This window comes from Nostoc foliaceum FACHB-393 (assembly GCF_014698505.1).
Taxonomy (GTDB): domain Bacteria; phylum Cyanobacteriota; class Cyanobacteriia; order Cyanobacteriales; family Nostocaceae; genus Nostoc; species Nostoc foliaceum_A.
The window spans coordinates 1-57,671 of record NZ_JACJTD010000041.1 but is presented as its reverse complement, the minus strand read 5'-3'; the positions used below and the strand labels follow the sequence as shown (position 1 = coordinate 57,671).

Sequence of the window (57,671 nt, the reverse complement as noted above, 5' to 3'; positions counted from 1 at the left end):
AGTGTCATAAATCACCAAGTCAAAGGTATTATGGAAGTCTGTCATTAGTCGCTTCATCTTTTCAGACGAGAGCAGCTTGGTGGGATCAGGCGGTATGGGTCCAGCAGTGATTATAGATAATTGATTGCTCGAAGGTAGTTGCCGGATCACTTCACTGGTTGGCAGGTTTGTTGAGATCAAATTACTTAATCCCCATAAATTATTTAAATCTGATAAGGTGTGAATCTTGGGTTGGCGTAAATCTGCATCTACAAGTAGTACTCTTTGTCCCATATGTGTAGCTACTTGAGCTAAATGGAAGGCAATAGTAGACTTACCATCACCAGACATGGCTGAACTAATAGTTATAGAAGAAATAGGGCGATCGGAACTGAGTAATTGGACATTTGTATAAAGTACCCGCAAAGCTTCTAAAAATTTTGCTGAATAGTTGCTATAGTCTTGATCTCGTAAGACAGCTAACCCAGGAATGCCTTTAAGAATGGGATCTGGTATTCTTACTATGGGAAATTTTTGTTTGGGTGTCTGGTCTTGACTGTTTTGGACTTGCTTTTCAAATGGAATATTTCCTAACAATGGTAACTTGACCTTCTCCTTCAGGATCTTAACGCTATGGTAGGTCTTGTCAAGCTTTTCCAGCAGTAGGGCGACACCAATTCCTAAGGCTAAACTCGCAACCAAACCTGGTATTAAATAACGTTTAATGCTCGAATCAGATATAGGGGATTGCGGCTGACTTGGTGCCTCAAGTAACTGCCAACCAAGTTCTGTCTGAGATATCTGAATTTGGAGATTTTCCCGAGTAGATAGAAAACGATTCAGGCTCTCAGTCGCCACCTGTAATTTTCGCTGTAGTTCAGTGTATTGTCGTGTCAAGATTGGCCATTGCTTGCGATCCAGTTCAAGTTTTCGTTCTACTTTAGCAAGCTCTTGGCTTTGCACTCCTAGAGTTTGAAGTTGAGTCTTTAGTTCTGCAATTTTTGTACCCAGAAAGCGTTGCGCCTCCTTCTTTAGCAAGAGTGACAGGCTTGCCCGTTTCTGTTTCAATGCTTGCATAGTTGGATTATTATCTTGCAAACGAGTTGACTCTGTAGCAATTTGAACGTCTAGCTGCCGTACTTGTGCCAGTAACTGCTGATACAAAATAGCATCCTTTAGCACTGCCAGCTTGCCATTTTCTTCCTGTAGAAAAGATAGATTGGCACGAACTTCTGCCAATTGCCGATCAACCACTTGTCGTTGCTCAGACAAGCTAGTAATTTGACTAACAACTTGTCCCGACTGGGCTTCTGGATCAACAAAGTCATACTTTTGCCGGAAAGTTTGCAGTTCTTTCTGAATCTGATCAACTCGATTTTGTATAAATGGCAGTTGTCTTTCAACAAACTGAATCCCTTGGCGTAATTTGGTTTGCCGCTTTTCCCGGCTGTAATCCAAGTAATCCTTAGAAATTTGCTTGAGTACAACTTGGATTTGATTTGGATCATGACTTCGATAACGAACTTCTATAATTTTGGTTTCAGCGAACCGAGAAATTGTTAGGTTTTGGAGCAGTGAATTATAGCTGATATCTGGATAGGTAGTTTGCAACTGCTTCACAATCTCTCCCATCAATTCCGGACTTTTGAGAACCTGAATTTGGCTTTCGTAATCTAGACCAGACTTGCCTACGTTAGGGTCTTTGACAATATCCACAACTTTCGTGTCATCATTTACAGGTTCCACTAACAGGCGAAAATTGCCTTCATATATTGGTAGCTCCCGGTTTAGTATCAAGCTGACAAAAACAACTGTCGTTAGAGTAATAGTTACCCCTGCAATGACTAGCGCTCGTCGGCGTACAACACTCAGAAATTCAAGGAAACTCCAATCGTCTCCTTCCCCTTCAGACCACGGCAAAGTTTGAGGCTGAAGAAATGGCGGTGCAGAGTTCCTATTCTGGTTATAATTTGAGGATTGAGAAGAATGATTCTCCATCTATTTAAGAATACTTATAATTAAGTTACAAAGAATGTGTATAAAAGCTACAGTAATGCCATCTTAAGGCTCAACTAACTGCATAAAGGTTGGTTATTAGCTGCCGGAGTGGCAAGTTTCTTAGTACAAGATGCGATCATTGGCGAGTAAAAATCAAAATTTTGATAACTCGTGGATATGGATTTATCTCTCAGGTTAATTCTAACCCTCTATTATAATGTCGTATACTTAGTTTCAACTCTTAAATTTATACGCTTTTCAGTTTTTTCTGATTCTAGCTGAGTAAGAATTTATAATAACATCTTTGTTTTAAAGTATACATTTTTTAGTTATATATTATAATCTTAAGTCAAATTTAATTTCCAATTGGGTCAAAGTGTAGTTTGGATGAAGCATGTGATAAATTTATTAAATCGATTCTAGCCAGAGTAATTTAAATATCAGCAGGAGGGTATCAATTGTTATTCACAAAACTGTTACACATTTTTATATAGTAACATTTAATACTATACCCATGAAAAATTATGAGTTACTTTATATACAAGGCTGAGATTTAACTTACTAGCAGCACTGCAAAAGTAACTAATTAGACCTATTATATAAATGTACAGTTTTTCAGACATAAAAATTCATGTAAAAGACAATAGTAGGATGTATACATTGACGAATTAGACAAAGAGTGCACTAGTTGTGGTAGTAACATAATATGTGATCATTGCGCCAACATCTTCTGGGGTGTCCGCTTCGCAAACTACGAACGCTAATTAATGGTGACTGCAAAGAAGGATCTGATCATTATTTATGTCTCTCGTAATTTAGGGTTCAGACAACTCAATGCTTAAGTCCTGAGAGACTAATTTGTGAAGTTTTTGCTTGTATACTTTAATAAAAAAATAAATTTTTGATAAAGTACATTGGTAAATTTTAAACATCCTTTTATCATGGTATTCTTGTAAGTAATTACATGTAAAACCCAATATTGAATATGGTAATATATTCAATGTTTATATGTAATGAATATTGCTGAACCAAGTTTAAAACTAAGCAAGTGAAAACATCCAAAATCCAATGTCTATAAACTCCCACTTCCTTATACGGCACCAGATTATAGTAGTTGTTAGTGCCGTTTAGACGTAAAGTAAATTTTCTTACAAGCCTGTAAAAGGCATGATTGTAAGGTGATCTACATATCGTATGATTACCGTAGTCGTTCAGACTTGTGCTTATTTTTGTGTTCCCATGTCCAGACGAGATCGCGTATACAAATTAAAGCGAGTATAAACTCTTATTAAGCGGCTTGGTTCCCAGCGCAGCTTGCAGATGTAACTGTGAGAATGAGGAGACTCTATGTATACTAGTAAACTAATTAATTTGGCTGAAGCAAATTGAAATTATTTATTAATTTCGGTAAGCGTGTGTAATTATTAATGGCTTGAGCAGTTCAGTAGTGTATTCAATAAGATTTTTACAGCAGGATACAACTGATGAGACTTAATGAATGGATTAATCAAAAATTTTTGCAATCCATTTCTACGCGGTTAGATGTTAAAAATGACTATTCTCTAAAAACCCAGCAATCCATCAAATTGTCTGTAATCACTCAGTTTTTCCCACCAGACTATGCTCCTACAGGACAGTTGATAGAAGAACTAGTGAAACAATTAGGGCAGCAAGGAGTGGATATTGAGGTTTTTACAAGTCAGCCAGGCTATGCGTTTCAATCTCATAGTGCTGCTTCAGTTGAACGTGTGGGTGGAATCCGAATTCAGCGATCGCGCACAGCCCAACTCTGGCCGGGGCGAATTCGTGGCAAAGCTGTCAATGGTGTCTTATACACCTTGCGTGCAGCACTCTATCTACTGAGAGCTTGGCGGCGTAGGAATGTATTGTTGGTGACTACAGCCCCTCCATTTTTGTCAATCATCGGATATCTGGCTTATTTGGTGTTCCGACTTCCATATGTTTGCATCATTTATGACCTTTATCCTGATATTGCGATTGCTCTAGGGGTAGTCTCAAAGCAAAACTGGCTGGCACGGTTATGGCGTGCCATTAACAAACAGATTTGGCTAAATGCTAAGGGAATTGTAGTTCTTAGTCCAGCCATGAAACAGCAAGTGCTAGCAAATTGTCCACAAGTAGCCGATAAGATTTCGGTAATTCACAGTTGGGCGAACCCTGAATTGATTGTGCCAATTGCCAAACAAGAGAACTGGTTTGCTTGGAAGCATAACTTAGTAAACAAATTTACCGTACTCTACTCCGGTAATATGGGACGCTGCCATGATATGACAACTATCCTAGAAGCTGCTCAACAACTGCAAGATGAGCCAGTTCATTTTGTCTTCATTGGTGGTGGAGCAAAACGAGATGAATTGATTCAAGAAGTGAATCAATTAGGACTCTTGAATTTTACATTTCTGCCATATCAAGACAAGCAGGTGCTGCCCTATTCTTTAACGGCTTGCGATCTGTCACTAGTGAGTGTAGATGCATCGACCGAGGGTTTAGTCGTACCTAGCAAGCTTTACTCAGCTTTAGCATCCGGACGACCGATAGCGGTGATTTGTTCGCAGTATTCATACCTCAAACAACTGATTGCCGAAGCCGACTGCGGTAGCACCTTTGAGAATGGAGACAGTCATGCTCTAGCTCAATTTATTCGCTTACTCAGTCGAGATCCGCAACTAGGAGAGCGCATGGGCAAGGCAGGTCGTCAGTATTTGCGATCGCATTTCACACCTAAGATTATCTCTCAACAATATCTTGATGTTTTACAGCAAGCAATATTGCCTGATGGTGTGATAGCTATGACTCAAAGCCATACAAAATAGTTCTTTGAGAAATTTAGACACAGATTGGTGCAGGTTACAAAGACTTTCAGCCTCATACCAGTTCTCGAATATACAGCTACAAGTTCTTCTTTCTTGCCCTTTCCTCCTGCCCCTGCTAGCAGGTAAATGGTATTAGCTGGATCAGTCCTGAGAAATCCAGTTATTTATCGAAAGTATTTGTCATTAACTTTTGAGTCTGGCAGTACTTTCTCAATATTTGGAACCAGGCGCAATAGGCAAAATAGAAAATACTATTTTACCAAAAAGTTTTACATTTTTATTTAAGCTAGATTAATGCCTTGCTTAAACAAAAACTACTACATATTCAAAAGAGGGTTAGCTTTTGGAGGCTTACATTTAATGCCTAATTGAAGTAGGAAACAATTATCACCAGAGAGCCATAAAAATAGCTAGCAAGGCTGATAGATTGTATATTAGCCTTACTTATTATCCTGCTTAAACTATTAAAAAAGATATCAAAAATAGTTTTATATTTTGTTCATGATAAGTTGGATTAAGTTAATGTAAAGTCGCCAGAATATGTTATGCTCTAAGACAGATTGACAGTGATAAATAATTACTTTTTGAAAAAAACTTACGCAATTTTTATTGTTTTGCAACAAGTTTAATCTGGTTGCCAAATTCCAAAAAAATCCTGAATTTAGAATATTTGTCAATCAATGTCCAGTAATTAAATAGGATATTAGTTATTAATTTTAGGAGATGGGCTTCGATGGTCTTTTTGATCTCAGTTCCTCCAACGTAACCTTCCGAATTTCACTGTTTATTTACTGAAGTGGGAGGTCGAATTGCAGAGAAGGTGTGACCGAAATCGGAAACGTTCAAAACGAAGGGATATCTACTGTCCCAATCATGGCTGTTATCTTGAAAGCAGGAGTCAAAAATATCAATTGTTTGCCGACCAAGCAGGGCAGTTGCAGCAACGAGGCATGAGTCGACGGAGTGCATTGATGTTGGTAGCAAGCCAAACCACAGTTAGCATAGGGGGAGAATGGTTAGAAGCCTTTTGGTGCGATCGCTGCCAGCAAACAAAGTGGTATCACGTTTGCAAGTCGAATGATCGCACCTATAAACTTTCTCTAGCGCCACAAGAACTGTGGCAGCAGGTAACAGGAGTAATTAATCCCGAGGGAAACCCTTCTGTTGGAGAATTTACTCGCAGGCAGGCAAAGGTGCTTAACTATCACAACATCAAAGATTTTCAGTTTTCCAATTAATGCTTAAAAGCAGTGGTCTTTAATTAATATTATGAGTAGTAAAGGAATTACCTCAAAGTTAGAGTTGGTAATTGAAGCTGGACGAACGGATAAGCAGTATTGGAAAGACCTGTGGCGCTACCGAGAGCTATTTTATTTTCTGGCTTGGCGTGACATTCTAGTACGCTACAAACAAACAGTCATTGGTATGCTCTGGGCACTCATTCGACCATTTTTGACGATGGTCGTGTTCAGCGTCATCTTCGGAAAGTTGGCGAACTTACCTTCGGAGGGAACAGCACCCTATCCAATACTGGTATTTGCTGCTTTGCTACCTTGGCAGTTTTTTGCTAATGCCCTAAGCGAGTGTAGTAATAGTCTAATTAGTAATGCCAACTTGATTTCTAAAGTGTACTTTCCGCGCTTGATTGTACCTGCCAGTTCAGTGATTGTTAGCTTTGTAGACTTTCTAGTTTCTGCGATAATTCTCTTAGGACTAATGGCTTGGTATGATTTTGTTCCCACTTGGCGGATATTATTATTGCCCTTATTTATTGGCATTGCCTTTGCTGCCTCACTAGGAGTAGGGCTGTGGTTGGCAGCTTTGAATGTGGAATATAGAGACTTCCGTTACATTGTGCCATTTATTGTCCAGTTTGGACTATATATATCGCCAGTCGGTTTTAGTAGCACTATTATACCAGAACAATGGCGTTTGCTCTATTATTTAAACCCAATAGTGGGCGTGATTGATGGCTTTCGCTGGGCAATCTTAGCGGGAGAGTCCAAACTTTACTGGACTGGATTCACACTATCTCTAGGACTAGTTGCCCTGTTACTGGTAAGTGGCATTTGGTACTTCCGCAGAATGGAACGGACATTTGCTGACGTAATTTAACAAGGAACTGTGCAGATGTCTGAGAATATGATCAGTGTAGAGAATTTAAGCAAAAAATATATTATCGCTCACCAGCAAGAGCAAGGGAGTCGCTATAAAGCACTGCGAGATGTAATTGCTGATGGTACTACATCTTTTGCCAAGGCATTTATCAAACCTAGGGGCAAAAAAATGCCCAACCCAACGCGGGAAGAATTTTGGGCATTAAGAGATGTTTCCTTTGACATTCAACAAGGTGAAGCCATTGGTGTTATTGGGCGTAATGGTGCCGGTAAATCCACCCTCTTAAAAGTTCTAAGCCGGATTACCGAACCAACAACAGGACGTATTGCCATTAAAGGGCGGGTAGCAAGTTTATTAGAAGTAGGAACAGGATTTCATCCAGAACTTACGGGGCGCGAGAACATTTATCTCAACGGTTCCGTTTTGGGGATGAGTAGATTCGAAATTAAAAATAAATTTGATGAAATAGTTGCCTTTGCTGAGGTTGAAAAGTTTTTAGATACTCCAGTAAAGCGCTATTCATCAGGAATGTACGTCCGCCTTGCTTTTTCCGTTGCAGCCCATTTAGAGCCAGAAATTTTAATTGTTGATGAAGTTTTGGCTGTAGGTGATTCGGCATTTCAGAAGAAGTGCTTGGGCAAAATGGGTGATGTAGCGACCAAAGAGGGACGAACAGTTTTATTCGTCAGTCATAGTATGCAAGCGATCGCCCAACTGACCAAACGTTGCATACTACTTTCAAAGGGTAGCGTTCAGTTTGATGGCGATACTGGCAAAGCAGTACAGTTATACATGGCTGGGCAGAAAGATGATTACGAGCCACAAGCTTATTACCAAGCTCCTGTCAACAAAACTGGCAACCATATAGTTTGGGTAAAAGTTCATACTTCTGAAGAAAATGGATTTCACAATTGGGGCAAGCCAATCACTTTTGAGTTTGCGCTTCAGATCACCGAGCCTCACGAAAGCTTGCGTTTTTCCTTCCAGGTTGTCAGTGCCCTACAACAACCCGTGTGCATGTTCTACTTTTTTGAAGCTCATCAAGCTCCATTTTGCCAGAAGACAGGAACATTTATTATTCGGTGTCACGTTCCAAAATATAGGCTATACATGGGTTCGTACACCTTAACAACATGGTTTAGCATCCGTAGTACCCAAACTTTGCTGGAAAATTTAAGAGACATTTGTCCGTTTGAGATTTCAATGCACAGTATTGAGCGACCAGATTATGCATGGCAAGCTGATGAGTGTACTTACTTAGAAGATACTGTTTGGAAAGTTATTGAAGCTGAAAAAATTTCATAAAATTCTTGAATGATTTCAAAACTATACAAATTATGCCAATAAATAATGATGTCCAGTTAGGCAAAAATGTCAAAATTTTTCATCCTAATTTGGTAAATCTCTACGGTTGTAAGATTGGCGATGACACTAAAATTGGCAGTTTTGTAGAAATACAGAAAAATGTCCTAGTAGGAAGTCGTTGTAAAATTTCATCACATAGTTTTCTTTGCGATGGCGTTGTTTTAGAAGACGAAGTGTTTATTGGTCATGGAGTCATGTTCACTAACGATCTTTATCCCCGCGCCACTAATGAAGATGGTAGTTTGAAAACTGAAGACGACTGGTATGCAGTTAAAACTTTAGTCAAGCGCTGTGCATCTATTGGTAGTAATGCTACCATCCTACCTGGGGTGACTATCGGTGAAAAAGCCATTGTCGGTTCTGGAGCAGTAGTAACTGACCATGTTCCCGATTATGCAATTGTAGTTGGAGTCCCCGCACGTGTCATAGGGGATGTACGCGATGGGCTACGCCCCGCCGTAGGCGATCGCCAAAATTTGCCGATGTCAGCTAGCAGTTTGTGAAATCCTCTAAGTTTTGTGCATTGGTTAACCGCTTGGTGAATTTTCCCATCTTGCAAAGATAAAACTTTTTTAGATCCAGTTATGAATGATTGCCACTCAAAGGTGGCAATCATTCATAGTGCATAAAAAATCAATTCTCATTAATTAAAAGCAACAGAAAACATGATTAATATCGGCGTCATCGGCTATGGTTATTGGGGACCAAATTTAGTCAGAAATTTTGTCGAAATGCCAGGAGTTCAGGTAAGAAAAGTCAGCGATTTTAAACCAGAACTATTGGCAAAAGTGCAAGCTCGCTATCCCACAATTCAAGTTACTCAAGATTGTCGAGACATATTTACAGATCCCCAGATTGATGCTGTAGCGATCGTCACACCAGTATCCACTCATTTTGATTTGGCTTTGGCTGCATTGCAGGCTGGTAAACATGTGCTAGTAGAAAAGCCCATGACAACTACCTCCGAACAAGCAATGCGGTTGATTGAAGAGGCAGAAAAACGCAACCTAGTGTTAATGGTCGATCATACCTTTGTTTACACTGGTGCTGTACGCAAAATGCACGATCTAGTAGTTACCAATGTAATTGGCGATATTTATTACTATGATTCGGTGCGTGTCAACCTGGGACTTTTTCAGCACGATGTGAATGTGATTTGGGATTTGGCAGTCCACGACCTTTCCATTATGGACTACATACTGCCATCACAACCTTACGCTGTTTCAGCAACAGGGATGAGTCATGTATCTGGGGAACCAGAAAATATTGCCTATTTGACTCTGTTTTTTGAGGGTAACTTAATTGCTCACATCCATGTTAACTGGTTAGCACCTGTGAAAGTCCGTCGTACATTGATTGGTGGTAGCCAACGTATGATTGTTTACGATGACCTAGAACCTAGTGAGAAGGTGAAGATTTACGATAAAGGAATTACCGTTGATGACAATACTGAAAGTCTATACCAAATGCTGATTGGTTATCGTGCAGGAGATATGTGGGCACCCCATTTGGAAGTAAAGGAAGCACTGCGAACGGAAGTATTACACTTTATGAAGTGTATTGAAACAAGCGATCGCCCCATTACCGATGGGCAAGCAGGACTGCGGATAGTCAGGATTTTAGAAGCTGCTACTCAGTCTATGAAACAGCAGGGACGATTAATTGAAATTGATACAGCACGGGTAGTAGCATGATTCCATTTGTAGATCTCAAAGCTCAATACTTGAGCATTAAAGAGGAAATTGATACTGCTGTCCTTAAAGTTTTGGACAGTAGCCAATTTATTTTGGGGAGTGAGGTAGCAGCCTTTGAGCAAGAGTTTGCCCAATATTGCAACGCCGACTACAGTATAGCCTTAAACACAGGAACTAGCGCTTTACACCTAGCGCTGTTGGCAGCTGGTATTGGCCCCGGCGACGAAGTAATTACTACACCTTTTACTTTTGTTGCTACCGTTGCAGCTATTGTTTATACTGGTGCGACACCCGTATTTGTAGACATTGACCCGGTTTCCTACACCATTGATGTCAGCAAAATAGAACAAGCGATCACCGCAAAAACTAAAGCTATTTTACCAGTACATTTATACGGTCAACCCGCAGACATGAACGCGATCGTCGAAATTGCTCGGCGTCATGGTTTGACGGTGATTGAAGACGCTGCCCAAGCTCATCGCGCAGAATACAAAGGACAACGGGTAGGCAGTATTGGGGATATGGGATGTTTTAGTTTTTACCCAGGTAAGAATTTAGGGGCATACGGCGAGGGTGGCGCAATAGTCACTAATAATCCTGAATATGCCAGTACCATCAAGATGTTACGCGACTGGGGACAAGAACAAAGATATCACCATGTTCTTAAGGGTTATAACTACCGCATGGATGGCATCCAGGGTGGAATTTTGCGGGTTAAGTTGCGCTATTTAGATGCTTGGACTCAATCACGCAGGACACATGCAGCACTATACGATCGCCTCTTGGCCAACTCAGGCATTACAACACCCTCTGTGATGTCCTATAGTCATCATGTTTACCACGTTTACGTAGTGCGTACTAACCAGCGGAATGCACTACAACAAAAACTACAGCAGCGCTTAATTCAGACAGGGATTCATTATCCCATTCCTGTACACTTGCAGCCAGCCTATGCAGATTTAGGATATCAAGTTGGTGATTTTCCTTGTGCAGAATTGGTAGCCAATGAAGTACTTTCGTTACCAATGTTTGCAGAACTTTCTTCAGAGCAGATCGAAATTGTCAGTGCTGCGGTGTGTGAGAGTGTTTAAATGTCTGAGCTAGTTCAAAGTCGGATAGTCAAAGCTGTACATGGTTCGCAAGAATTGACGCTAGACCCAGATTATGAAGTGGGACTGGCAGAACATTTACGCCATCAATATGGTAATCACGGATTAATCGAATTGTATGCCCGCTTTGCGATCGGCGATGGAAATTTTGATGCCTTAATGCGGCGAGTGATTTGGCGTGCAGTAGCAAGTCAATTCGGACACGGCGTTCGTATTAGCAATGGTGTCGGTTTCAAGCATCTAGAAACCTTTGAAATTGGCAATAGTGTGTTCATTGGTTCCCAAAGCTATATTCAGGGAAGATTCGATGGTAGGTGTGTAATTGGAAATCACGTTTGGATTGGCCCACAGAGTTACTTTGATGCCCGCGATTTAATTCTTGAAGATTACGTAGGCTGGGGGCCAGGTGCAAAAGTCTTGGGTTCTAGCCACACTGGATCGCCCATTGATCTGCCAATTATTAAAACAGACCTAGAAATTAAATCGGTAAAAGTGGAAACAGGAGCCGACATTGGGATGAATGCGGTCATCCTTCCTGGGGTGACAATCGGTAAACACAGTATTGTCGGTGCTGGAGCAGTTGTCACTAAGGATGTACCAGCTTATGCCATTGTAGCTGGTGTTCCGGCTCGGTTTTTACGCTGGCGAGAAGGATACGAACCATCGGAGAATACAGAAAATGCAAAATAGTCGAGTATTAATTACGGGTGGCGCAGGCTTTATCGGCACACATTTAGCCGAACGTTTGATTAAATATACTGAGGTTGTTCTCTTCGATAGTTTTCGCCGAGACTCTCTCTCCTTTGCTCCTTCACTCAAAGAACATCCAAATATCAAAGTTATATCAGGCGATGTACTCGATCCTGATTCAATTCGTGAAGCACTAGATGGTGTAGATACCGTAATTCATCTTGCTGCTATTGCTGGTGTATCAAGTTATTATCAGGAATCACTACAAACACTGCGGATCAATATTCTTGGCACTGCTAACGTGCTGGAAGCAGCAGCAAAACAAAACATCAAAAAGTTTGTTCACTTTTCCACCAGTGAAATCTATGGCTCTGATGCCCTATGGGTGAATGAAGAATCGCCATACGTAATTGGGTCTGTATCAGATAAGCGCTGGGTTTATGCTACCAGTAAACTGGCCGGAGAGAATTTTAGCTTGCGATATGCTGAAACATTTGGCTTCGACTGCACAACTGTTAGACCATTTAACATTTACGGCCCAAGACAAGTAGGTGAAGGTGCAATCAGTAACTTTTGCCGTGCAATTTTAAACGGTGAACCGATGAAGGTTTACGGAGATGGCTCTGCCATACGCGCCTGGTGCTACATATCAGATCTGGTCGATGCAGTAGAAATGATTATCAAGACACCCAATACTGCTGGGCAGGCGTTAAACATTGGCAATCCATCGGCAGTAGCAACCACTTTAGGATTAGCACAACAAATGGCTCGAATTATACCAGGAGCCACTATTGAATATCAAGATGTCAAACGCTCGGAAGTTAAAGCGCGTATTCCTTCGATCGAGAAGGCTCAAAATTTACTAGGATACAAACCCAAGGTCGATCTGGAAACAGGATTGCATCAAACATTTGAATGGTTCAAGGATCAACAAGAGAAACTATCATGAAAGTTACCGTCATTGGTGCAGGCAAGATGGGTTTACCATTAGCCTGTCAGTTTGCCAACCAAGGTGCATCAGTAATTGCCTGCGATACGAATACAGTTGTCGTTGAGGCAATTAACCAAGGAGTTTGTCCCATTGATGAACCAGGTGTATCAGAGTTATTAAGCTACGCTGTGGCAAATGGAACTTTGCGGGCATCGACTGATACTACGGCTGCTGTAGCAGAGAGTCAGGTGATTGTCGTCATCGTCCCCGTTTTACTGACACCAGAGCGTGATGCTGATTTATCAATTATTGAGTCTGTTTCTTGGCAAATTGCTCAAGGACTTAAGCCTGGTGCAATGGTCTCCTATGAAACGACTTTACCCATTGGCGGTACGCGCCGCTTACTGCCGATACTTGAAAGTAGTGGTCTCAAAGCTGGTGAAGATTTTCATTTAGTATTTTCGCCGGAAAGGGTTAAGAGCCAGTTAGTACTCAAGCACCTGACGCAAACACCAAAGGTCGTTGGCGGTATTACCTCTCAGGCGGCTGCTTGTGCCGAAGCTTTTTATCAGCAATATCTGGGCGCACCTGTAATCAATGTCGGCACGCTGGAAGCTGCTGAGATGGTTAAGCTGGCAGGGATGATTTACCGTGATGTTAATATTGCTCTTGCCAATGAACTTGCCCATTATGCAGACGAAGTTGGCATGAATTTTCATGAGGTTATCCGTGCCGCGAATACAGATGGAGAAGCACATCTGCTATTTCCTGGCATTGGAGTAGGCGGACATTGCACGCCTGTTTATCCATATTTTTTGATCCGCGATAGTCAACGTCGAGGGATTTTCAGTGTGCTGGCTGAACAAGCACGACTGCTTAACGAATCTCAACCTGCTTCCATCTTAGACCGACTAGAGTCGCGCTGGGAATTGCTACATGGACGCACAACTTTAATTTTAGGATTAGGATTTCGTCCGCAGGTGAAAGAACATATTTTCTCTCCGGCATTTCCACTGCGTGAGGATTTGACAAGACGTGGGGCACAAGTACGGATACACGATCCTTTATACAGTGATGATGAAATACGTGAGCATGGTTTTGTCCCTTGTCAACTAACCGACCCGCAGCTACCAGAGGTCGTAATTTTAAACACATCTCACTCGATTTACTACGATCTAAACTTTCAAGAGCTTGCTAGTAAAGGGGTGAAAGCGATCGTCGATGGTCGTGGTTTGTGGGATGCAAATAAGATTCGCAGCACAGGCTTAGTTTATGTTGGAGTGGGCAAGCAATGACTGAGCAGCGATCGACCAATCAAGTAAAGAACATCCCGATCGCCAAACCTTGGATAGGTGAACCGGAAGCTGAAGCAGCCAGCCGTGCAATCATGTCTGGCTGGGTAACTCAAGGTCCGGAAGTCGCAGCCTTTGAGCAAGAGTTTGCCACTTACGTAGGAGGAAACTATGCTTGTGCTGTTTCCAATTGCACCACAGCACTGCATCTAGCGCTGTTAGCTGTAGGCGTGCAACCTGGAGATCGAGTGATTACCGTTAGCCATTCTTATATTGCCACTGCTAACAGTATTCGCTACTGCGGGGCAATACCGATGTTTGTGGATATTGAACCACAGACATACAACATCAACCCGATGTTAATTGAAGATGCGATTAGCGATTCCCTTCGGGATAGCTTTGCTTCACGTACCCGCGCCATTCTCATTGTCCACCAGATCGGGATGCCTTGCGACCTCAAAGCCATCTTGGATATTGCCCACCGTTACAATTTACCAGTAATTGAAGATGCGGCTTGTGCCATCGGTAGTGAAATTCTTTGGGATGGAAAGTGGGAGAAAATTGGTAAGCCGCATGGCGATATCGCCTGCTTTTCCTTTCATCCCCGGAAAGTCATCACCACCGGTGACGGTGGGATGTTGACGACAAATAATCCTGAATGGGACAAACAGTTTCGCCTCTGGCGGCAACATGGGATGAGCGTCCCCGATACAGTACGCCACGGTACAAAACAGGTAATATTTGAATCATACCCCATGCTGGGTTACAACTACCGCATGACTGATATTCAAGCAGCAGTCGGGCGAGAACAACTCAAACGGCTGCCAGAAATTGTAGAACGTCGGCGTTATTTGGCACAGCGATACCAAGAACAACTCGCAGATGTACCCGGATTAAAGTTACCTACTGAGCCAAATTGGGCCAAGAGTAACTGGCAGAGTTTTTGTATACGGCTTACAGAGAGATGCGACCAGCTACAAGTAATGCAGCGAATGTTAGATGCTGGCATTGCCACGCGGCGTGGAATTATGTGCGCTCACCGTGAAGGTGCTTATCAAACAGAAGCTTGGTCGTGTGGAGTTGAGTCGAAAGCTTGTGAGTGTGAAATTGGCAAGTGCGATCGCCTTTGGGAGAGTGAACAGGCACAAGACCATACAGTCCTACTACCTCTGTTTCATCAGATGACTGAACAGGAACAGGACTATGTGGTGGAAGTTTTAAAAGTGGCTTGTCAGGTTTAGAGAAGTTACTTTTTATAGTCCGTAGTAATTCAACTTTATCGGAAATAACTATGACTATCCTCTTTAGCAATCAAGTACCGAGTATTGGAAATTTCAGTGATGGCGTTCCCTACGAACTAGGCATGAAATTCCGCAGTGCAACAGGCGGACAAATTACCGCCGTTCGCTTCTGGAAAGCCCCTAGCGAGACAGGAACTCATGTTGGTAATATCTGGTCAGCGACGGGAACCCTGTTAGCAAGCGCCACTTTTACTAACGAGACGGCTTCTGGTTGGCAGGAGCAGGCTCTGGATACACCACTGAACATTCAAGCGAATACGACCTATACAATTTCTGTCAACATAAATGCTTATTACGTTGCTACTTATGATGAACTGGCCAGCCCCATCGTCAATGGGGATCTTAGCTCAGTCGCAGACGGCAACAATGGAGTATTTAATGGGAGTCCAGGATCTTTCCCAACAGGTTCTCACCGAAATAGCAACTATTTTCGTGACATCAACTTTGTAGCTGTTGCCCTACCTACGATTACAAAAATCAGCGGCGATAATCAGACTGGTGCAGGCGCAACTCCCTTGTCTAACCCCTTGGTTGTTCTGGTGAAAAACAGTACTGGCAATCCTCAGTCAGGAGTGACGGTGAACTTTGCCGTTACCAGCGGCGGAGGGTCAGTTTCTCCGACAACAGTATTAACTGATACTAATGGACAGGCTAGTACCACTTTAACGCTTGGAGCTAATCCTGGTGCGACAAGTCCTGTAATGAATACAGTGAGCGTCACAGCAGAAGAAGTAGGTAGCGTTACTTTCTCTGCTTATGCCAGTCCTTCGGGAAACAGCCAAACTCTGTTGACAACTCAAGTACCCAATTTTCCAAATTCTACTGATAACGTTGCCTATGAATTAGGCATGAAATTTCGCGCTACTAGAGGTGGACAGGTTGCCACCATTCGTTTTTGGAAAGCCGCTAGTGAGACAGGAACTCATATTGGCAAAATCTGGACGGCAACGGGAACTCTGTTGGCAAGCGTCACTTTTTCTAACGAGACGGCTTCTGGCTGGCAGGAGCAGCTTCTAGAGACGCCAGTAAATATTCAAGCTAATACGACTTATGTAGTCTCTGTCAACATCAACGCCTATTACGTCGCCACCTATGATGAACTGGCCAGCTCCATAGTTAATGGCGACCTGACCTCAGTAGCAGATGGCAACAATGGGGTATATAATTCGAATCCCAATTATTTTCCCACTAGTTCTTTCCGGAATACTAACTATTATCGCGACATTGCCTTTGTCGCTGGTAGCATCTTGGTTAAAGTCAGTGGAGACAATCAGAGTGGCGCCATAGGCACACCTCTGACCAACCCCCTAGTCGTGCGAGTCGTCAACGCTCAAAACATTCCTCAGTCAGGAGTTACAGTTAATTTTGATGTTGTGAATGGCGGGGGGTCAGTCTCGCCCACTAGTGCAGTCACTAATGCTAGCGGTCAAGCAAGTACAATTTTGACACTAGGACAGGCTCCTACCGCACCTGGAGGAACGGTAGTCAGCGCCACGGCGGCAGGCATCGGCAGTGTCACTTTTTCGGCTACAGCAACCCCGGTAAACCCCAATGCCATCTATTTAGAAAACCTCAATCCCGGCACGACTAATTGGAAGCTTAACAATCGGGGTAATGGCGAGATCGCTGGTTATGCCTCAGCGACCAGTGCCAGTAAAGGGGGAACGCTGGACATTAAGGTTTCTCTGGCACAAGCGGGACAGTTTAGCATCGACGTGTATCGCTTGGGCTACTACGGTGGCACAGGCGGAAGGCTGATGGCAAGTAGCGGTTTACTCAATGGCACGACCCAAGCTGCTTGTACCCTAGACCCTGATACCCGCTTGATCGAGTGTAACTGGACAACTTCCTACGTAGTCCAAGTAGCCAATAACTGGACTAGCGGTCTTTATGTAGCCAAGTTGACCCACCAGGCAACAGGCATCATCGCCCATGTGTGGTTTGTCGTTGTCGATGATAGCAGCACTGCCGATATTCTGTTTCAGAGTGCCGTTTCTACTGTCTTGGGCTACAGCATGACGGGAGGTTACAGCCTGTACAACTCTCACAGCATTAACGGTCAACGAGCTTTTAAGGTTTCCTACGACCGGCCGTTCTCCCAAGCAACCTATATCACCGACAACCAGGCCGACACACCCCTGCGATGGGAATACAATATGGTGCGCTGGCTAGAATCTCAAGGTTACGATGTCACCTATACCGACAATATGCAGATTCACAGCAACGAACAAAAATTGCTCAATCACAAAGTATTCTTGTCTGTAGGGCACGACGAGTATTGGTCTAAAGAAATGCGCGATCACGTCGAGACTGCCCGCAATGCTGGCATTAATTTGGGATTTTTCTCTGCTAACACTTGTTATTGGCGAGTCAGGTTTGAAAATTCTACTGTAGCTGCTGGGCAAGTGAAGCCCAACCGAGTAATGGCCTGCTACAAACAAGATTGGGCAGTAGATCCAGTTGCCCAGCAACAGGGATCGTCAGCAGCCACTAATAAATTCCGCAGCTTCCAAAACCAGCGACCGGAAAATGCCTTGTTAGGAGTAATGTACGGTAGCGACACCTCAAGTCTTTACGGCGGTTTTAATTATGTCGTTACCAACAGCAGCGATCCTTACTATGCAAACACGGGACTCCAGAACGGGGATCAGCTGACTATGTTAGTCGGCTATGAATGGGATTTTCTCGTTGATAATGGGTCTGCGCCTGCTGGTCTGGTGATGTTGTCCCAGTCGCCAGTCCAACCCTCTTTCTTATTGCCAACTTTCGACGAACCGGCTGGAGAACAAACTCTCCCTGCTAATCAGGATTTTAATACATCCCACTCAGCCCGCTACACAGCTAGTAGTGGCGCTAAAGTCTTCGCGTCTGGCAACATTCAGTGGGCATGGGGGCTAGACAGTAACGATGTTAGCCCAGCTCGAGAAGATATTCGCGCCAAGCAAATAACTGTCAACATCCTAGCAGATATGGGCGCTAAACCCCAGACACCAAATCCAGGATTGATTGTTCCTTAAAGCAACCCACAAGGAGTATGGTAATGCCATCATTGAAACGACGACAATTTGGGCAGCTCGCAGCTGCCAGTTTAACTTCTACTGTTGTTGCTGGTCTCTCTAGTAAGGCAGTTGCTCAGAAGCCGGACACCAAGCAGAAAATTCTTTATGCAGTAAACCTCCTGAGTAAATCCAACAATCAAAGCAGGGAAAACCAAACTCCAGAATTGGAGCTGAGTACTGCTGAACTAGCAACGGGAAAAATTCTCTCTAAGGTCAGTCAGTTATCTCTGTCCGTTGAAAATCCATTGCCTGTTCCGAAAAACCCTCGGGCTTTCTTTGTCAATGGCTATAATAACCGGATTACAAAAGCGATAGTCCTAAAAAATGGGACTCTTGTAATTTCTACAGTCTCCAGCACCAAAAATGGTTATTTCAACCATCTGACTTTTACTATAGGAAACGCTACTATCCCTGTATTTAGAGCGAAAAAAGTACTAGGCTTCAAGAGATCCAATGAAACTGTTGAAAGTTTGCTCAGCCTTCCTAATAATCAACTTCTGTGCCTCGTGGGAAATGAGGGCGTTCCGCCTTTTAGCTTTAAGACGCTCGATTTCACAAGCGGTAAAGTTCTTGCCCGTGACGAACTGGCCTTACCCTCATTGCCGCCCACCCATCGATTCGCTAACCTATGCCAAGATATGAATGGAAATATTTTTGCAACTGAGATCGGCTCAGAAGGTTTCCCATGTCTAATCTCCATAAACTTGCAGGAGAAAGCCATAATTACTGGCAACCTCAAAATTAAAAGATTGGCCCCACTGAGCTTTAAAGGACGCCCACTCTCTTACGATCTCAAAGACTTAACCTTCTCTTCTGATGGTCAATTGTATGCGCTTGCTCCTGACAGTAATGGAAAAAACACTGCTGTGTATACGGTAGACGTGAAAACTGGCAACATGGGGTTAGTAATAAATTTTGCAGCCGAAAAGTTTGCATTTTTATAGTATTGCAGCAACCTTTTGTATTACGTAGTGCTGTAAATTGTTCATGCTCCTGTAGGTAAAGTACAGAACTCTTAATGTTTTGAGGAGAGATATAGCCAACTAATTCAGGGTCAGGAGTAAAAACCCCAATGAGTAAAGCGATTAGCAGCGCGATCGCAGTCCAAACAAAATATCAATACGCGATCGCATGAAGATTTTAATTCATGCGATCGTTTAGTTGAAAGCGAAAATTTTTACAAAAAAACCATTATTTCACCTCTATTTCATCAGACTCTATAAAAAGAATAAAATCCAGCATTCAAATTATTGTTACTATATAAAGGAAAAAATTATGTATAACATTAATAAACCAAAACTTGTTTTTTTTCAATGGGTTAATAAAGGATCGGCTAAATTCTACAGCGCCTTAAAGCAACAGCACGTTAAATGTCTAAGAGAATTTTTTGAAGTCATTGTTATTAATGAAGAATATGACTATCAGCAGGTCTGTGAAAAATATCAACCAGATATCACCTTATTTGAAAGTGGTATTGCATCATATACTTCTCAACGACATATTCAAAATACTTCTGCTTATCCAGAAATCCCCAAGCTAGGTTTTTATAACGGAGATGCTTGTTGTGGATTTCATACGGCCTTCCTTGCTGATATGGAAAATTGGGGAATCGAAACATTTTTCTCCATATCTATTTCTTTAACTGAGTATCTTCCAGAAATTGTTGAAAACTTATTTTTCTGGCCAAATTTTATAGATTCTGATATATTTAAAGACTATGGCGAGTCTAAAAACATACCGATTATCATCAGTGGCAACCAAAGTTTACTCTACCCTTGGCGAATAAAAATTAACAAGATTGTATCGAAGTATTATCCATCTTTAATTTGCCCGCATCTGGGATATTTAGAAACTCGAGAAACATCAAGAATGATGTTTGGCGAACAGTATGCTCGGACAATCAATGCTTCTTGGTTTTCACCAGGATGTGGTTCAATGGCCAGAGATTTGGTTCGCAAACTTCTGGAGGTTCCCGCAGCCAAATGCTGTTTAATTACAGAAAACAATCCAACTGTTGAAGCCGCAGGTTTTGTAGATATGGAAAACTGCGTCTTTGCTGATGAAAACGACATATTAGATAAACTTGATTATTTATTTCAGAACCAAGATGAACTAGAAAAAATTATCAATGCAGGCTATGAACTAGTTCATTCACAGCATACATTTAAACAACGAGATCAAATTTGGCAATGGTTTAATCTCCATAAGCAACTCAAACCAAATCAAAGAATTGTTCAGAACAATCCTTTTGAACCAATGGCGATCGTAGATATATCATCAGGCATTAAAAATTCACCTATTATTGTTAATGCATTAGATAAAGCGATTTTCCATCAAGGAGATGAAAAACTCTGGGCAGGTAAATACGATGAAGCAGAAGCTTGCTATCTTAAATGCCTAAATTATGTAGATTATCAGTCTCAACCAAAATTACGATTGGCATTGTGTAGCCTTTACAAAGGAAATGCAGCAACAGCATACGATTGGATTACTCAGCCAATTAAATGGACTCTTGATATATCTAAAGAATTAGCTCCTGATCCTGTAGAGTGGGCTTATTTGATTATTTCTCTCCTTTGTCAAGGAAAATTAAATGATGCCATCGACTATGCTCATAAGTATCCCTCTCTTTCCCATCCTGAACTTGAGCGTACTCGTTGGGTCGTTAATACTCTAATAAATAAAGATACTTTACCGTACAGTGAACCATTAAAGTACCGCTGTAGCGCTCATCAATTGCCTAATCTAAGCTTCCAAGAATGGCTAGATCGCCTCTGTACTATGCTTACAGCATGTCAACAATTCGATTTCGTGAAATTGTTGAGTGGTTCGGCTTCTTTACAATCTCACTCATTAAAAAAACAAACAAAATCTTTTGTAAAATTATCTAATTTGGTAAAATTAACGCCATATAAAACGGCCTTTAAGCAATGGCTAACATCAAATTTAAAAACATTACTACGTCAACCTTTATCTCGTTTAGAAACTAGATTTGGTTATTTCCTTCCTTACCAATTTTCCACGATAAAATCTGATGATTTTTTTCAGACAATCCGCAAAATGGTCAAGGAAAAAGATATTGAAACAGCTTTAGTAATAGGAGCATCTAGTGGAGAAATTATTACCGAGGCGCTTTTAACGGGTATTACAGAGAACCCAAACAAGCCAATTGCCTTTTGCGTCAATATTTCTACTCCTCAATTTAAGAAGCTACAAAAGCGTTATCTTGCTGAATCTCTTGTCAAATACTATAATATTCCATCTCTTTCTTTAGATAATTTACCTCAAGAACTAAGTAAAATTATTAAGAAAATTAAAGAAGAAAATAATATTAATGTTTTTGATATTATCTTAATCGATGGTTCTCAAACCAGCACAAGTATTGAACAATTAGAAAATGAATTGTCTGGCTATAAATTTATGTTGCTAGATGATATAAATACATTTTATAGCTACAAAATTTATCAAAAATTGCTTTTAGATTCTAATTATTTAGTACTTACTCAAAATACTGATTTACGTAATGGTTATGCCATTTTTGAACAAAAACATTGATTTCTAGTTCAAACCGAAAAAAATATATAGGTTAGGAGATTAAAAAATGAAAGTTAGTGATTTTTCTTACAAGGTATCACATCACTTAATTTGGCGAGCAGAACAATTATTAATTGATTTTCAAAGTTCTTCAATTAATAGGGAACTGACTAAACTAGGTTGTTTAACTAAAAATAATATAAACACACACATGACTGCTCATGAGCTAAATATGCTCTACATCTTAAGCAAGGATCTAGGAGAATTTGCAAAAGTTTTAGAAATAGGATCTTATTTAGGAGCATCTAGTTGTTATATTGCTGCTGCTGTCTCTCCCAAAAATGGACACTTGTTTTGTGTTGATACTTGGGAAAATCAAACTATGCCAGAGGGTGAAAGAGATACATTAAATGAATTTAAAAATAATACTAAGGCAGTAGCTCAACACATCACTGCCATCAGAAAGAATAGTCAGGAACTTAGACCTTCAGATTTTGGTGGGCATTCTTTAAATCTCGTTTTTATTGATGGCGATCATAGTTACCAAGGAGCAAAAAATGATTACGAAAAAGCAAGTTCTTGGATTGTCGGAGGAGGTATTCTTGCATTCCATGATTGTATTGCTTTTGAAGGTGTAGCTAGAACAATTGGTGAAGCTCTGGCTAGCGGTAACTGGAAGTTTGGCGGACAAGTTGATAATCTTCTTTGGCTACGTAAAGTAGAAAAGGGTTGTTTAGAATTTGAACATTCAGCATTTTAAAACAAAGCCTAAAATCATTATTGTATGGAATTACCTCTCAGTATAGTTATCTGTGCCCACAATCCTCGTAAGAACTATTTAGAAAGGGTTTTACAAGCACTTGAAGTTCAAACTTTATCCAAAGATTTTTGGGAACTTTTGTTAGTTGATAATGCGAGCGATCGCCCTCTAGCTACGGAAATTGATTTAAGTTGGCATCCCCAAGCTCGTCATATTCGAGAAGAACAACTGGGATTGACTGCGGCTAGGCTCAGAGGAATGCGAGAAGCTACGGCTGGAGTAATAGTATTTGTTGATGATGATAACGTTTTAGATTCAGATTATTTAGAAACCACATGGCGAATTAGTAAAGATTTTCCATTCATTGGTGCTTGGGGTGGACAAATTAAAGCGGAATTTGAAGTAACACCTCCGTCTTGGACAAAACCTTATTTAGGAAATTTGGCAATTCGAGAGTTTGAGCGCGATCGCTGGTCTAATTTAATAGAGCAGTATGAAACAACCCCATGCGGGGCTGGGCTTTGTATTCGCAAGGTTGTTGCTGAAAAATACAGCGAGTTAGTTCGTAACAATCCTCAACGAGCAAATATGGATCGCAAAGGTAAAATGCTTACCTCTTGTGGAGACTCAGACTTAGCATTTACAGCTTGTGATATGGGTTTAGGTACAGGGCTGTTTGCATCACTCAAGCTGATTCATTTAATACCTGCTAACCGTTTAAAAGAAGATTATCTCTTGCGTTTAGTAGAAGGGTTAGCTTACTCACAAATTATGCTGGCATATTTTCGAGGTACTATTTCACCTCAATCTTTTTGGCGATCGTCAAAGATATATTCGCTGTATTTAGGTATCAGATATGGTTTGAGAATATCTCGTTTTCATGAAGCTGCACAAAAAGGTAAAAGACTAGCTCTGAAAGAGATTGGTAATTAGCAAAATAGATTAATTGATAAAGGAGTATTTATGATATGATCGGTAACGTTAAAAAAATTATAAAATATGTTTTTTAAATTAGATTTTTTAATGTGCTAAAAAAAACTCTCAAAGCTACATATTTTTCATATATAAATTTGCTTCGCAAGCTACCAATAAGTTCCGAAATTTTAGGTCCTCCAAAAGACTTTTATCAAGAGGCTAAGGATTATTGGCTATTAAATTTTAAAAAAAACAACAAACAAAGTCAAGGAAGTTTTATCAGCATATCTTCTCCAAGTTCAATACATAGAAAATTTCCGAAAACCATCAAAGATGAAGTTCACTGGAAATTTGAGATAGAGTATAGTCATGAATATCCAGAGACATTTGTGACTGTAATACCACAAGGCCGTGTATGGGGTCATAATGGTACTGTTATAACCCCAGATGATAAGTTACTGGGTGATTTGTCTTTGGAAATTGGTAGAGATATCAGCGAGCATTCAATACTCAAATCTTGGAGATTACCAAATCTACATTACGTAGATGGAACTGTTGCTGTTTTATCAGCTGCTGGAGGCGAAGGATACTTTCATTGGATGTTTGACGTTTTACCACGCATTCATTTACTCAAACAAGCTGAAATCGATTTCAGTCATATAGACAAGTTCTTAGTTAATAGCTTAAATCTTTCTTTTCAGAAGGAAACATTAGAAATTTTAGGTATTCCTGAAGAAAAAATTATAGAAAGTCGTAAATTTCCTCACATCAAAGCTAAACAATTAGTTGTACCTTCCCTACCAGGACAGACAGGAAATATCCCCAAATGGGCTTGTGATTTTCTCAAAATAAAAATTTTAGTTAGTAATTATATTGAAAAAGTAGGTAAAGGAAATCTGATTTATATAAGTCGCGATCGCGCAGCTGTTCGTCGAGTCATAAATGAAGATGAATTAGTTCCATTTTTAAAAAAGTTCGGCTTTGAAGTAATTTTTTTAGAAAAGATGTCAGTAGCTGAACAAGCTTCAGTTTTAGCCTCTGCTTCTGTGATTGTGGCTCCTCATGGTGCTGGGTTATCCAATCTCGTTTTCTGTTCTCCTGGAACTAAAGTTATTGAGTTATTTTCACCGAATTATGTAAATGTCTGTTATTGGGTTCTTTCAAATAATATGCAACTTGATTATTATTACTTAATAGGAGATGGAGAAAATCCAGATAAATTTTGCGATCCTCATTACATGGCTGAAAACATATTAATTAATATAGATTCCTTAGCTCAATTGTTAAAAATAGCTGAAGTTAATTATCACTAAGTATGACCAATGACAAGCAAAAAATCCGGTAGCATAAGAACGTTCAAAAAACAGGAAACTTGGGACAAAAGCTTGCCAAGTATTTCTGTGATTACAGTTACATATAATCGGCTTCAAGATTTAAGTGAAACATTTTCAAATGTTATCTCTCAGACTTATGAAAACGTGGAGTATATCGTCATTGATGGTGGTTCTCAGGATGGTACGGTAGAATTTCTGCGCCAAAAAAATGAGATAATATCCTACTGGGTTAGCGAAAAAGATGGTGGCATATATGATGCTATGAACAAAGGATCTCTGATCGCTACCGGAGATTGGATAATTTTTATGAATTCTGGTGATAAGTTCTTTGCAGACGATACCTTGGCTCTGGTTGCAGAACATCTTAATGGTTCAGAAGATGTTGTGTATGGAGGATTTGAATCTATTTTAGTTGATCAATATCAAACACGTGTTTTTCAGAATAAGCCTCGTCATATTTTAGATATATGGCGTGAAATTCCGACTTGTCACCAAAGTATTTTTGTAAAAAGAAAACTACAAGTACAATACTTATTCGATAGATCATTTGTTTGGTGTGCAGATCATGACTTTCTTGTTCGACTGTATGCAGATGGCTATAAATTCAAAGAGATTCCGATATTAATTTCAAAATTTGATGCTTCTGATGCTGGTAGCAGAAATCTTCTCACTTACACTAGAGAACGATGGCGTATCAGTAAACGCATTGTTAGCCCTTTGAAAAGACATAGATATTTCTTAAAGGAATATTATGGTTTTTTCCTTTGGAAGAACATGGTTAAAATACGCGATCTTTTACCAAAGAAATGGGTTTTGGCTCTGAGAAAATATCGTCAAACAGGTTAATTTTTTTGAATTTTATCGATTAAAGATTTGGAGAGTTATAGTATATGTTATTATTTCGTAATTTAATTAAAAATCTTGCTTTTGATATACTTCATCAACGTAAGCAACGTGGCTTTCATTTGATGCATGATTTAATATTTTGGTCTAGAGAAACACCTATAGAAATAATTTTTGATGTCGGTGCAAATATTGGTCAGACAGTAATAGAAATTAAGCAATATTTTCCTAATGCTCGTGTAGAAGCTTTTGAACCTATTGAATCAACATTTAAAAAATTAAAAGAAAACTGTTCGGGATTACCAAATGTCACTTTGAATAAATTTGCTTTTGGCTCGAAACCAAGTCAAATTACAATAGAATTAAGTGAAGAATCTTTAGTAAATTCTATGTTGAATACAGTTCATAGCTCGGCATTACAAGTACAGTCTAAAAAGACTCAAGAAGTGATGGTAGAGACTATTGATAATATATGTGATATCAAAGGGATAAAGCGGATTAATTTATTAAAAACAGACACGGAGGGATATGATTTAGAAGTCCTCAGAGGTGCTAAATCTATGCTCCTAGAAAATAGAATCGATTTTATTTTATCAGAAGCAACTTTCGATCCTACAGAAAAAACACACACCTATTTCTGTGAGTTAAACGAATATCTTTACGAGCATGGATATAAAGCAGTTGGCTTCTATGATATCTGTCATACCGCAGGTAGCAAACCATCTATATGGTATTGTAATGTTTTGTATGCCAATGGCAATTTAAGTATGATTTAACTTCAAAATCAATTAGTTTCCTGGAGGTTTAAATTAGAAAAATATGGCATATAGTTCAGCCATTGGAGTTTATTTTTCTGCGAATGATGTTGTTTATGACTGGACGATCGCTTTTCTCAACAGCTTCAGAAAGTTTAACCGAGATTTACGATTAATCCTCATTCCATTTAACGAACAGTGCGATCGCATTTTAAAATTGAGTGATACCTACAAGTTTGAAGTATACACAGACCCCTGTTTTTCTCGCCTAGAGTCCATTGGTCAAGCATTTGAGCTTGGTTACACCCCTACTGGTTGCTACTGGTTCAGACGCTATGCATCCTTTTGGGGACCTCTAGACTATTTCATGTACTTAGATGCTCGACAACTGGTGTTAGCCAATCTTCAACCCTTCATCGAAGCAACAAAAACCCTTGGATTTGATTTTCTGCATTACGACTGTGCTATTGACGAAGTTTACGAACGAGGAGAATTTCGTCAAGAACTGTTAAAGCAAAATCTAGGACGTGGCTTCAACTCTGGTCGCTGGGCTTCTCGTAAGGGATTGTTTTCAATAGAGGAGTTTGAAGAACTAGCCCAGAGTGCAATGAAAATCAGAGATCAACTCAACCCCCGCAATACAGATCAAGTCTTTATCAACTACTGCTGTGACATGAAGCCCGTGCGTTATGGTCACTTTGCAGAAGTATTTGGCGGAATCTGTCAACATGGGTGGGCGCCTCAGCTAGGTAAAATTTACCAAGCTAATGGGAAATACTTTTTATGGAACTTTGGTCGTGTAGATCATAATAAGCAAATTATTCTTTTGCATTGGGCAGGATATAAAATGAACTCCCTCATGTCTCATAGAGATTTATTTTATAAATACTTGTTAGCAAAACAACCTCTTCCAAAGTACCTCACACTTTACATAAGTACTATTTTAGACTTTTTTTGGAGACTACCATTTGAATTTTTACGCAGTAATTATTTAGTTAATACTTTATATCATCAATTGCGGAAAAGCTATAAATTCTAAAATTTTATAAAATTAATTTTCAGGGATTAAATATATGTTAGTTTCAGAGCCAAGCTCAATACAAAACAACAAAATTCAATCAGTTTCAGTTCTTATTCCTACTCATAATCGAGATTGGTTATTGAAAAAAACTTTAGACAGTCTTGCTCAAGTTGAGATACCTGCCAATCTAAATTTAGAAGTTATTATTACAGCTAATGCATGTACAGATAATACTCTAAATTTATTGATTGAGTATCAAAAAACATTTCCTTACACCTTAAAGTTTTTTGATGAAATTCAACCTGGAGCTAATATTGCTAGGAATCGCTGTCTCCAAGAATCTCAAGGTGAAATTTTAGCCATAGTCGATGATGATGTGCAGTTTGATAAAGGATGGCTGCTAGGATTAGTAGAGGCTTTTGAAAACTTCTCTGTAGATATCGTTGGTGGTCGAATTTTGCTTTGGTGGGAAGCAGTAAAACCACCAGAATGGTTAAATCCTCAATTAGAAATACTACTTTCTGCTTATGATTTAGGGAATCAGGTTATACAAGTCGATCTACCGGGTCCAATTGCGGCGAATTTAGCGTTTCGACGCCATGTATACGAACAACTTGGATTAATGCATACAGGCATCCAAAATAAAAATAATAAAATCAACCGGGGAGATGAAGTCGAATATCTCTATCGAGCTAAAAAGGCTGATTTTAAAGCTATTTATGTTCCCAAAGCCTTAGTTCACCATTGGGTATCTCCTAACAAATTAAGCTCTAACTTTTTTAAAATAGCAGGTTTAGGATTTGGAAATTCTAGAATTTATCTCCAAGATAAATTAACTATATTTATTTTCTTAAAATCTTTACTAGGATTTTCATATCTGGCTTTCAGATATGGAGTAGCAATGTTATTAACTCAAAATAGCAAAAATGAATCAGCATATTTGCAGAATTTATATACATGTATGGTAGGTGTAGGAGGATTGCAGGGAACCTTAGATCGATTGTTCGCCAAAACAATGTAATTATTTTTAATTAAACTGAATTAAATGCAAATTACTTCCTATATTCATCCTATAAGCACCTACCTTCCTTGTACGGGAATCGGTCGTCATATCAACCAAATGTTATTAGGCCTTGCAGTCCAAGAGGAAATAGATCTAGAGTTATTTTTTTCACAGCAATGGTTAAATCCTGATAGGAAACTTGACCCACGTAGCCCTTTGCGAGACCTTCCTTTTTTTACCTTTCCTTCACCAGAAAATTCAACGGAGCGCACCTGGAAACTTTTTGGTTTTCCTCGTATGGATCGCTACATTTCTGATAAAACAGACTGGCTTTATGCTCCAATGCAAACCTATATTCCAGTATCAAAGTGTCCGATCGCGGTTACTATTCATGATATCCAAGCATTAGAACCAAATTTACCCTGGTCTGGTACTTGGCAACATCGATGGTTTCGCTACAAGTGGGAACGCTGGCTGCGTCGGGCTTTGTCGGAATGTCGGCTAGTGTTTACTGTATCAGAATTTTCTAAACAGCGGATGGTAGAACTATTAGGTGCTAATCCGCAGAAAATTATCGTGGTTGGAAATGGTGTTGAGCAATCCTTCTTTGATGTTGCCTCCGTCAACCCAAAAGAATTAGAGATTCCTGTAAAAAACCCTTACGTCCTCGTAATCGGTGGTTTACGTCAGAAAAAAGGAGCTAAATATGTTTTGGCAGTTGTAGAATCACTCCAAAGGTGCAAAAGCGACTTAAATATTGTATTTGCTGGAGATTCGGAACCAGAATATGCCGATATTGTTCAGGCATATTCCAACGTGACTTTGTTGGGTATGGTTCCAGATGGAGATTTGCCTCACCTCCTACGTGGAGCATCATCTCTACTTTTCCTATCTCCATACGAAGGATTCGGTATACCTGCTCTTGAGGCAATGGCGGCTGGTGTTCCAGCCATTGTTGCAAATCTAGCTTCGCTTCCAGAAGTGGTTGGAGATGCTGGTATTATAGTTAACCCAGAGGCAACAGATGAAATTGTAGATATTTTGCTAAATATTAATAATAATTCGTCTCTGCGCCAAGAATACGTTCAGCGAGGACATAAACACGCAGCGCAATATACTTGGTCACGTTGTGTAAATAGATTGATAACTGCATTTAAAGAGTTTGCATAATGTTAGCGATCGGCCAAAAAAACAGCACCTCCTTAATCACAAAACCACAATCTGTCCAATTTGGTTGTGGTCTATGCGCTCCTAGCCAATGGATCAATTTTGATTCTAGTCCGGCACTGCGCTTACAAAAATTACCAATGATCGGTAACTTAATACCCTCTGGTCCGTTTGGTAGATACCCACAAAATGTCAAGTACGGGGATATTGTCAAGGGTTTACCCATACCAGAAGCAAGTGTTGATTATTTGTATTGTTCACACATATTTGAACATCTGACGTTGAACGAACTACGTTTATCTCTACAAAACTGTTATCAATATTTGAAACCAGGCGGGATATTTCGTTTTGTTTTACCCGATCTCGAATTTATGGCTCGACAGTATGTTAATTCAACATCTGCTGATGCGGCATTAGAATTTATGCGCGTCACTTGGTTAGGCAAAGAAAATCGTCAACACGACTTGATTGCCTTCCTGAAAGAATGGTTGAGTGGCACTCAACATTTATGGATGTGGGATTATAAATCACTATCAATTGAACTCGAAAATGTAGGCTTTAAAGAAATACGTAGAGCTTACTTAGGAGATTATGGTATTTCAGTATTTTCTGAGGTAGAAGATCCACAACGCTGGGAAAATGAACTTGGCATTCAATGTAGTAAATAAATATGGGTCTTAAGGTTGTTTTTTGCTGGTCTGATATCTCTGGTTATATGGCAGCCTGCTGGCGAACTTTACATCAAATACTAGAAATTGATGTATTTGTCATTGCCTTTCAAGCTCGTACTGAAACAGCATTTGCCGATGAATTGATGCAGGGTATTCCTTGCCGACTTTTGGATATCAAAGAAAGACAAGATGCAAATTTCATCAAACGTTTAGTGTTGGCAGAATCTCCAGATGTAATTGTTCTTTGCGGTTGGTTACATAAACCTTATCGTCAGTTAGCTTTTGCTTCGGAATTATCTCAAAAAGCCTTAGTGATGACGATGGATACCCCTTGGTGGGGTAATTGGAAACAACATTTAGCTCCTTTGTTTCTTCGTTCTTACTTGCAATCAATAAATAGTGTTGTTGTTGCTGGAGAACGTAGTTGGCAATATGCTTCACGTTTAGGAATTGAAAGAGCAAATATAACAAATGGAGTTTATGGTATTGATTATGATGTTTGGTCTCCATTGTACGAACAACGCCTTAAGTCCCAATGGCCGCGTTCATTTTTATTTGTTGGTCGCTACGTTGCAGTTAAAGCAATTGATGTCCTTGTAGAAGCTTACCAAATTTATCGTTCTCAAGTATCTAATCCTTGGACTTTGGTATGTTGTGGACAAGGAGCATTGGCATCACATATTGAGGGAAAACCAGGAATTGAAAATCGCGGATTTTTACAACCATCCCAAATGCAAGCCGTATGGCGATCGGCAGGAGCTTTTATTTTGCCCAGTCGATTCGATCCTTGGCCGCTAGCTTTAGTAGAAGCTGCTGCGGCTGGATTACCTATTATTTGTACTGATGTTTGTGGTTCTGCGGTTGAGGTAATTCGACCTTGGTATAATGGTTTAACTGTACCTAAAGAACAGCCAAAAACTTTAGCTAAGGCAATGTTGACTTTACACCAGAACTATGCTGATTTACCAACTTGGGGAAAGCGATCGCAACAATTAGCAGCTCCTTACGCTGCCGATATTTGGGCAACTCGTTGGCAAGAATTATTACACAATGTACATCAGATGAAAACAATTAAGCAAAATACAAGTAATCTGGTCACTGAAAATTTGGCATGAATTTTCAAGCATGAATTCAGATCCTATTAGCAAACTTCTTGACCTCATCCTTAGCCCTTATGGCATATTGGGTATTGTCATCGGTCTTTTCATATTGGATAAAGCTACACGCTCCCGGCGTTTAGCTTGGCTATTATTCGCATTTTGCTGTTATGCAACTTCCTTAGGAAAATATCAAGATGAATGGATAACTGAACCACCACCTTTAGTTTTTCCCTTGCAACAGCTACGCGATATGGGTCGCCCCGTGACAATAGTTCTCCTGATTTTACTTATCATATTGGGAATGCAAACACGGAATGGATGGCGGCGAATAATTATTCCCCAGCCAGTCTATTACTTAATCGCATTTCAGGTGGCAGTTTTTTTTAAGGTTCTAATTTATGGTGATGTAGCTTTTGCCTTACTTGCAATAATTACATTTGGGGCAATTGTGCTGATGTTTAAGTTAGGCCCTTCCCGGTGGTTGCAGGATGAACACAATTTCCGCTTAGGTGTTTGGTCATTAGCAATGGCCGGTGTCATCTTTGCTATCGGCTGTGCTTATCAAGGAAGATTTAATATGTCTGCAATGACATTTGTGCAAGGTAGATTCTTAGGAACTACTGGTAATTCACAACATGCCGCTGCACTGTTAGCAGGCACCGTTCCCTGCTTCATGTTTCTCATTGAAAGCCGGAAAAAATGGGACTGGATCAAAGCTTTATGGATCGCTCTTTTACTTGTTGTTGCATACTTTTTATTTCTCACAGGTTCTCGGACTGGTGCAATTATGGGAATCAGTTCGATTTTATTTTTCTATCGTAATAGAGCTGGATCTTTACTACGCTTAGGCTTATTTGTTGGTGTCTTATTAGGTGTCATCTTTTGGTTCATAAGTCCGGAAGCCATTACCGAAAGCACGCCAGCAAGTAATCGATTCATTTCAGGTGCAAATACACGTGAAGGAGCTTGGAGTGGGATGTGGAATGGCTTTATGAGTAATCCATTCTTTGGTTCCCCTTTGTACGGAGGACGTTTGGTTTTTGGAGAAAATTCTTGGTTAGCTGCTGGAGACACTACAGGATTGATCGGATTTATACCGATAGTCATGATGGGGTTAGGCTGTTTGAAGATGATGTTTGAACTGCATAAATTAAGTAATACAAAACCTACTTATTTTTTGCATAGTAGTACTGTGATAGCTGGTTTAGCCGGTCTTTTGGTAGGAAGCTTTTCAGAAGCTATTCTTTTAGGTAATCTGTCTTTTCCTGTCTTTTCACTGCTGATGTATTTATCACTGGGAAAATATTTACTTGATTTGGATCGGATGGAAAAGAAGTATTTATTGTCGCAGAAAATATAAAATTCGGCTTTGGAAAATAGGATTAATTTTTATATATAATTATTTTTCACCTATCATTTATTGTTAATGAAAATTCTTCACGTTACTCCTTCTATTACAAAAGTTCGTGGTGGTACGAGTCAAGCTGTTTTAGATATGGTAAAGGCATTGCAAATAACTAATGTCGATACTGAAATTGCCACAACTAATGATGATGGCGATAATTTACTTGATGTTCCTCTTTGCAAACTTATTAAATATAATAATGTTCCAGTTAGATTTTTCCACCGCTTTTCACCGAATATTAAACCAGTCAGAGAATATGCGTTCAGTGGCGAGTTGACACAATGGCTTTGGCAAAATATTTCTCAGTATGAGCTTGTACATGTCCATGCTCTTTTTTCCTATGCATCAACGATCGCAATGGCCATCGCCCGTCTGAAAAATGTTCCTTACATAGTCACTACACATGGTTTACTATGTGAGTGGTCTTTACAACAAAGTACGCACAAAAAGCAAACCTACCTGAAACTTATAGAACAAGCAAATCTTGACAGCAGTCAAATAATTCACTTTACCTCCGAGAAGGAACAGCAAGAAGTATCCTTACTGGGACTGCAAAAACCTAATGTTGTCTTACCTCTGGGAATATCTTTACCAACCAAAATTGTTGATGCTCGTCAGCGTCTGCGGCAAAAGTTTAACATTCCCCCAGACGAGCCTGTGATTTTGTTTTTATCTCGGCTGCATTATAAAAAAGGTTTAGAGTATCTGATTCCGGCTTTGAGCAAACTGACTCACCACCGATTTACTTTTATACTTGCAGGCAACGGCACTCCAGATTACGAAGCTGAAATAGAATCTTTGCTGGTTTCGAGTGGATTGCGCGATCGCACCCTTGTTGTAGGATTTGTCCAAGGTGAAGCCAAAGATATATTGATGCAAGGTTCTGACCTTTTTGTTCTGACTTCTTATTCAGAAAACTTTGCTGTCTCAGTTTTAGAATCACTAGCTGTAGGCGTTCCTGTTCTCGTAACTCCTGGTGTCGCTTTAGCTTCTGTTGTCAAACAAAACCAACTAGGTTACGTTCCAGACTTAGATATAGCAGCGATCGCTGATGCTCTAGAAAGTTATTTCAGCAATCCTCAACAGGCAAAAAAAATGGGCGATCGCGCTCGTCAATTGGTTTCAGACAAATATAGCTGGAATCATATTGCCCAAGAGCTTATAGAAATATATAAGGTAATTATTCAGCCAATTAATATTCACTAAAAATAGTTTGATAGTTAATTTATTTTGATGATAAATTAATTCTGAAGCTGAACTTTTTTATCAAGGATTAAAATTACTATGCAACATACTACGAACGGGTACGAATATACCTATATAGATGGTGATTATGAACATCATCACGCATATTTACTTCCTCCAGTATTAGAGCTAATCTCTCAAACCATAACTAATCCCACACAAAAGCTGCGAGTACTAGATTTAGGCTGTGGTAGTGGTAGATTTAGTCAACAAATTGCTCAGGCAGGACATGATGTGGTAGGAGTAGAAAATTCTACATCAGGAATTATGCTTGCTCGTCAGAATATTCCTGAGTGCAAATTTATTGAGGCAAGTATCTACAATTTACCTGATGCTGAGTTAGACAAAGAATTCGATATAGTTATTGCTGCGGAAGTAATTGAACACCTGTTCTATCCCAGAGAATTACTAATATCTGCCAAAAAATGCTTAAAGCCACAAGGGCATATTATCCTCACAACTCCATTTCATGGCTATTGGAAAAATCTGGCAATGGCACTCCTTGGTAAAATGGATCAACACTTAAATCCACTCTGGGATGGAGGACATATAAAGTTTTTTTCAGTTGCAACCTTAACTAATTTATTAGAAGAAGAAGGATTTACCGATATTAACTTTAAATTTGCAGGAAGAGTGCCTTACTTTTGGAAATCAGTTTTGTGTTCTGCTGCTCTAGAAAAAAATTAACTTTATTATACCTATTGCAATGGTTTTTACATCAATAGCAGAAAATGTTACACCTCTGATCCTCACATTTAATGAAACAAACAACATTGACCGTACACTCCAAGCATTAAAATGGGCTAAAAAAATTGTAGTTATTGACAGCTACAGTACAGATGAAACTTTAAATGTTTTGTACTCCTATCCTCAAGTACAAGTCTTTCAAAGAAAATTTGATTCATTTGCTGGTCAGTGTAACTATGGTTTAGAAAAAATAGAATCTGAATGGGTACTTTCATTAGATGCTGATTACGTTTTAACTGATGTTTTGATTAATGAAATTAAATCACTGGCATCAGAATCTGATGTAGATAGTTACAGCGTTAGCTTCAAGTATTGTGTGTTTGGCAAGCCTCTGCGTGGTACTCTACTTCCACCCCGAAAAGTACTTTACAGAAAAGAAAAAGCAACTTACAAAGATGATGGACATGCTCATCGAGTTTCGATAGAGGGTAAATCTGCAATGCTCTCTAGTCATATATACCACGACGATCGCAAACCTCTGAGTCGTTGGTTATGGGCACAGGATCGCTACATGGTGATTGAAGTCAAGAAGCTATTGGATACTCCGACGAGGGAACTCAGTTGGGGCGATCGCATCCGCAAACAAAAACTTTTTGCTCCTTTGATTATCCTTTTCTACTGCCTAATTTTCAAAGGCGGGATTCTTGATGGCTGGCACGGTTGGTACTATGCATTAGAACGTGTATTAGCGGAAATTCTTCTGGCAATTCGTTTAATTGAAGCCGAGGAATTTAAAGAAAAAGCATCATGAGAAGGTTTCATTGGCTACGGAAAAAATATTTGATTTTAGCTTTAGCAAGTTTTTTCCTCTCATTACTGCTGATAATTCCTGTGCGTTTGACTATAGCTTATTACCAAGCACCCCAACCCCAAGCTATCCTCACTCTTGGTGCTTGGATAGATCGCGAACAAGTTGCTGCCGAAATTGCTCGTTGGTATCCCTCTTTGGAAGTTTGGGTTTCTTCTGGCACTCCCCCTGAAATAGCGCGACCGATTTTTGAAGCTGCTGGCATCTCAGACAGTCGTCTTCACTTAGATTATCGTGCTGTTGATACCGTGACAAACTTTACTACAATTGTCCCTGAGTTTGAGCATAAACGTATACAACATATTTATTTGATTACCTCAGATTTTCACATGCCCAGAGCCAAGGCGATCGCCATCATGATTCTTGGTAGCAGAGGTATCGCCTTTACACCAATTTCCGTACCATCAGCTCCAGATCAATCAAAAAAAGAAACTATTTCTCCTATTATTCGCGATCTAGGGCGCTCCCTACTTTGGATTGTCACAGGTCGTACAGGAACCAGTCTTCAGTCTGCTATTGATTTACTTTAGTATGCGTCTAGATTCTTACACAGTCAGTAATTATATTCCTGGCGCACCTTACTGGAAGCAACTTCTGTGGTACTTTTTAGGTTCATGGTTAGTACAAAGTCGCTTGCTTCCCATGTCAGGCTTAAAAGTTTTGCTACTTCGTACTTTTGGAGCAAAAATTGGTCAAGGTGTCCGTATCAAGCCAGGAGTTCGCATCAAATTCCCTTGGCGATTGATAGTTGGCGATTATGTATGGATTGGAGAAGATGCTTGGATTGATAACTTGGCTCTAGTCACGATTGAAAGTCATGTATGTCTATCTCAAGGCGTTTATCTCTGTACTGGTAATCATGATTGGAGCCATGCTGAATTTCAACTGATTACCGCACCTATTTATATTCAAGAGAGTAGTTGGATTGCAGCCAAGGCAGTAATTGGCCCAGGAGTTACTGTTGGTCGAGGAGCAGTGCTTACCTTAGGGGGAGTAGCTAGTAGTTCTTTAGAGCCAATGACAATTTATGTGGGTAATCCAGCTCAAGCCATAAAGCAACGGAAATTATGAGTAGAGATAGAGAGTGTTATAGATTGATATCCTGCCGCACTGCATTGGGCATAAGAAGAGGCAGGGGGAAAGACTTACTGCAACTTCCCCTGTACCCCTGATCTCCCTACTCCCCATTTTGATATTAAGGAGACAAGTTCTTAGTCGGGTTCATACCATCAGAATCTATCAGAGTCTGTTGAACCAGACCATTTACAAGTTTGACAACATAGACAGACCCTGCCTTTCTAGCGCGTAAAGTCAGAGTTCCCAGTTTGTTATCAATTTTCACCCTCACGTCGCGGTCATTACCCACATTTGCCCAAGCAGTAACTAGCCAACGGTCTTCGCCGCTAATTTTGCGTGCCAACACACGAGCAGTGGGTACGGTCACAGGTCCCCATCTACCTTGTAATTGCTGTGTCTGACCTTCGGCAGTAAACTCCATTGCTGGCAATACCTTAGTGTAACTTTGATAAGGATGCAGTTTTGGTCCTGGTAAAAGGTCGCCCTTACGCAAGTACTCTTCTAAATGTGAGAACAACGCATGGGCATGACCTTGGATTGTTAATTGCTGAATCAGTGTGGGAGTTGTCGCACCAATCGGCTTATTGTAGTTGAGCGCTTCCCATATTGGTCCGCTGCATACGAAATACCCGCCCACAGACCCGATAGCTCCTGCGGTGTAGTAAGTCTTCATCATACCCATAAAGGTATCTGGACTAGAGATTGGTTGACCTGCGTAACCTTCCCAACCCATATTTACCCAAGGATATGTTAACTTCTGTCCGAGACTGATTGCCCCAGAAATATTATTCAATGCTTGTGTCAATGCATCCCACGGCACGGCACTATTGTACTCTATACCAGTCCAGCCAGAGTTATGAAAGTTGTAATACATCTCTGGTGCTGTATAATCAGATACTATTGGATTGCGAGAAGAGTCTAGAAAATGTTCGTAATTGAACATATACCATGCCCATCCAGCCCAGCGACCACGCTCAGTACCGTATTGTTCCTGATACCATGAGTAGGTTGGTCGAGACTGCAAGTTACTAAACAACTTCTCTTTGAGTACTCCTTCCTGTCGTGCTTTGTTGCGAGATATGTAGGCGAACCAGTTATTCAAACCAGAATTATTAAAGTCAGCTTTTACTTGAGGATCTTGTCCGAACAACTGTGCGGGATCGTTGTCACCAGGAATCCAAAGCCCAGACTCACCTTGGTTCATTATCAGCTTGATAGACTGACCAGCAGTTCTCTCTAATTGACCTATTGATCTTCCGTAGTAGTCGCCGATGATTTGAAATGCCTCATTTGGTGCAGCTGGACTTACTATTGGTTGGCCACCTTTGAGAATAATCTTTCCACTGTTGTCACGCAACCAGGTGTTCGCAGGTAGTTTGGGCAGATTGGGGTGACGCCCATCGTAGTTATCAAAAAATTTATAAACTTCTCCTACCATGACTACAGGTTGGTAGCGACCAGGATTAGCTTGGGCATGTTGCGCCAAATCGGCCCTCTCTATTGGTAGTCCATACCCCCAATAGTTAGCTAATTCAATATAAGTTTCTTTCGATAGTCCACAATGCGCTTGACCCAAAGGTAATAAAGTATTGCCTTTTTTAAATACCGGTCGAGGTGCAGCTTTAAGATGATCTAGTGGAGTCGATTGTGAAGTGATGGTTTGAGCATGTAGTGGCGTATTAACAACCATACCGAGAGTCATCGCAAAGCTAAGCGCCGAAGAAATAGTCGAGCGCATTGAACGTAGATGAAGCTTTATCATTAAGTCTCCTCACACCTTACAGTAGTAATAATCTGTTTTGTTCCTTGATCAGTCAAGGGTAATTTCTCTTACTAAACATCTCCGAAAAGCTCAAAACAACTCTCTGACTACCTTAGAGCGTTTTATTTGAAAATTTAAAATTATCCCAATTATGTAAAGATAGAGATCAGCTAATCGGTATTTAAGCTGCATGCATAGACGCTTCAAAATAATCTGGCTGTTAGCGAAGAGATACACAGCAGGGCAAGTTGCAAAAGTCACACAGTATAGGCGGAGTTCGATTTATATAATCGCAGTATCGGCTCAATAATCAGGGGTAGCAGAGAAAAATAAGGCGAGCGAGGTACACCAGTGCCATAAAATATGACACATGACGCAAAAGCTTCTTCCAACTTTTATGGGGAAAATACACGCTTATGTCATTATTTGGCATGTCTACATCGCAAAACATTATGTTATTCCAAATCAGTAGATATGCTTAAATATTCAATTCGTTTATTACTCCATTATCTCAAGTATGGACAAATACCTGTATTTAGTTGATTCATCCCGCATTTATGCAACGCCAAGAACGCAAGCGATTTATGACCGTTGATACCTTGGGGTTAGTCTTGCGGGACTTGGTCACGGCGGCCAATGTAGGTGAGCGTGAATTCTGATTGGATTGTCCACTCTCGTTTACCCCCTCAAACCCCTTCCTCTAGAAGTTTGCCTAGACTTGTGTGTACACTGTAGCCTTAGCAAGGAGAGGGTTAGGTTAAAAAATGCACTTTATGCAAACGAGAACCGCTATATTTAAATTTTTAGATGATTTATAAATATTCAAAAAATACTTCAGGTACTAATTTGAATTCACCAGATTTCAAATGAGAGATATCTATCCATAATGCTCTATGTTTATGATTTTGTGATTCTGAAAAAACCAAACTTTCCAGTTGATAAAATTTTGAATCAGCAAAGTCACATTGATAAAGCTGAATGATTTCATGACCTTGCCTACCATTAAATGTAAACAGGTTCTCTATACAACCTAGATAATTAATATTCGTTAAGTCTGCCTGAATTTCCTCTTGAAACTCCCGTTGTAAAGCGTTGCGGCTGGTTTCGCCAAATTCAACACCACCGCCCAAAGCACGATAAAATCTTTCTTGTTTTACAGGATCGTAGCCTTCAGAAAGAAATATGCGTTCGCCATCCCGAATTAGCCCCAAGGCTATTACTCGAATTTCGCCTGCTTTATTCATTTTTGTAACTAATTATCGTAAATAGACTGAGGACGACTTTCACTATCCTCAATAGGCCAATCTGGATTTTCGCCACCAATGTACAATTCTTCGATGGTGACATATTCCTGACTTAGCTGGCTGAGGGCGTTGATTAAAATATCCAGAGCGATCGCATCACTGGTTCCTAAATCAAACCAACAACGTCCCCACTGGCCCTCATATTCAAACTCACCGATGTTATGCATCAGTGCTAACAAGCTTTTGTCATACCCTTGCTCATCATAATTCATGTAGCTGATATCAAGTCCAGTGTCCTGCACCTGAAGATTCTCTGCATTAAATGCACCCAATTTACCCAGATAAAACCAGGAATTGAAAACTTCTTCTACATACTGCTTTTCACGCGCAGAAGGATTTGTGCTGAATTTCAGCCAAATCCACATATCAAAAGGATTAATTTCGCGGAACTGAATCTCCATGTTGGTCTAATATCTCAATTACTCTTCTGCAAATAAGCATATCAAAGTAGGGAGTGGGGAATGGAGAATAGGGAATGGGGGCTAAGGATTATTTAGGCTAGCAGCACTGCTGCGTTCACGCTCAATTTGTTTGACTAAATCACCTGGAAGTTGGGATTTTTTAGTCAATGCTTTGTCAAAATTAGCGATCGCTTCCTTGATCATCTGCTGGCTTTTTTCTTTTTGCCCCAGTTCTTTCAGGATTTGGGCTTTGAGATAGTAAATTTCTGGATTATCGGATGTGGCTTTGATCGCCCGGTTGACATACTCTAGCGCCTGTGGGTAACGTTTTAAATCCCGGTAAGCAAGAGCAATACCCCGATCCACTAAATACTGAGGAGAAGCATTTTGTTCTAACCGTCCAATTGCCTGATCTGGGCTAGCAAAAGGCAAATTAACCGCCAACAGTAAATCCATATAACCCTTGATTAAATTCAGTTCTGGATCGTTGGCAGAAATTGCTTCGGCTTTGTCTAAATATTCATAAACTTGCCGCAACCGACTAAAGGCTTGCGGCACACCGTTGACCGTTCCTTCACGGGTGAGAACTACTGCTCCCTCTAAAAAATGACCAACAGCAGTATATAAATTACCACGCAATGGATCGCTAGAAATCAGTTTTTGTCCGGTTTCTAGAGTCTTCTGGCTGTAAGTACTTAGTTTAGCCCAATCTTGATTTCCGTATGCTAAAGATGCCTTCATGGCATAAGCTAGAGGTTCATTTGGCTCCTTGGATACTGCTTGTTCAAGATAACGCTCTGCTGCTGGATAGTTGCCCTGTTGGAAAATCGCTTTGAAAGCTGCTTCTGTTTGGTCGCCAATTTGATGAGGTTCGCTATTGCGAAATGGATCGCCAGCCAGGGAGGGACTTACCCACAGATTAAGTGCGATTGCCCAAGGGGCAACGCCAAAGGCTAACGCAGCGGCAAAAGCATTCTGAGCAAGGGTAGTGAGTCTCGCAGACACTAATAATCTAGGCAAATAAAACCTTTTAGTCATTTTAACCCTCAGAAGAATTGCGGTTGAAATAGTTGTATGTGTTACTTAGAATGCAAAAAATGGTTAATTTTAACTTGCCTATGCTTCAACCAAAATTTTCTATATAAAGGTTGACTTTGGTAATTTTTCCATGTTCCCAGGCTGGTTATAGCCAAAGTTTTAAGGGTGAGTCTGCCACAATGGAGAAAAATGTGGATGATTCTTGCTGCTAGATTCTAGATTAAGGTGTTAATCCTTTCTTTGAATTTTCCAGATGCTCTCAGTGTAGCTAATCAGTAATTTGCTGACTTTTTGGTAATCTTAACAAATGCTCTATCTCCGAAATCTAATTTATCATCCCACAGCTTGCCCAACAGCGATTCTCAAATCGATCAACTTGGAATTAGCACCCCAGCAGCTAGGTCTGATTATTGGCCCAAGTGGTTCGGGAAAAAGTACCTTACTAGAAATTTTGTCGGGACTAGCCGAACCCACTAGCGGCGCACTCTTCTGGCGGGAACAAGAACTTATAGCCGAACAGTTACAACAGTTAGCTGGGTTGGTATTTCAATTTCCAGAACGGCACTTTTGTGGTGGTTCAATTTTAGAAGAATTGCGTTTAGGACATCCTGAGTTAGGGTCAGAACGAGTTAGACAGTCTCTGACAGAGGTGGGATTAGAGCATTTATCGCTTTCTGCTGCCCCTCATGCTTTGAGTGGTGGTCAGCAACGACGTTTAGCTTTAGCAGTGCAATTGATTCGCCAGCCAAATTTACTGTTGTTGGATGAACCCACAGCTGGATTAGATTGGTCAATGCGTCGGCAACTGGTAAATTTATTAGCGAAACTGAAACAAGATTGGACGCTGTTGGTAGTGACACATGATGCTGGGGATATGTTAGCGATCGCAGACCGTTGCTGGACACTCAACCACGGTGAACTACAATCAGTAGACCCAAAGACACTAGAATCCAAAGTCAAAGAACCTCTACCATCAGTGTAAGAAAAGAACAGGGGCACAAGAGGACAAGGGGAAAAGGAGAATAATTATGCCCAATGCCTCATGACTAATGACTAATGACTAATGACTAATAACTAATGACTAACTTATTGCCTGAGATGGCAGAAATCTGGCAGCAAACTCTCAATTGGCAGCCAACTTTCCAACAGCAAGCACAATTTCAAAGGCTTTATGAGTTAATCCTAGAAGGTAATCGCCAACTAAATTTAACTCGGATCACTGACCCTCAAGAGTTTTGGGAAAAACATCTCTGGGATTCTCTACGAGGAATTGTACCCCTGTTATCAGGTAATTTATCCCCTGCTTCTCCTACTCTCATCGATATTGGTACAGGTGCGGGTTTTCCAGGTATTCCAGTGAAAATTACTGTACCTAATTGCACAATTACTCTTCTCGATTCAACTCGGAAAAAAATCACTTTTCTCGACAATATCTTAACTGAACTTTCCCTGAACAATGCCAAAACTCTTGTTGGTAGAGCAGAAGAAATCGGTCAGCACCCCCAGCATCGACTAGCTTACGATATTGCATTGATCCGTGCTGTAGGGGCAGCCTCTGTTTGTGCAGAATATTCCCTACCATTGCTCAAGCAGGGAGGTTTAGCCATAATTTATCGCGGTAATTGGACAGAGGATGAAACAACAGCTTTGCAGAATGCGGTGAAGTTGTTGGGCGGTGTGATTGAATCAATTGAACAATTTACAACGCCCCTAAGTCACAGCATTCGCCACTGTGTCTATTTGCGTAAGGTAGGTACAACACCAGTTCAGTTTCCCCGTGCTGTTGGTGTACCTACTCAAAAACCCCTTTAATTAATTCGTAATGACGCTCGAATACTCGCTAACGCTGCGCTAACGTAATTCGTAATTATAAAGGGTACAAGTGTCCACTCATTGTAATTACGAATTACTTTGACAGGAGTGGAAGATTAACTTTTTATTTTTTCTATATCTCCTTGTCCCAATCTTTAAGCTAATTTACTAGCTGCTGCAAACCGCTTGTTAATCTCATCCCAATTAACCACGTTCCACCAAGCATCTAAATAATCGGCGCGGCGATTCTGGTAATTGAGATAATATGCATGTTCCCATACGTCATTACCCAAAATAGGATATTTACCTGCACTTAAGGGACTATCTTGGTTAGCTGTAGTTGTCACTTCCAACTTGCCACCTTTGTTACGCACTAGCCAAACCCAACCACTACCAAAACGACCAGCACCAGCTTCGTTAAACTGTTTTTTGAAAGCTGCAAAAGAGCCAAAATTTTGATTAATCGCGGAGGCTATATTTCCTGTTGGTTCTCCCCCACCTTTCGGCTTCATAATTTCCCAGAACATTGAGTGGTTGACATGACCACCGCCATTATTGCGTACTGTTCTACGGATATCTTGTGGTACATTGTCAAGCCTCTGTAACAGTTCTTCAATACTTTTGCCTTTCAGTTCTGGGTGTTTTTCTAACGCCGTATTCAGGTTTTTCACATAAGTTGCATGGTGTTTATCATGATGAAACTGCATCGTTTTGGCATCGATGTGTGGTTCCAGTGCTTCGTAGGCGTAAGTTAAAGGTGGTAGTTGGATAGCCCCTGTTGTATTTGGTGTTGTATTTGGTGTTGTATTTGGTGTTGTATCGGGAGTTGCAGTGTTTCCCTGAGGAGATTTCTCTACCGATGCACAAGCATGTAATGTAAAAGCACCCGCACCTACTGTTACTAAAAACAAGAAATTGCGTCGATTAATAGTCATATAAGTTTTTGCAGCGAATCCCTTAAGTCTCTATTGCAGTTTTTATTTTCTTAGATTCTGGCTACAAAAAATTGGGAATTGGCAATTATTTTTGGCAGTTTAAGAAAGTATTTATAAAATAAAAGTAAAGACCCACCTTAGAAGTTATTTTAAAATTCAATAAGTATACTCAAAACCTCACTTCTATTGCTGTCTCGTGCTCTTGATAATCTTTTAAACCCGCATTCTCTTGTAGGTAAAGGGGTTATATCTGAGGCTTTTGATGTTTCATACAATACTTTTTAAACATCTTCTTAAAGCCAGAGTCACTCATGAGGTAAAATTCTATCCCCAGTTTTGGGATCAAACACAAACAATTTATTTAAATCGAGTTGTAGAGAAAGGCGATCGCCTGGACGCAGACGCACATCCCCGCTTACCTGAATATTCAACACTACCGCCGAACCAGGTAATCCAGCACGAATCAAAGTTTCTCTTCCCAAAGGTTCCACTAGTTTAACTTCAACCAACAACAGTCCTGAGTTTTGAGTACTGTTAGCGGTAGTGGGGCGTTCAGCCCGTTCTGAGTCGGTGTTGATTTTTATATGCTCTGGACGAATCCCCAAATCAAAGCTGTGTCCGTGACGCAAATGTAATTTTTCTTTCACAACTGCCGGAATTGTTAATAACTGTCCACTCACATCGAAACCGTTATTTTCATAGATTGCAGGCAAAATATTCATTGGCGGACTGCCTAAAAAACTTGCCACCATCTGATTAGCAGGACTTGCATAAATAGTTTGGGGATCGCCAATTTGTTGAATCCGCCCGCGATTTAGGACAACAATTTTATCAGCCAAAGTCATCGCTTCAACTTGATCGTGGGTGACGTAAATAGTTGTAATGCCTAATTCTTGATGTAGCTGTTTCAATTCTGCCCTGGTATCATCGCGCAATTGGGCATCTAAATTAGATAAAGGTTCATCAAGTAAAAACACTTGTGGTTCACGAGCGATCGCTCTCCCTAATGCTACCCGTTGTTGCTGTCCCCCAGAAAGTTGTTTGGGTTTACGATCTAGCAGGTGATCGAGAGAAAGCGATCGCGCCACATTCATCACTCGTTCTTGAATGATTTTCGAGTCAACTTTCCGCATTTGCAAGCCAAAGGCGATGTTCTGGGCCACGCTCATGTGAGGATAGAGAGCGTAGTTTTGAAACACCATCGCCACATCGCGTTGTCTGGCTGGGATATTATTCACCAAGCGATCGCCAATATAGAGTTTGCCAGATGTAGCGGTTTCTAAACCTGCGATCGTTCGCAAAATTGTAGATTTACCACAACCCGAGGGCCCAACTAAAACCCAAAACTCGCCATCAGGAATTTCAAAGGTAATATCCTCGATCGCGGTGACATTATTAAACCTACGCTTAATATCTTCTAGACGAACGTTTGCCATTATCTAATTTGAGATTGTGCATTTGGGATTGGTAGAAAACCTCCCAACTCTATGATTCCAGCAATGCGATCAACTCTTCCTTCGTCAGTTCGGCATCGCGTAGTATTTTGCGTAGTAATCCTTTACCTATTGTTTTACCAGCATGAACAGGAATAGTTACTAAGCGCCCATCTTCACGTTCCATTTGTACATGAGAGCCTTTTTGACGCACCGCCTGAAATCCTATTTTCTCAAGGGCGTTAATAATTGTTTTACCTGTTAAAACTGGTAGTTTTGGCATTAAATTACTACCTTTTGAATACCTATAAATTCTGGTATTTTTTCATCATTTGTTGTTTCTAAACAAAGTTCAATTACTTCTTTCATGTTAGCCATCAACTCATCAATTGTTTCTCCTTGACTGTAACAGGCTTGTAGCTGAGGTACTTCTCCGACATAGTAGCCATCTTCATCCCGTTCAATGATGACGTAGAATTCTCGGTTGGTGGAATTAATCATAATCTATTTGTCCGTAGGCTCAAAATCATTTTTCTGGATTCTTTGACCAAGCTGGGTGAGAAAGTAAAGAAGCAAAGACTCGTACTCCCCGGAGTTGATTAGAAAGGGGTAAGTGACCTTTAGGCGCACTCAAATCCCAGGTAAACTCGTTAGGGTATCGCGTCCAGGTATTACCTGCTTTCCAGCCAATTTTCGGCCAGAAATTCTCCCAATTTTTACCCAAACTTAACCAAATTTCTCGCTGCACTGAAAAACCAAATTTACCTTCAGAGTGGACTAACCAGAGGTTGTTAATGGTTTGCAAGTCAACAGCCGAGGTATTTTCTACCTCAGTAAAGTACAACCATTTTCGTTGTACAGCCGTTGGCCCTGATAGTTCGCACATTTTTTCGATGGTGACGCGATCGGCTGCTTGGAAGTCTTGAACAGCAAGTAGCTGTTGCAAAGAATTGTAGTTAATCCCGCACTCTGATTTTAGAGGTACAATTCCCTCAGGAAAACAAGAGCGCAAAAATTCTTTGGCTTGAGGTGCATCAGAGTTATAGAGGACTTGGTAAGCTTTGCCATCGATCCAAGTTGCTGGGTTATCACGTCGTTTCAGTAAAAATTCCATCAACACGTCTAATCCCTCATTACCCAACTCAGCTAATTGTGGGATTATCTGTTGTTGGACTTTTTCAGACCCAGCGATTAACGGTCGTCGGAGGGAGTCGATGTCATTTGCAGGGCCTGATAAAATCATTGGGTCTGTCATGCCATTCTCGTTTTAGCGGTCAGTGAAAAAGTGGTAAGCTATCTGGCTCCTCCAAGGTGAAGCATTGATAGCGAAAAGTAGTTTACTATTTTTGATCGTACAAAATTGCGATCGCTTCACTGAATCCCACACTTAATCCCCAAATAATGTACAAGGGGAATAGGGGGAAAATCTGTGCCTTATGGCTTGGTGAACAAAAGACATAGCAAAATATACAAGCCTGCCACATAAGGTTTTTTGAATAGCAGCGTATCGATTAGGAGTGTGTGAACGATGTACGAAAAGATTACCCCCCCCGCAGCCGGAGCAAAAATCACCTTCAAAAATGGTGAACCAATCGTACCGGACAATCCAATTATCCCCTTTATTCGGGGCGATGGTACAGGTATAGACATCTGGCCTGCTACCCAAAAAGTTTTAGATGCTGCGGTAGCCAAAGCATATAAGGGTCAACGTCAAATTAGCTGGTTCAAGGTTTACGCTGGCGATGAAGCTTGTGATTTATACGGGACTTATCAGTATTTACCTCAAGATACTCTAACAGCAATTGAAGAATATGGTGTAGCTATTAAAGGGCCTTTGACTACTCCCGTTGGGGGGGGAATTCGTTCTTTAAATGTGGCACTGCGGCAAATTTTTGACTTGTATGCTTGCGTGCGTCCTTGCCGTTACTATGCGGGTACGCCCTCACCCCACAAAAATCCTGAAAAACTGGATGTAATTGTTTATCGAGAGAATACGGAAGATATTTATTTAGGCATTGAGTGGCGACAAGGTAGCGAAATCGGCGATCGCTTAATTAAAATTCTCAATGAAGAATTAATCCCCGCTACCCCAGAACATGGGAAAAAACGCATTCCTCTTGATTCTGGTATTGGCATCAAACCCATCAGCAAAACTGGTTCTCAGCGTCTAGTCAGACGTGCCATCAAACACGCTTTGCTATTGCCTAAAAATAAGCAACAGGTGACTTTGGTGCATAAAGGCAACATCATGAAATACACCGAAGGCGCTTTCCGTGATTGGGGTTATGAATTAGCAACTAGTGAATTTCGCCAAGAAACTGTCACTGAACGGGAATCTTGGATTTTGAGTAACAAGGAAAAAAATCCGAATATTTCCTTGGAAGAAAACGCCCGCGAGATTGATCCTGGGTTTGATAGTCTCACCGAAGAGAAAAAAGCGCAAATTGTCAAGGAAGTTGAAACTGTTCTTAACTCAATTTGGGCAACCCACGGTGAAGGCAAATGGAAAGATAAAGTTTTGGTGAATGACCGGATTGCTGATAGTATTTTTCAACAAATCCAAACCAGACCGGATGAGTATTCGATTCTGGCGACGATGAACTTGAACGGCGATTACTTGTCTGATGCCGCCGCCGCCATTGTTGGGGGATTGGGAATGGGGCCAGGGGCAAATATTGGTGATTCCAGTGCCATATTTGAAGCCACCCACGGCACTGCACCCAAACACGCCGGCTTAGATCGGATTAATCCAGGTTCAGTGATTTTGTCTGGGGTGATGATGCTGGAATTTATGGGTTGGCAAGAAGCCGCAGACCTAATTAAGAAAGGTTTAAGCGATGCGATCGCAAATAGTCAAGTTACCTACGATTTAGCCCGGTTGCTAGAACCGCCTGTTGAACCCTTAAAATGTTCTGAATTTGCCGACGCAATTATTCAGCATTTTGGTTAATTCTATTAGGGTTAATTAGTCATAAGTCGATATTACCCCACCCTAACCCTCCCCGTATGTATTGGCTACGGTGTACACACATCTCTGTACAAAACCAAAATCGTGTAGATCCTCCTAAATCCTCCTTAAAAAGGAGGTCTTTGAGAGGTTTTTACCCCCTTTTTTAAGGGGGTTGGGGGGATCAAAAGCCTTTGGGGCAACTCTAGAAGATTTGTGTGTACACCGTAGGTATGTATTGGGGAGGGAACTGGATTTCTTGTTTCCACCCAAAACATCGGGGGGATTAAGGGGGGTAATTTGACTTTGGCATTTTATTTGCAAAAAACACCAAAATCAGAAAGCAAACTGAGGTTTGAGTAAGTCAAAGCTTATTTTGATAAAGCAAAAGCTTCTTTTACTTACAGAAAACATCAAAATGAGAAAGCAAACTGGGGTTTGAGTAAGTCAAAGCTTCTTTTACTTGCGGAAAACACCAAAATGAGAAAGCAAACTGGAGTTTGAGTAAGTCAAAGCTTCTTTTACTTGCGGAAAACACCAAAATGAGAAAGCAAACTGGGGTTTGAGTAAGTCAAAGCTTCTTTTGAGAAAGTAATTGCGGATTTTGCTTATTGAATTTAGTCCGAATATGAAGTTTAGATAAAATTATTGAAAAAATTGCTGATAAATTTTGATCCATCACATTTCAATACGGTTCGGATAAGGTTTTTTGATGACACGCCCTAGATCGCAAAGACGCGATAAATCGCCGCCTCTAAAAGAATCAGTCCTTTGTAGAGACGGCGATTTATCGCGTCTCTTGCCTTAACCAAACCGTATTGCGTCAGATTTTAAAGTAGTCAAAAAACAAAGTCCCCGGCTTTTCTAAAAAGTCGGAGATTTTTTTGGGGCATTGCCCTATAAAGTTTCCGTTATTCGGATTTAGAGTTATCAAAAACTCGGTACAAGTTCTCCATTAATTCGGATTTAACCCAACCGGTAATTGCTTTAACTGTGATTTCGCTAATTTATCAGGTGCGATCGCTCCATTCTCTGTAATGATGGCTGTAATTAACTCAGCCGGAGTTACATCAAAAGCTGGGTTATAAAAATCTACACCCGCAGGTGTGAGAATAGTATCGCCAACTTGATAGATTTCTGTTGGTTCGCGTTCTTCAATGGGAATTTGGCTGCCATCGGCTAATTCAAAATCAACGGTGGAAAGAGGTGCAGCTACAAAGAAGGGGATATTATGTGCTTTAGCTGCGATCGCTACACTATATGTACCAATTTTGTTAGCAGTATCGCCGTTAGCAGCAATGCGATCAGCACCCACAACTACAGCATGAATCAAACCTTGTTTCATGCAATGGGCTGCCATATTATCAGTAATTAATGTAACTGGAATCCCTTCTTGCACACATTCCCAAGTGGTGAGTTTTGCACCTTGCAAGCGGGGACGGGTTTCGTCAGCAAATAAACGTTCTAAACGTCCTTCTCTCCAAGCGGAACGCACAACACCCAAGGCTGTGCCATATCCAGCAGTAGCTAATGCACCAGCGTTACAGTGGGTAAGCAGCCTCAGTTTTTCTGGGGTAGACGGTAAAACAGCCAAACCATGATCACCGATCGCTTGACAGGTTTGTAAATCTTCAACGTTGATTGCTTGGGCTGTTTGGAAAAGGGTTTGCTTGATGTCTTCTACTGTTCCCAGCGTTTCGTAGGCGGCTTTAAGCATCCGGCTAATTGCCCAAAATAAATTTACCGCCGTGGGACGAGTAGAACGCAACAACTGGGCTACTTTATCTAAGTTTTGCAGAAATTCGTGGCGATCGCTTGTTTCAATTTCCCTTGCACCAAGATACATTCCATAAGCCGCAGCCACACCAATTGCTGGCGCACCTCGCACAATCATCGTTTTAATTGCCCGCGCCATATCTTCACTGCGGTGAATTTCCACAAATATATATTCGTTTGGTAAGCGGGTTTGATCAATTAGTGACACTGAGTTGTTGTGCCAAATAACGGGATAAACCTGGTTTATAGAAGGTGTCACGTCGCTTCGCTCCGAATTCAAAATTAAAAAGTCATAGGAAGGTATTGGCTATTGAGGATTGGGCATTCTCACCTTTGCTCCCCTACTTATTTCCAATCTTGGGGCTATTTGGGAAAGTAGGCAATAATCATAGCAACTTCAGGATGATTGCGAGCGATCGCTTCTGGTATCCGACCTAAAAGCGAAACTAGTTGAGTTTTCTTTTCAACAGACCCGTTTAACACTAGCAGATCGTTGGTTTTGAGTAAACGAGAAACTTGCTGCACAAAATTGCCTCGCACTTTTTGAATCGGTGTATCTTCTGGCAATCCGGTATTAGTCAAATCGATAGCTACTCCTCGTGTTGTTACAACTTGTAAAAGTTGCAGGGATGCTTTGAGTTCCGTTGCCAGACTTTTGGCTAATTGGATACTCTCTCCAAAAGAACTAGCATAAGTTTGTTGAGTGGTAAAAGCCAAAAAGACTCGTGTTGTATGCTCAATTGGCAATGGGAATCGAGTTACCAAAACAGGCACTGCACTGCGATTTACAATCTTGTCAATCACACCACCAAAGAGATTTTCCTGATAAGTAGAGTAACCTTTCCAGCCGCAGACAATCACACTGGCCTGCTTTTCTTCTGCCACACGAGCAATTCCCTTATCAATTGATTCGTCAATCCGACCAATGGGAATAACATTAGCAACCGCAGCATGGGCAATCATTTCTGCGGTTGATAGTAATTGGCTTTGTCTGGTTTTGTCCTCTAGAGGAATGGGGGAATTTTGCTCAATTAAAATGTGGAGTGGTAATAAAGTACCCGTCGCTGATTTTGCTAGGAGTATTGCCAACTTGAGCAGGTTATCTTCAGTGCTGGGGTTGGCAACTGGGACTAAAACGCGATCGCCCAGACTTCCTAGCTGATGACTTGAACTACTAGCCTCTCCTGGCTTGATTTTTTTCCCCCACCGATCTGTTACCCAAGGAGAAGCAATGCAGGTAACTAAAATCATGGCGATCGTGCCATTCACTGTTAACTGATCGACCAACTCGATTTTGTAAGCAACGGTGATTGCAGCCAGGGTAGAGGCTGCCTGAGCTACTGATAGCCCAAACATCAACATGATATTGTCAAAGTTGAATCCAAATAACTTGCCCGAACCCCATGCAGGAATGAACTTAGCGATAATGGCAACAGTTACCATGACACCAGATACTAGGAGCGATCGCGGTTCTTGAATCAGAATCAGGGGATTAACCAACATTCCCACAGAAATCAAGAAAAAGGGTACAAACAGCGTATTCCCGATAAATTGAATCCGATTCATCAAAGGGCTAAGTTGCGGAATTAGCTGGGTAATAGCAACTCCAGCTAAAAAAGCGCCAATAATTGGCTCAATTTGGATTAATTCTGCCCCATAGGAAACTACAAACAGGGTAGCTAGAACAAAGGTAAACTCTGCTCCTTCATCATGTCCAAATCGCTGAAAGAACCAGCGACCGAGACGAGGTACACCCCAGAGCGTCAGAAATGTGTAGATAATCAGTGAAGGAATCAGAAATAACCAAAACTGTAGGCTTAAACTGCCTTCATGCGCTCTCACTACCACCGCTAAAACCAAAAGTGCCAAAACATTGGTGATTAATGTGCCTCCGAGAGTGGTAGTCAATGTTTGAGAGCGCATAATTCCCAATTTACTAACAATCGGTAGTGCTAGTAGCGTATGGGAAGCAAAACAAGAAGCGACTAAGATGGCAGGTAATACACCATAGCCGATAGACATCATGGCTACAGTACCTAATACCATCGGTACGCCAAAGGTAGCTAGTCCAAATATGACTGCCTTATCAGCGTTATATTTCAGGTCATCCAAGCTAGTTTCCAGTCCTGCCATGAACATGAGAAACAGCAAACCAATTGTGCCCAAAAGCACAATTGTGTTATCCCGTGCCAATAATCCCAGTCCATTTGGGCCGACTATGACCCCCGCCAGAATTAATCCCACAATACCTGGTAGTCGGATTCTCTCAAATAGCAGGGGTGCAATCAGCATAATCCCCAAAATCATCAGAAAAACCGGTACTGGGTCTTTAATGGGTCTAGATAATACGGAAGCTAGTAAAAGATTAGTCATACTCTGCCCTAGAGTTGCGTTAACATCTGGTTCCATCTGTTAGCTTTAGCAGGGCGAAGCCCAGTGTGGGCGCTTTCAGATTTTTACTTAGAGATTTAATGGACTATTGTTTTATATAGCCATGTTGCACAATCAGCATAAACATTTCTACTCAATGTTGGAAAAAGCTGGCGACTTAACTCTATACCGCTTCTTGGTTGTGTGCAATCCACCTCTGCGTATTTGATGGCTCGGCTTTCATCATCTGGCTAATTGCCCAAAATAAATTTACCGCCCGCCGTTGGACGAGTAGAACGCAACATCTGGGCTATATATTTTATCTAAGTAAGTCGGCGTAAATAATTATTGTTGCAATAAGGCAGGGGGTAGGGAGCAGGGAGCAGGGAGAGAAAGAGTTTGAGCTTTATTTATTTTTATTTACATAGTTTGGTTTTATTGCACCTACTTACTTAAGTGTTACAAAAATCGTGGCGATCGCTAGGGCGTGTTTTTAAACTACTCGTTTAGCCTCCTATGAATGTACCTTGATAAATTAATTTTAAAAACCAAAATTCAATTAAATATTTTTAAATTTTTATTAAAACGGAATTCAGGAGTCAGGAGTCAAAATTCACAATGAATTCTGTGCGAGCAATTGGCGAAAAAAAGGGTTAAGACCCACACAAAATAATGATTTAGTAGTCTTTCCAAGTGCTAATAAGATGCTCTCTACTTTACCTGCACGTTCGCGTAAGCTTCCCGCAGGCAACGTAGAGAGGCGCAGCGCGGATGTTTACTTAATAACTTAATATTTATTTAACGAATTCCTGCTTAACTGTCTTAATTGTCCTTGCATTCTCATAAAAAAGATGAGAGGATGCTTCGCTAAAGCATTTATAAGAATAGACATATTAAATGCGTTTGCTCTAACTCCATACCAAACTCACACCTTGATAAAAAGTTGAACGAATTACTCAAAGGCTTTGAAGTAGAACTATGAAACGTCTTGTCATTTGCTGTGATGGAACTTGGCAACAATTAACAAGTCTTTACCCAAGCAATGTGGTTAAGTTAGCTCAATCCGTGAAACCGATAGCCAGTGATGGAGTTACACAGATCGTATTTTATGACGAGGGTGTTGGAACCGAGGGTCAAAAGGTTTTAGGCGGAGCTACCGGACTAGGAATCGATAGAAATATAGAAGATGGCTACCGATTTCTAAGTCTCAATTATGTTCCTGGTGACGAAATCTATATGTTCGGCTTCAGTCGCGGTGCTTACACAGTTAGAAGTCTAGCAGGGATGATCTATTGCTCCGGTCTTCTAAACCGCCCCCATATCACCAAAGCACATGATGCTTATGAGCTTTACCGTAAACGAGGTATTAAACCCAAAGATAAGGAAGCTGTGGAATACCGTCAAACTTATGGCGATCGCGTCCCGATCACCTTACTTGGTTGTTTTGATACCGTTGGTGCTCTTGGTATTCCTGGGATACCCGCCTTCAGCAAGTTGAGCGAACAGCTAAATAAGCGGTACAGATTCCATGACACTACTTTAAACAAATGTATTCAGAATGCATTACACGCGATGGCGATCGATGAAATCCGCGAAATCTTTGATGTCACCCCCATGAAAAAGCATCCTGAGGCTGAAAACCAGAAAGTAATTCAAAAGTGGTTTCCAGGTGTACATGGTTGCGTTGGCGGTGGAACCGAAGAACACAGTGGGTTATCAGATGCTGCCTTACAGTGGATGATTGATTCTATCGGTGTATTAGGATTAGGGCTTGACTTCGATACAAGTGTGATTCCAACAGGCATTAATCCCAATTATGAATGTGACTTTAAAAACAATATTGGATTCTTTAAATTGGCAGGAATCAAGTTTCGTGATGTCAGCGATGTTATTGAAGACCTTCATGAAAGCGCAATCTACCGTTTAAAAAGTCGCAAGGACTATCGACCCAAAAATCTACAAAAGATTATTTCCAAACTGAAATAACCTGGACCAATTTGGGTAATTAAAGCAGAAAAATTTTGGGTGTATTAAGAATTGCAAATAAAGAAGGTAAAAATAATTATGACTGGAAAAAGAGATACATCCAAAGACGGGTTAGGTAACAAACTTCAAACATTAGTTTTAACAAACTTTAAATCGATTTGGAAACTTCTGCAAAGTAACAAATCCGTTGCACGAAAAGTTAATAAAAATTTACTTAATAGTCTCATCTATAAAATTCCGACTCGTCCTAATCCCTATAGTATGATGACTCTAGATGAGTATATTCCTGATACTACAATTCCTAAGAAAACTGATACTTATACTTCCTGGGAATCACTCAACGATCGCACTTATACAGGACGACATCTACCACCAGATCCCAAGTTAAACGCTGAGGGGAATCTACCCAAAGTTGAAGACCTAGCTATTCTCTTCCGTAAAAGAGATGGTAAAACCATTTATTCTAGTAAATCAACCATGCTGTTTCCCTATTGGGTACAGTGGTTTACAGATAGCTTTCTTCGCCTTGACCACTACAATAAACTCAAAAATACTTCCAACCATGAAATTGATTTGTGTAATGTTTATGGTTTAACCAGAAAACAAACACATCTTTTAAGAACCTTTCAAGGAGGTAAACTAAAGACTCAAAAACTCAAACGCCAAGATGGTGTAGAGGAAGAATACCCCTTATTTTATTATGCTGATGCAGCACAGGATCAAGTTAAGCCTGAATTTGACGGACTTTATCAGCCACTTAATGATGAAAAAAGACAGCCCGTAGATAAAAAGCAATATATGTTTGCTATGGGAGTAGAAAGAGCAAATGTGCAAATTGGCTATGTAATGCTCAATACTTTATGTCTTCGGGAACATAATCGTCTTTGTGATGAATTAGCAAGCAATTATCCAGATTGGGATGATGAACGCCTATTCCAAACATCGAGAAATATTCTCATGGCGATTATTCTGAAAATCATTATGGAGGAGTACATTAACCACATAACTCCTTATCACTTTAAGTTGTTTGCTGATCCTGAAGCTTTTACAAAAGAAAGTTGGCATCGTCCCAATTTTATGGCAATTGAGTTTGACTTTGTTTATCGCTGGCATAGTGCGATTCCAGAAACCTTTAAATATAACGGTAAACCAACCCATATTGCTGCATCTCTTTGGAACAATAAAATGTTTATTGACAAAGGTTTAGGGGCATTGATGGAAGAAACTTGTTCTCAAGCAGGTACAAAAATTGGTTTATTTAACACCCCTGATATATTGGTTGAGTTAACTGAATTACCCTCAATCAGGCTGGGACGACAACTACAATTAGCAAGCTACAACGATTATCGTGAAATGTGTGGTTTTCCCAGAGTGACTACATTTGAACAAGTTACCGGCGATGAATTTGCTCAAAAGAAACTCAAAGAATTATATGGTCATGTTGATAATATTGAGTTTTTTGTAGGGCTTTACGCCGAGGATGGACGAAAAAATTCAACTATCCCTCCTCTAGTAGCACGCTTAATTGGAATTGATGCTTTTTCTCAAGCACTAACTAATCCTTTACTATCACCCAATATCTTCAATAAAGAGACTTTTTCTCCTGTGGGCTGGGAGATTCTTCAGAATACCAACACAGTCTCAGATTTAGTTAATCGTAATGTTCCTCCATCAGACAAAAAGTACAAAGTTACTTTTGACCTTTAAGAGATTTTAATATCGTATCTTGTAGGGTAAGTTATAGCAAATTTTAACGTACCCTACAAATAACGATGCAGCTAAAAATAAACTCAATTGATTAGTTAATCCTATCTTTTCAAAAATGAAGCTATTTACCGAATATCCAGAAAAAGACGAAGCTAAATATTGCGCTCTCATGAGTGAGCTAGTCAAAAAGAATATGGAAAATCTTTACGGAGGTAAGAAGAAAAAAACTGCAAAGAGAGATACTCACGCTAAAACCCATGCTGCTGTTCAAGGAACTTTAGAAATCTTTGATTTTGATGAAGTAGCAATTAAGCAGGAATTGAGCGAACGCACCTCATTAACTGAAGCTCAATTTAGAGCTATTTCCCTAAAACAAGGTTTATTTGCAAAACCGAAACAATATCCGGTTTGGCTACGATTTGCAAGTGGTGCGTTTTCAGTAAAGAATGATTATGAAGGAGATACGCGTTCCATGTCCGTAAAAGTGATGGAGGTAGAAGGAGAACGACTATCGCAAAGTCACGAGTTAAAAACCCAAGATATTATTGTCCACAATACCGAACTCTTTTTTGTTAGAAACATTAAAGACTTCTACAGCTTTTTTTTGGCGGTTTATCGAGCAGGGCTGTTTCCGCTTTTTAAGCTGTTAGTACTTTTATGGCTAAAGTTGCATCCCTACGAATCCACTCTTTTACAAACCAGTTTCAAACGGTTTCCCAAGAGTTTGCTCACAGAACGTTATTGGAGTGCTTCAGCGTATTCTTTGGGACTCAAATCTGATTTTGACCCATCCCAACCAGGTCGAATTCCTGTGGAATATCCGGTTGTGATTAAATATGCATTTACTCCAGTTTCCAGTCAACCACCTCATCAACAACTTCCTCTTGAATCTAGACCAGAAAGTGAGCTTCAGCGTGCCAAGGCCTCAGGTTCAGAGGACAACTACTACCGAGAGGATATCATTCAAGCTTTAGCAAAGCCTGATGCTGAATATAGTTGGGACTTTCAAATTCAATTTCAAACTAGCCCAGAAATGTCCATTGATGATAGCACCATTGTTTGGAATGAAGAGGAATCACCCTTCATTACAGTTGGTCGCCTAACAGTTAAGCATCAGAAGGTTAATTCTGCCAAAGAAGATGACTTTGGAGAAAATCTTAGTTTTTCTCCTGGAAATGGTCTAGCAGTCCATCGTCCTGTCGGTGCGATCAATCGGTTACGCAACATTGTTTATCCTATCGTTGCTAATGACCGTCATCAAAAACGAGGAGTCAAATACCAGGAACCAACTGTTTGACTTTTCGCAATAATTATTAACTAACCTGAGTTCGGGTTAAACATATGAAGGTAAAAGCCACTCAAGTTGAAGGCTAGGTTTTTTAGGCTGATGACAATAAGCGATTAAACCGCACAGAACATTAACGCAAAAATTGACTGGGCTGCGA

Annotated in this window: 48 protein-coding genes and 2 pseudogenes (1 of these 50 running past the window's edge); 37 read left to right on the top strand and 13 right to left on the bottom strand. The window is 40.5% G+C overall.

Annotated elements, in window-relative coordinates:
• Positions 1 to 1,977: the 5' portion of a GumC family protein gene (locus tag H6G92_RS26500; RefSeq protein WP_190897564.1), read on the bottom strand. It extends 189 nt beyond the left edge of the window; the window shows 1,977 of its 2,166 coding nt (coding positions 1–1,977); it begins with the start codon at positions 1,975 to 1,977; its stop codon lies beyond the left edge, outside the window.
• A gap of 1,484 nt (positions 1,978 to 3,461) precedes the next feature.
• Between H6G92_RS26500 and H6G92_RS26495 the strand changes: the two genes are divergently transcribed.
• The 30 genes from H6G92_RS26495 to H6G92_RS26350 all read left to right on the top strand — a co-directional run bounded on the left by H6G92_RS26495 (position 3,462) and on the right by H6G92_RS26350 (position 36,749).
• On the top strand, positions 3,462 to 4,811 hold the full coding sequence (locus H6G92_RS26495; protein WP_190897562.1) for a glycosyltransferase family 4 protein: 1,350 nt from the start codon (positions 3,462 to 3,464) through the stop codon (positions 4,809 to 4,811).
• A gap of 809 nt (positions 4,812 to 5,620) precedes the next feature.
• Complete coding sequence (locus H6G92_RS26490) at positions 5,621 to 6,049, top strand: hypothetical protein (protein ID WP_190897560.1); 429 nt, start codon at positions 5,621 to 5,623, stop codon at positions 6,047 to 6,049.
• Between the two features lie 31 nt (positions 6,050 to 6,080).
• Complete coding sequence (locus H6G92_RS26485; RefSeq protein WP_190897554.1) at positions 6,081 to 6,926, top strand: ABC transporter permease; 846 nt, start codon at positions 6,081 to 6,083, stop codon at positions 6,924 to 6,926.
• A gap of 15 nt (positions 6,927 to 6,941) precedes the next feature.
• Positions 6,942 to 8,234, top strand: coding sequence for an ABC transporter ATP-binding protein (locus tag H6G92_RS26480; RefSeq protein ID WP_242059314.1), 1,293 nt, complete (start codon positions 6,942 to 6,944; stop codon positions 8,232 to 8,234).
• Between the two features lie 32 nt (positions 8,235 to 8,266).
• On the top strand, positions 8,267 to 8,797 hold the full coding sequence (locus H6G92_RS26475; RefSeq protein WP_190897548.1) for an acyltransferase: 531 nt from the start codon (positions 8,267 to 8,269) through the stop codon (positions 8,795 to 8,797).
• A 162-nt stretch (positions 8,798 to 8,959) separates the two neighbouring features.
• Positions 8,960 to 9,988, top strand: a complete 1,029-nt coding sequence (locus H6G92_RS26470; RefSeq protein WP_190897542.1) for a Gfo/Idh/MocA family protein — start codon at positions 8,960 to 8,962, stop codon at positions 9,986 to 9,988.
• The gene (locus H6G92_RS26465) at positions 9,985 to 11,079 is read left to right on the top strand and encodes a DegT/DnrJ/EryC1/StrS family aminotransferase (protein WP_190897541.1); all 1,095 of its coding nucleotides are present in this window, start codon (positions 9,985 to 9,987) and stop codon (positions 11,077 to 11,079) included. The genes H6G92_RS26470 and H6G92_RS26465 overlap by 4 nt, the downstream gene beginning before the upstream one ends.
• Positions 11,080 to 11,787 (top strand): acyltransferase, encoded by a 708-nt coding sequence (locus tag H6G92_RS26460; RefSeq protein WP_190897540.1) that lies wholly within the window; start codon positions 11,080 to 11,082, stop codon positions 11,785 to 11,787.
• Positions 11,777 to 12,736 (top strand): NAD-dependent epimerase/dehydratase family protein, encoded by a 960-nt coding sequence (locus H6G92_RS26455; protein WP_190897537.1) that lies wholly within the window; start codon positions 11,777 to 11,779, stop codon positions 12,734 to 12,736. The genes H6G92_RS26460 and H6G92_RS26455 overlap by 11 nt, the downstream gene beginning before the upstream one ends.
• Positions 12,733 to 14,013, top strand: a complete 1,281-nt coding sequence (locus H6G92_RS26450) for a nucleotide sugar dehydrogenase (protein WP_190897512.1) — start codon at positions 12,733 to 12,735, stop codon at positions 14,011 to 14,013. Before H6G92_RS26455 ends, H6G92_RS26450 begins: the two co-directional genes overlap by 4 nt.
• A complete protein-coding gene (locus H6G92_RS26445) occupies positions 14,010 to 15,251 on the top strand; it encodes a DegT/DnrJ/EryC1/StrS family aminotransferase (RefSeq protein ID WP_190897502.1) in 1,242 nt (413 codons plus the stop codon). Before H6G92_RS26450 ends, H6G92_RS26445 begins: the two co-directional genes overlap by 4 nt.
• 50 nt (positions 15,252 to 15,301) lie before the next feature.
• Positions 15,302 to 18,328 carry a N,N-dimethylformamidase beta subunit family domain-containing protein gene (locus H6G92_RS26440; protein ID WP_190897500.1) on the top strand — a complete coding sequence of 1,009 codons (3,027 nt, stop codon included), beginning with the start codon at positions 15,302 to 15,304 and terminating at the stop codon, positions 18,326 to 18,328.
• 23 nt (positions 18,329 to 18,351) lie between these two features.
• A complete protein-coding gene (locus tag H6G92_RS26435) occupies positions 18,352 to 19,314 on the top strand; it encodes a hypothetical protein (protein ID WP_190897498.1) in 963 nt (320 codons plus the stop codon).
• A gap of 331 nt (positions 19,315 to 19,645) precedes the next feature.
• Complete coding sequence (locus H6G92_RS26430; protein ID WP_190897496.1) at positions 19,646 to 21,925, top strand: glycosyltransferase; 2,280 nt, start codon at positions 19,646 to 19,648, stop codon at positions 21,923 to 21,925.
• A 46-nt stretch (positions 21,926 to 21,971) separates the two neighbouring features.
• Complete coding sequence (locus tag H6G92_RS26425) at positions 21,972 to 22,664, top strand: class I SAM-dependent methyltransferase (RefSeq protein ID WP_190897494.1); 693 nt, start codon at positions 21,972 to 21,974, stop codon at positions 22,662 to 22,664.
• A gap of 24 nt (positions 22,665 to 22,688) precedes the next feature.
• Complete coding sequence (locus H6G92_RS26420; RefSeq protein ID WP_190897492.1) at positions 22,689 to 23,597, top strand: glycosyltransferase; 909 nt, start codon at positions 22,689 to 22,691, stop codon at positions 23,595 to 23,597.
• Positions 23,598 to 23,689: 92 nt separating this feature from the next.
• Complete coding sequence (locus tag H6G92_RS40910) at positions 23,690 to 24,892, top strand: glycosyltransferase family 61 protein (protein ID WP_190897490.1); 1,203 nt, start codon at positions 23,690 to 23,692, stop codon at positions 24,890 to 24,892.
• 9 nt (positions 24,893 to 24,901) lie between these two features.
• The gene (locus tag H6G92_RS26410; RefSeq protein ID WP_190897488.1) at positions 24,902 to 25,759 is read left to right on the top strand and encodes a glycosyltransferase family 2 protein; all 858 of its coding nucleotides are present in this window, start codon (positions 24,902 to 24,904) and stop codon (positions 25,757 to 25,759) included.
• Between the two features lie 44 nt (positions 25,760 to 25,803).
• Positions 25,804 to 26,532: an FkbM family methyltransferase gene (locus H6G92_RS26405; protein ID WP_190897486.1), complete on the top strand. Its 729-nt coding sequence runs from the start codon at positions 25,804 to 25,806 to the stop codon at positions 26,530 to 26,532.
• A 43-nt stretch (positions 26,533 to 26,575) separates the two neighbouring features.
• Entirely contained in the window at positions 26,576 to 27,550 is a 975-nt protein-coding gene (locus H6G92_RS26400; RefSeq protein WP_190897484.1) for a hypothetical protein, read from the top strand.
• 34 nt (positions 27,551 to 27,584) lie between these two features.
• On the top strand, positions 27,585 to 28,553 hold the full coding sequence (locus H6G92_RS26395; RefSeq protein WP_190897482.1) for a glycosyltransferase: 969 nt from the start codon (positions 27,585 to 27,587) through the stop codon (positions 28,551 to 28,553).
• A gap of 24 nt (positions 28,554 to 28,577) precedes the next feature.
• Entirely contained in the window at positions 28,578 to 29,705 is a 1,128-nt protein-coding gene (locus tag H6G92_RS26390) for a glycosyltransferase family 4 protein (RefSeq protein WP_190897480.1), read from the top strand.
• Positions 29,705 to 30,370: a class I SAM-dependent methyltransferase gene (locus tag H6G92_RS26385; RefSeq protein ID WP_190897478.1), complete on the top strand. Its 666-nt coding sequence runs from the start codon at positions 29,705 to 29,707 to the stop codon at positions 30,368 to 30,370. Before H6G92_RS26390 ends, H6G92_RS26385 begins: the two co-directional genes overlap by 1 nt.
• A 2-nt stretch (positions 30,371 to 30,372) precedes the next feature.
• Complete coding sequence (locus H6G92_RS26380; protein WP_190897367.1) at positions 30,373 to 31,488, top strand: glycosyltransferase family 4 protein; 1,116 nt, start codon at positions 30,373 to 30,375, stop codon at positions 31,486 to 31,488.
• 10 nt (positions 31,489 to 31,498) lie between these two features.
• Positions 31,499 to 32,833 carry an O-antigen ligase family protein gene (locus H6G92_RS26375; RefSeq protein WP_190897365.1) on the top strand — a complete coding sequence of 445 codons (1,335 nt, stop codon included), beginning with the start codon at positions 31,499 to 31,501 and terminating at the stop codon, positions 32,831 to 32,833.
• A 66-nt stretch (positions 32,834 to 32,899) separates the two neighbouring features.
• Entirely contained in the window at positions 32,900 to 34,084 is a 1,185-nt protein-coding gene (locus tag H6G92_RS26370; protein WP_190897363.1) for a glycosyltransferase, read from the top strand.
• Between the two features lie 78 nt (positions 34,085 to 34,162).
• The gene (locus H6G92_RS26365; protein ID WP_190897361.1) at positions 34,163 to 34,810 is read left to right on the top strand and encodes a class I SAM-dependent methyltransferase; all 648 of its coding nucleotides are present in this window, start codon (positions 34,163 to 34,165) and stop codon (positions 34,808 to 34,810) included.
• Positions 34,811 to 34,829: 19 nt separating this feature from the next.
• The gene (locus tag H6G92_RS26360; protein ID WP_190897359.1) at positions 34,830 to 35,621 is read left to right on the top strand and encodes a glycosyltransferase family 2 protein; all 792 of its coding nucleotides are present in this window, start codon (positions 34,830 to 34,832) and stop codon (positions 35,619 to 35,621) included.
• A complete protein-coding gene (locus H6G92_RS26355; protein ID WP_190897357.1) occupies positions 35,618 to 36,208 on the top strand; it encodes a YdcF family protein in 591 nt (196 codons plus the stop codon). The genes H6G92_RS26360 and H6G92_RS26355 overlap by 4 nt, the downstream gene beginning before the upstream one ends.
• Before the next feature lies 1 nt (position 36,209).
• Positions 36,210 to 36,749 carry a WcaF family extracellular polysaccharide biosynthesis acetyltransferase gene (locus H6G92_RS26350; RefSeq protein WP_190897355.1) on the top strand — a complete coding sequence of 180 codons (540 nt, stop codon included), beginning with the start codon at positions 36,210 to 36,212 and terminating at the stop codon, positions 36,747 to 36,749.
• A gap of 124 nt (positions 36,750 to 36,873) precedes the next feature.
• Here H6G92_RS26350 and H6G92_RS26345 read toward each other — a convergent pair whose 3' ends face one another.
• A complete protein-coding gene (locus H6G92_RS26345) occupies positions 36,874 to 38,517 on the bottom strand; it encodes a hypothetical protein (RefSeq protein WP_190897353.1) in 1,644 nt (547 codons plus the stop codon).
• 399 nt (positions 38,518 to 38,916) lie between these two features.
• Here H6G92_RS26345 and H6G92_RS26340 point away from each other — a divergent pair.
• Positions 38,917 to 39,060: pseudogene (locus H6G92_RS26340) on the top strand (IS1 family transposase); the annotation flags it as partial.
• 269 nt (positions 39,061 to 39,329) lie between these two features.
• Here H6G92_RS26340 and H6G92_RS26335 read toward each other — a convergent pair.
• The 3 genes from H6G92_RS26335 to H6G92_RS26325 form a co-directional block, all read right to left on the bottom strand.
• Complete coding sequence (locus H6G92_RS26335) at positions 39,330 to 39,761, bottom strand: NUDIX hydrolase (RefSeq protein ID WP_190897351.1); 432 nt, start codon at positions 39,759 to 39,761, stop codon at positions 39,330 to 39,332.
• Positions 39,762 to 39,769: 8 nt separating this feature from the next.
• On the bottom strand, positions 39,770 to 40,222 hold the full coding sequence (locus tag H6G92_RS26330) for a DUF3531 family protein (RefSeq protein WP_190897349.1): 453 nt from the start codon (positions 40,220 to 40,222) through the stop codon (positions 39,770 to 39,772).
• A gap of 81 nt (positions 40,223 to 40,303) precedes the next feature.
• Positions 40,304 to 41,260 carry a Sll0314/Alr1548 family TPR repeat-containing protein gene (locus H6G92_RS26325; protein WP_190897347.1) on the bottom strand — a complete coding sequence of 319 codons (957 nt, stop codon included), beginning with the start codon at positions 41,258 to 41,260 and terminating at the stop codon, positions 40,304 to 40,306.
• A gap of 307 nt (positions 41,261 to 41,567) precedes the next feature.
• On the opposite strand from H6G92_RS26325, the gene H6G92_RS26320 reads away from it, so the two are divergent.
• Positions 41,568 to 42,242 (top strand): ABC transporter ATP-binding protein, encoded by a 675-nt coding sequence (locus tag H6G92_RS26320; RefSeq protein WP_190897345.1) that lies wholly within the window; start codon positions 41,568 to 41,570, stop codon positions 42,240 to 42,242.
• A 95-nt stretch (positions 42,243 to 42,337) separates the two neighbouring features.
• Positions 42,338 to 43,072, top strand: a complete 735-nt coding sequence (gene rsmG / locus H6G92_RS26315) for a 16S rRNA (guanine(527)-N(7))-methyltransferase RsmG (RefSeq protein WP_190897343.1) — start codon at positions 42,338 to 42,340, stop codon at positions 43,070 to 43,072.
• A gap of 155 nt (positions 43,073 to 43,227) precedes the next feature.
• Here the strand turns inward: rsmG and H6G92_RS26310 are convergent, their stop codons facing one another.
• The 5 genes from H6G92_RS26310 to H6G92_RS26290 all read right to left on the bottom strand — a co-directional run bounded on the left by H6G92_RS26310 (position 43,228) and on the right by H6G92_RS26290 (position 46,695).
• Positions 43,228 to 44,007 (bottom strand): superoxide dismutase, encoded by a 780-nt coding sequence (locus H6G92_RS26310; protein WP_190897341.1) that lies wholly within the window; start codon positions 44,005 to 44,007, stop codon positions 43,228 to 43,230.
• A gap of 305 nt (positions 44,008 to 44,312) precedes the next feature.
• Complete coding sequence (locus H6G92_RS26305) at positions 44,313 to 45,443, bottom strand: ABC transporter ATP-binding protein (RefSeq protein ID WP_190897339.1); 1,131 nt, start codon at positions 45,441 to 45,443, stop codon at positions 44,313 to 44,315.
• 49 nt (positions 45,444 to 45,492) lie between these two features.
• Complete coding sequence (locus H6G92_RS26300; RefSeq protein ID WP_190897337.1) at positions 45,493 to 45,723, bottom strand: type II toxin-antitoxin system HicA family toxin; 231 nt, start codon at positions 45,721 to 45,723, stop codon at positions 45,493 to 45,495.
• The gene (locus tag H6G92_RS26295) at positions 45,723 to 45,941 is read right to left on the bottom strand and encodes a type II toxin-antitoxin system HicB family antitoxin (RefSeq protein ID WP_190897335.1); all 219 of its coding nucleotides are present in this window, start codon (positions 45,939 to 45,941) and stop codon (positions 45,723 to 45,725) included. The genes H6G92_RS26300 and H6G92_RS26295 overlap by 1 nt, the downstream gene beginning before the upstream one ends.
• 25 nt (positions 45,942 to 45,966) lie before the next feature.
• Positions 45,967 to 46,695: a GUN4 domain-containing protein gene (locus H6G92_RS26290; RefSeq protein WP_190897333.1), complete on the bottom strand. Its 729-nt coding sequence runs from the start codon at positions 46,693 to 46,695 to the stop codon at positions 45,967 to 45,969.
• 273 nt (positions 46,696 to 46,968) lie between these two features.
• Between H6G92_RS26290 and H6G92_RS26285 the strand changes: the two genes are divergently transcribed.
• Positions 46,969 to 48,390: an NADP-dependent isocitrate dehydrogenase gene (locus H6G92_RS26285; RefSeq protein ID WP_190897332.1), complete on the top strand. Its 1,422-nt coding sequence runs from the start codon at positions 46,969 to 46,971 to the stop codon at positions 48,388 to 48,390.
• Between the two features lie 952 nt (positions 48,391 to 49,342).
• Here the strand turns inward: H6G92_RS26285 and mtnA are convergent.
• Both mtnA and H6G92_RS26275 read right to left on the bottom strand, forming a co-directional pair.
• Positions 49,343 to 50,422, bottom strand: a complete 1,080-nt coding sequence (mtnA, locus tag H6G92_RS26280) for an S-methyl-5-thioribose-1-phosphate isomerase (protein WP_190897330.1) — start codon at positions 50,420 to 50,422, stop codon at positions 49,343 to 49,345.
• Between the two features lie 104 nt (positions 50,423 to 50,526).
• On the bottom strand, positions 50,527 to 52,536 hold the full coding sequence (locus H6G92_RS26275) for a cation:proton antiporter (protein ID WP_242059313.1): 2,010 nt from the start codon (positions 52,534 to 52,536) through the stop codon (positions 50,527 to 50,529).
• Between the two features lie 975 nt (positions 52,537 to 53,511).
• Here H6G92_RS26275 and H6G92_RS26270 point away from each other — a divergent pair.
• The 3 genes from H6G92_RS26270 to H6G92_RS26260 all read left to right on the top strand — a co-directional run bounded on the left by H6G92_RS26270 (position 53,512) and on the right by H6G92_RS26260 (position 57,523).
• On the top strand, positions 53,512 to 54,519 hold the full coding sequence (locus H6G92_RS26270) for a DUF2235 domain-containing protein (RefSeq protein ID WP_190897326.1): 1,008 nt from the start codon (positions 53,512 to 53,514) through the stop codon (positions 54,517 to 54,519).
• A gap of 78 nt (positions 54,520 to 54,597) precedes the next feature.
• Complete coding sequence (locus H6G92_RS26265; protein ID WP_190897324.1) at positions 54,598 to 56,226, top strand: peroxidase family protein; 1,629 nt, start codon at positions 54,598 to 54,600, stop codon at positions 56,224 to 56,226.
• A 115-nt stretch (positions 56,227 to 56,341) separates the two neighbouring features.
• A complete protein-coding gene (locus tag H6G92_RS26260) occupies positions 56,342 to 57,523 on the top strand; it encodes a catalase (RefSeq protein WP_190897322.1) in 1,182 nt (393 codons plus the stop codon).
• Positions 57,524 to 57,559: 36 nt separating this feature from the next.
• Here H6G92_RS26260 and H6G92_RS41380 read toward each other — a convergent pair.
• A pseudogene (locus H6G92_RS41380) lies at positions 57,560 to 57,671 on the bottom strand (IS982 family transposase); the annotation flags it as partial.

Coding starts and splice junctions, on each gene's coding strand:
- H6G92_RS26495 (WP_190897562.1), top strand. CDS start 3,462: ATGAGACTTAATGAATGGATTAATCAAAAATTTTTGCAATCCATTTCT.
- H6G92_RS26485 (WP_190897554.1), top strand. CDS start 6,081: ATGAGTAGTAAAGGAATTACCTCAAAGTTAGAGTTGGTAATTGAAGCT.
- H6G92_RS26480 (WP_242059314.1), top strand. CDS start 6,942: ATGTCTGAGAATATGATCAGTGTAGAGAATTTAAGCAAAAAATATATT.
- H6G92_RS26475 (WP_190897548.1), top strand. CDS start 8,267: ATGCCAATAAATAATGATGTCCAGTTAGGCAAAAATGTCAAAATTTTT.
- H6G92_RS26470 (WP_190897542.1), top strand. CDS start 8,960: ATGATTAATATCGGCGTCATCGGCTATGGTTATTGGGGACCAAATTTA.
- H6G92_RS26465 (WP_190897541.1), top strand. CDS start 9,985: ATGATTCCATTTGTAGATCTCAAAGCTCAATACTTGAGCATTAAAGAG.
- H6G92_RS26460 (WP_190897540.1), top strand. CDS start 11,080: ATGTCTGAGCTAGTTCAAAGTCGGATAGTCAAAGCTGTACATGGTTCG.
- H6G92_RS26455 (WP_190897537.1), top strand. CDS start 11,777: ATGCAAAATAGTCGAGTATTAATTACGGGTGGCGCAGGCTTTATCGGC.
- H6G92_RS26450 (WP_190897512.1), top strand. CDS start 12,733: ATGAAAGTTACCGTCATTGGTGCAGGCAAGATGGGTTTACCATTAGCC.
- H6G92_RS26445 (WP_190897502.1), top strand. CDS start 14,010: ATGACTGAGCAGCGATCGACCAATCAAGTAAAGAACATCCCGATCGCC.
- H6G92_RS26440 (WP_190897500.1), top strand. CDS start 15,302: ATGACTATCCTCTTTAGCAATCAAGTACCGAGTATTGGAAATTTCAGT.
- H6G92_RS26435 (WP_190897498.1), top strand. CDS start 18,352: ATGCCATCATTGAAACGACGACAATTTGGGCAGCTCGCAGCTGCCAGT.
- H6G92_RS26430 (WP_190897496.1), top strand. CDS start 19,646: ATGTATAACATTAATAAACCAAAACTTGTTTTTTTTCAATGGGTTAAT.
- H6G92_RS26425 (WP_190897494.1), top strand. CDS start 21,972: ATGAAAGTTAGTGATTTTTCTTACAAGGTATCACATCACTTAATTTGG.
- H6G92_RS26420 (WP_190897492.1), top strand. CDS start 22,689: ATGGAATTACCTCTCAGTATAGTTATCTGTGCCCACAATCCTCGTAAG.
- H6G92_RS26410 (WP_190897488.1), top strand. CDS start 24,902: ATGACAAGCAAAAAATCCGGTAGCATAAGAACGTTCAAAAAACAGGAA.
- H6G92_RS26405 (WP_190897486.1), top strand. CDS start 25,804: ATGTTATTATTTCGTAATTTAATTAAAAATCTTGCTTTTGATATACTT.
- H6G92_RS26400 (WP_190897484.1), top strand. CDS start 26,576: ATGGCATATAGTTCAGCCATTGGAGTTTATTTTTCTGCGAATGATGTT.
- H6G92_RS26395 (WP_190897482.1), top strand. CDS start 27,585: ATGTTAGTTTCAGAGCCAAGCTCAATACAAAACAACAAAATTCAATCA.
- H6G92_RS26390 (WP_190897480.1), top strand. CDS start 28,578: ATGCAAATTACTTCCTATATTCATCCTATAAGCACCTACCTTCCTTGT.
- H6G92_RS26385 (WP_190897478.1), top strand. CDS start 29,705: ATGTTAGCGATCGGCCAAAAAAACAGCACCTCCTTAATCACAAAACCA.
- H6G92_RS26380 (WP_190897367.1), top strand. CDS start 30,373: ATGGGTCTTAAGGTTGTTTTTTGCTGGTCTGATATCTCTGGTTATATG.
- H6G92_RS26375 (WP_190897365.1), top strand. CDS start 31,499: ATGAATTCAGATCCTATTAGCAAACTTCTTGACCTCATCCTTAGCCCT.
- H6G92_RS26370 (WP_190897363.1), top strand. CDS start 32,900: ATGAAAATTCTTCACGTTACTCCTTCTATTACAAAAGTTCGTGGTGGT.
- H6G92_RS26365 (WP_190897361.1), top strand. CDS start 34,163: ATGCAACATACTACGAACGGGTACGAATATACCTATATAGATGGTGAT.
- H6G92_RS26360 (WP_190897359.1), top strand. CDS start 34,830: ATGGTTTTTACATCAATAGCAGAAAATGTTACACCTCTGATCCTCACA.
- H6G92_RS26355 (WP_190897357.1), top strand. CDS start 35,618: ATGAGAAGGTTTCATTGGCTACGGAAAAAATATTTGATTTTAGCTTTA.
- H6G92_RS26350 (WP_190897355.1), top strand. CDS start 36,210: ATGCGTCTAGATTCTTACACAGTCAGTAATTATATTCCTGGCGCACCT.
- H6G92_RS26345 (WP_190897353.1), bottom strand. CDS start 38,517: ATGATAAAGCTTCATCTACGTTCAATGCGCTCGACTATTTCTTCGGCG.
- H6G92_RS26335 (WP_190897351.1), bottom strand. CDS start 39,761: ATGAATAAAGCAGGCGAAATTCGAGTAATAGCCTTGGGGCTAATTCGG.
- H6G92_RS26330 (WP_190897349.1), bottom strand. CDS start 40,222: ATGGAGATTCAGTTCCGCGAAATTAATCCTTTTGATATGTGGATTTGG.
- H6G92_RS26325 (WP_190897347.1), bottom strand. CDS start 41,260: ATGACTAAAAGGTTTTATTTGCCTAGATTATTAGTGTCTGCGAGACTC.
- H6G92_RS26320 (WP_190897345.1), top strand. CDS start 41,568: ATGCTCTATCTCCGAAATCTAATTTATCATCCCACAGCTTGCCCAACA.
- rsmG (WP_190897343.1), top strand. CDS start 42,338: ATGACTAACTTATTGCCTGAGATGGCAGAAATCTGGCAGCAAACTCTC.
- H6G92_RS26310 (WP_190897341.1), bottom strand. CDS start 44,007: ATGACTATTAATCGACGCAATTTCTTGTTTTTAGTAACAGTAGGTGCG.
- H6G92_RS26305 (WP_190897339.1), bottom strand. CDS start 45,443: ATGGCAAACGTTCGTCTAGAAGATATTAAGCGTAGGTTTAATAATGTC.
- H6G92_RS26300 (WP_190897337.1), bottom strand. CDS start 45,723: ATGCCAAAACTACCAGTTTTAACAGGTAAAACAATTATTAACGCCCTT.
- H6G92_RS26295 (WP_190897335.1), bottom strand. CDS start 45,941: ATGATTAATTCCACCAACCGAGAATTCTACGTCATCATTGAACGGGAT.
- H6G92_RS26290 (WP_190897333.1), bottom strand. CDS start 46,695: ATGACAGACCCAATGATTTTATCAGGCCCTGCAAATGACATCGACTCC.
- H6G92_RS26285 (WP_190897332.1), top strand. CDS start 46,969: ATGTACGAAAAGATTACCCCCCCCGCAGCCGGAGCAAAAATCACCTTC.
- H6G92_RS26275 (WP_242059313.1), bottom strand. CDS start 52,536: ATGACTAATCTTTTACTAGCTTCCGTATTATCTAGACCCATTAAAGAC.
- H6G92_RS26270 (WP_190897326.1), top strand. CDS start 53,512: ATGAAACGTCTTGTCATTTGCTGTGATGGAACTTGGCAACAATTAACA.
- H6G92_RS26265 (WP_190897324.1), top strand. CDS start 54,598: ATGACTGGAAAAAGAGATACATCCAAAGACGGGTTAGGTAACAAACTT.
- H6G92_RS26260 (WP_190897322.1), top strand. CDS start 56,342: ATGAAGCTATTTACCGAATATCCAGAAAAAGACGAAGCTAAATATTGC.